The 56159-nt window shown below is 72.5% G+C and carries 50 protein-coding genes and 2 tRNA genes (2 of these 52 only partly in view); 24 read left to right on the top strand and 28 right to left on the bottom strand.

The annotated features are described in order from the left end of the window. The 5 genes from VGN74_RS10550 to VGN74_RS10530 all read right to left on the bottom strand — a co-directional run. Positions 1-1397, bottom strand: partial view of a chemotaxis protein CheA gene (locus VGN74_RS10550; protein WP_327447936.1) — the 5' portion only. The gene continues 802 nt to the left of window position 1, outside the view; 1397 of the gene's 2199 nt are visible here — the first part of the coding sequence; it begins with the start codon at positions 1395-1397; its stop codon lies beyond the left edge, outside the window. Position 1398: 1 nt separating this feature from the next. Continuing rightward, positions 1399-1764, bottom strand: coding sequence for a response regulator (locus VGN74_RS10545; RefSeq protein ID WP_327447934.1), 366 nt, complete (start codon positions 1762-1764; stop codon positions 1399-1401). Beyond that, a complete protein-coding gene (locus VGN74_RS10540) occupies positions 1761-2036 on the bottom strand; it encodes an STAS domain-containing protein (protein ID WP_327447932.1) in 276 nt (91 codons plus the stop codon). The genes VGN74_RS10545 and VGN74_RS10540 overlap by 4 nt, the downstream gene beginning before the upstream one ends. Then, a complete protein-coding gene (locus tag VGN74_RS10535; protein WP_327449467.1) occupies positions 2036-3985 on the bottom strand; it encodes a methyl-accepting chemotaxis protein in 1950 nt (649 codons plus the stop codon). The genes VGN74_RS10540 and VGN74_RS10535 overlap by 1 nt, the downstream gene beginning before the upstream one ends. 66 nt (positions 3986-4051) lie before the next feature. Continuing rightward, the gene (locus VGN74_RS10530) at positions 4052-4741 is read right to left on the bottom strand and encodes a TorF family putative porin (RefSeq protein WP_327447930.1); all 690 of its coding nucleotides are present in this window, start codon (positions 4739-4741) and stop codon (positions 4052-4054) included. Between the two features lie 493 nt (positions 4742-5234). On the opposite strand from VGN74_RS10530, the gene VGN74_RS10525 reads away from it, so the two are divergent. Both VGN74_RS10525 and VGN74_RS10520 read left to right on the top strand, forming a co-directional pair. Next, positions 5235-6308 (top strand): ATP-binding protein, encoded by a 1074-nt coding sequence (locus VGN74_RS10525; protein ID WP_327447928.1) that lies wholly within the window; start codon positions 5235-5237, stop codon positions 6306-6308. Beyond that, positions 6305-6913 carry a response regulator transcription factor gene (locus tag VGN74_RS10520; RefSeq protein WP_327447926.1) on the top strand — a complete coding sequence of 203 codons (609 nt, stop codon included), beginning with the start codon at positions 6305-6307 and terminating at the stop codon, positions 6911-6913. Before VGN74_RS10525 ends, VGN74_RS10520 begins: the two co-directional genes overlap by 4 nt. Positions 6914-6943: 30 nt before the next feature. Here the strand turns inward: VGN74_RS10520 and VGN74_RS10515 are convergent, their stop codons facing one another. From VGN74_RS10515 to VGN74_RS10495, 5 genes are all read right to left on the bottom strand, one after another. After that, on the bottom strand, positions 6944-7504 hold the full coding sequence (locus VGN74_RS10515; RefSeq protein WP_327447924.1) for an HNH endonuclease: 561 nt from the start codon (positions 7502-7504) through the stop codon (positions 6944-6946). 193 nt (positions 7505-7697) lie between these two features. After that, positions 7698-8399: a Crp/Fnr family transcriptional regulator gene (locus VGN74_RS10510; protein ID WP_327447922.1), complete on the bottom strand. Its 702-nt coding sequence runs from the start codon at positions 8397-8399 to the stop codon at positions 7698-7700. A gap of 89 nt (positions 8400-8488) precedes the next feature. Beyond that, positions 8489-9787, bottom strand: coding sequence for a homogentisate 1,2-dioxygenase (hmgA, locus tag VGN74_RS10505; RefSeq protein ID WP_327447920.1), 1299 nt, complete (start codon positions 9785-9787; stop codon positions 8489-8491). A gap of 112 nt (positions 9788-9899) precedes the next feature. After that, positions 9900-12530: a TonB-dependent receptor domain-containing protein gene (locus VGN74_RS10500; protein WP_327447918.1), complete on the bottom strand. Its 2631-nt coding sequence runs from the start codon at positions 12528-12530 to the stop codon at positions 9900-9902. 73 nt (positions 12531-12603) lie between these two features. Beyond that, a complete protein-coding gene (locus VGN74_RS10495; RefSeq protein ID WP_327447916.1) occupies positions 12604-14118 on the bottom strand; it encodes a hypothetical protein in 1515 nt (504 codons plus the stop codon). A 379-nt stretch (positions 14119-14497) separates the two neighbouring features. On the opposite strand from VGN74_RS10495, the gene VGN74_RS10490 reads away from it, so the two are divergent. From VGN74_RS10490 to VGN74_RS10470, 5 genes are all read left to right on the top strand, one after another. Next, positions 14498-14572 (top strand) — tRNA-Val (locus tag VGN74_RS10490). A gap of 246 nt (positions 14573-14818) precedes the next feature. After that, positions 14819-15466 carry a peroxiredoxin gene (locus tag VGN74_RS10485; RefSeq protein WP_327447914.1) on the top strand — a complete coding sequence of 216 codons (648 nt, stop codon included), beginning with the start codon at positions 14819-14821 and terminating at the stop codon, positions 15464-15466. Between the two features lie 93 nt (positions 15467-15559). Next, entirely contained in the window at positions 15560-15946 is a 387-nt protein-coding gene (locus VGN74_RS10480; RefSeq protein ID WP_327447912.1) for a DUF983 domain-containing protein, read from the top strand. Between the two features lie 21 nt (positions 15947-15967). Next, a complete protein-coding gene (locus tag VGN74_RS10475) occupies positions 15968-16129 on the top strand; it encodes a hypothetical protein (RefSeq protein WP_327447911.1) in 162 nt (53 codons plus the stop codon). Positions 16130-16151: 22 nt separating this feature from the next. Next, entirely contained in the window at positions 16152-16769 is a 618-nt protein-coding gene (locus VGN74_RS10470) for a class I SAM-dependent methyltransferase (protein ID WP_327447909.1), read from the top strand. A 21-nt stretch (positions 16770-16790) separates the two neighbouring features. Here VGN74_RS10470 and VGN74_RS10465 read toward each other — a convergent pair whose 3' ends face one another. The 3 genes from VGN74_RS10465 to VGN74_RS10455 are packed head-to-tail and all read right to left on the bottom strand — an operon-like array spanning position 16791 to position 19594. Continuing rightward, a complete protein-coding gene (locus VGN74_RS10465; RefSeq protein WP_327447907.1) occupies positions 16791-18071 on the bottom strand; it encodes a TolC family protein in 1281 nt (426 codons plus the stop codon). Beyond that, a complete protein-coding gene (locus VGN74_RS10460) occupies positions 18068-18271 on the bottom strand; it encodes a DUF2892 domain-containing protein (RefSeq protein WP_327447905.1) in 204 nt (67 codons plus the stop codon). Before VGN74_RS10460 ends, VGN74_RS10465 begins: the two co-directional genes overlap by 4 nt. Before the next feature lie 33 nt (positions 18272-18304). After that, a complete protein-coding gene (locus VGN74_RS10455) occupies positions 18305-19594 on the bottom strand; it encodes an NAD(P)/FAD-dependent oxidoreductase (protein WP_327447903.1) in 1290 nt (429 codons plus the stop codon). Positions 19595-19719: 125 nt separating this feature from the next. On the opposite strand from VGN74_RS10455, the gene VGN74_RS10450 reads away from it, so the two are divergent. The 3 genes from VGN74_RS10450 to VGN74_RS10440 are packed head-to-tail and all read left to right on the top strand — an operon-like array spanning position 19720 to position 24344. Next, entirely contained in the window at positions 19720-20076 is a 357-nt protein-coding gene (locus VGN74_RS10450; protein ID WP_327447902.1) for a rhodanese-like domain-containing protein, read from the top strand. Between the two features lie 18 nt (positions 20077-20094). Continuing rightward, a complete protein-coding gene (locus tag VGN74_RS10445) occupies positions 20095-21144 on the top strand; it encodes an efflux RND transporter periplasmic adaptor subunit (RefSeq protein WP_327447901.1) in 1050 nt (349 codons plus the stop codon). After that, entirely contained in the window at positions 21141-24344 is a 3204-nt protein-coding gene (locus VGN74_RS10440) for an efflux RND transporter permease subunit (protein WP_327447895.1), read from the top strand. The genes VGN74_RS10445 and VGN74_RS10440 overlap by 4 nt, the downstream gene beginning before the upstream one ends. Before the next feature lie 23 nt (positions 24345-24367). Here the strand turns inward: VGN74_RS10440 and VGN74_RS10435 are convergent, their stop codons facing one another. Continuing rightward, positions 24368-24784, bottom strand: a complete 417-nt coding sequence (locus VGN74_RS10435; protein WP_327447893.1) for a metalloregulator ArsR/SmtB family transcription factor — start codon at positions 24782-24784, stop codon at positions 24368-24370. Continuing rightward, on the bottom strand, positions 24784-25407 hold the full coding sequence (locus tag VGN74_RS10430; RefSeq protein ID WP_327447891.1) for a peroxiredoxin: 624 nt from the start codon (positions 25405-25407) through the stop codon (positions 24784-24786). The genes VGN74_RS10435 and VGN74_RS10430 overlap by 1 nt, the downstream gene beginning before the upstream one ends. Positions 25408-25526: 119 nt before the next feature. Here VGN74_RS10430 and VGN74_RS10425 point away from each other — a divergent pair, with 119 nt between their 5' ends. The 4 genes from VGN74_RS10425 to VGN74_RS10410 all read left to right on the top strand — a co-directional run bounded on the left by VGN74_RS10425 (position 25527) and on the right by VGN74_RS10410 (position 30968). Beyond that, positions 25527-26468, top strand: a complete 942-nt coding sequence (locus VGN74_RS10425) for an MBL fold metallo-hydrolase (protein WP_327447889.1) — start codon at positions 25527-25529, stop codon at positions 26466-26468. A 34-nt stretch (positions 26469-26502) separates the two neighbouring features. Then, positions 26503-26916 carry a TIGR01244 family sulfur transferase gene (locus VGN74_RS10420; RefSeq protein WP_327447887.1) on the top strand — a complete coding sequence of 138 codons (414 nt, stop codon included), beginning with the start codon at positions 26503-26505 and terminating at the stop codon, positions 26914-26916. Between the two features lie 22 nt (positions 26917-26938). Continuing rightward, a complete protein-coding gene (locus VGN74_RS10415; protein ID WP_327447885.1) occupies positions 26939-27730 on the top strand; it encodes a sulfite exporter TauE/SafE family protein in 792 nt (263 codons plus the stop codon). Between the two features lie 100 nt (positions 27731-27830). Next, positions 27831-30968, top strand: coding sequence for a DUF3857 domain-containing protein (locus tag VGN74_RS10410; protein WP_327447883.1), 3138 nt, complete (start codon positions 27831-27833; stop codon positions 30966-30968). A gap of 175 nt (positions 30969-31143) precedes the next feature. On the opposite strand, the gene VGN74_RS10405 is transcribed toward VGN74_RS10410, so the two are convergent. The 4 genes from VGN74_RS10405 to VGN74_RS10390 all read right to left on the bottom strand — a co-directional run bounded on the left by VGN74_RS10405 (position 31144) and on the right by VGN74_RS10390 (position 36308). Further along, positions 31144-31220 (bottom strand) — tRNA-Arg (locus VGN74_RS10405). Between the two features lie 110 nt (positions 31221-31330). Then, positions 31331-32116, bottom strand: coding sequence for a hypothetical protein (locus tag VGN74_RS10400; protein ID WP_327447881.1), 786 nt, complete (start codon positions 32114-32116; stop codon positions 31331-31333). Next, entirely contained in the window at positions 32056-34140 is a 2085-nt protein-coding gene (locus VGN74_RS10395) for a S9 family peptidase (RefSeq protein ID WP_327447879.1), read from the bottom strand. The genes VGN74_RS10400 and VGN74_RS10395 overlap by 61 nt, the downstream gene beginning before the upstream one ends. 104 nt (positions 34141-34244) lie before the next feature. After that, positions 34245-36308 carry a S9 family peptidase gene (locus tag VGN74_RS10390; RefSeq protein ID WP_327447877.1) on the bottom strand — a complete coding sequence of 688 codons (2064 nt, stop codon included), beginning with the start codon at positions 36306-36308 and terminating at the stop codon, positions 34245-34247. A 129-nt stretch (positions 36309-36437) separates the two neighbouring features. On the opposite strand from VGN74_RS10390, the gene VGN74_RS10385 reads away from it, so the two are divergent. From VGN74_RS10385 to trxA, 7 genes are all read left to right on the top strand, one after another. Further along, entirely contained in the window at positions 36438-37313 is an 876-nt protein-coding gene (locus VGN74_RS10385) for a GNAT family N-acetyltransferase (RefSeq protein WP_327449465.1), read from the top strand. Continuing rightward, positions 37310-37768, top strand: a complete 459-nt coding sequence (gene tsaE, locus VGN74_RS10380; protein WP_327447875.1) for a tRNA (adenosine(37)-N6)-threonylcarbamoyltransferase complex ATPase subunit type 1 TsaE — start codon at positions 37310-37312, stop codon at positions 37766-37768. Before VGN74_RS10385 ends, tsaE begins: the two co-directional genes overlap by 4 nt. Continuing rightward, positions 37761-38870, top strand: coding sequence for an N-acetylmuramate/N-acetylglucosamine kinase AmgK (gene amgK, locus VGN74_RS10375; RefSeq protein ID WP_327447873.1), 1110 nt, complete (start codon positions 37761-37763; stop codon positions 38868-38870). The genes tsaE and amgK overlap by 8 nt, the downstream gene beginning before the upstream one ends. 29 nt (positions 38871-38899) lie before the next feature. Continuing rightward, positions 38900-39592: an N-acetylmuramate alpha-1-phosphate uridylyltransferase MurU gene (gene murU, locus VGN74_RS10370; RefSeq protein WP_327449463.1), complete on the top strand. Its 693-nt coding sequence runs from the start codon at positions 38900-38902 to the stop codon at positions 39590-39592. Continuing rightward, on the top strand, positions 39589-42630 hold the full coding sequence (addB, locus tag VGN74_RS10365; protein WP_327447871.1) for a double-strand break repair protein AddB: 3042 nt from the start codon (positions 39589-39591) through the stop codon (positions 42628-42630). Before murU ends, addB begins: the two co-directional genes overlap by 4 nt. Then, the gene (gene addA / locus VGN74_RS10360) at positions 42627-46058 is read left to right on the top strand and encodes a double-strand break repair helicase AddA (RefSeq protein WP_327447869.1); all 3432 of its coding nucleotides are present in this window, start codon (positions 42627-42629) and stop codon (positions 46056-46058) included. The genes addB and addA overlap by 4 nt, the downstream gene beginning before the upstream one ends. An 87-nt stretch (positions 46059-46145) precedes the next feature. Next, the gene (trxA, locus tag VGN74_RS10355; RefSeq protein ID WP_327447867.1) at positions 46146-46487 is read left to right on the top strand and encodes a thioredoxin; all 342 of its coding nucleotides are present in this window, start codon (positions 46146-46148) and stop codon (positions 46485-46487) included. Positions 46488-46563: 76 nt separating this feature from the next. On the opposite strand, the gene VGN74_RS10350 is transcribed toward trxA, so the two are convergent. From VGN74_RS10350 to VGN74_RS10335, 4 genes are all read right to left on the bottom strand, one after another. Further along, positions 46564-46815 (bottom strand): GlsB/YeaQ/YmgE family stress response membrane protein, encoded by a 252-nt coding sequence (locus VGN74_RS10350; RefSeq protein WP_327447865.1) that lies wholly within the window; start codon positions 46813-46815, stop codon positions 46564-46566. 68 nt (positions 46816-46883) lie between these two features. Beyond that, positions 46884-47015, bottom strand: a complete 132-nt coding sequence (locus VGN74_RS10345; protein ID WP_327447863.1) for a hypothetical protein — start codon at positions 47013-47015, stop codon at positions 46884-46886. An 87-nt stretch (positions 47016-47102) separates the two neighbouring features. Then, complete coding sequence (locus tag VGN74_RS10340; protein ID WP_327447861.1) at positions 47103-47561, bottom strand: GspH/FimT family pseudopilin; 459 nt, start codon at positions 47559-47561, stop codon at positions 47103-47105. Further along, positions 47558-48379 (bottom strand): type II secretion system protein N, encoded by an 822-nt coding sequence (locus VGN74_RS10335; protein ID WP_327447859.1) that lies wholly within the window; start codon positions 48377-48379, stop codon positions 47558-47560. The genes VGN74_RS10340 and VGN74_RS10335 overlap by 4 nt, the downstream gene beginning before the upstream one ends. Before the next feature lie 81 nt (positions 48380-48460). Between VGN74_RS10335 and VGN74_RS10330 the strand changes: the two genes are divergently transcribed. After that, the gene (locus VGN74_RS10330; RefSeq protein ID WP_327447857.1) at positions 48461-49264 is read left to right on the top strand and encodes a tryptophan 2,3-dioxygenase; all 804 of its coding nucleotides are present in this window, start codon (positions 48461-48463) and stop codon (positions 49262-49264) included. 543 nt (positions 49265-49807) lie between these two features. Here the strand turns inward: VGN74_RS10330 and rarD are convergent. Further along, positions 49808-50707 (bottom strand): EamA family transporter RarD, encoded by a 900-nt coding sequence (rarD, locus tag VGN74_RS10325; protein WP_327447855.1) that lies wholly within the window; start codon positions 50705-50707, stop codon positions 49808-49810. Between the two features lie 53 nt (positions 50708-50760). Then, a complete protein-coding gene (locus tag VGN74_RS10320) occupies positions 50761-51807 on the bottom strand; it encodes an aspartate-semialdehyde dehydrogenase (protein ID WP_327447851.1) in 1047 nt (348 codons plus the stop codon). A 135-nt stretch (positions 51808-51942) separates the two neighbouring features. On the opposite strand from VGN74_RS10320, the gene zapE reads away from it, so the two are divergent. Together zapE and VGN74_RS10310 are read left to right on the top strand one after the other, a co-directional pair. Beyond that, the gene (gene zapE, locus VGN74_RS10315) at positions 51943-53061 is read left to right on the top strand and encodes a cell division protein ZapE (RefSeq protein ID WP_327447849.1); all 1119 of its coding nucleotides are present in this window, start codon (positions 51943-51945) and stop codon (positions 53059-53061) included. 32 nt (positions 53062-53093) lie between these two features. Then, positions 53094-53561, top strand: coding sequence for a YbjN domain-containing protein (locus tag VGN74_RS10310; protein ID WP_327447847.1), 468 nt, complete (start codon positions 53094-53096; stop codon positions 53559-53561). Positions 53562-53576: 15 nt separating this feature from the next. Here VGN74_RS10310 and mdh read toward each other — a convergent pair whose 3' ends face one another. From mdh to VGN74_RS10295, 3 genes are all read right to left on the bottom strand, one after another. Next, the gene (gene mdh / locus VGN74_RS10305; RefSeq protein ID WP_327447845.1) at positions 53577-54539 is read right to left on the bottom strand and encodes a malate dehydrogenase; all 963 of its coding nucleotides are present in this window, start codon (positions 54537-54539) and stop codon (positions 53577-53579) included. A 570-nt stretch (positions 54540-55109) separates the two neighbouring features. Next, positions 55110-55847 (bottom strand): DUF1223 domain-containing protein, encoded by a 738-nt coding sequence (locus tag VGN74_RS10300; RefSeq protein WP_327447842.1) that lies wholly within the window; start codon positions 55845-55847, stop codon positions 55110-55112. 72 nt (positions 55848-55919) lie between these two features. Continuing rightward, positions 55920-56159: the 3' end of a prolyl oligopeptidase family serine peptidase gene (locus VGN74_RS10295; RefSeq protein ID WP_327447840.1), read on the bottom strand. The gene runs 1902 nt beyond the window's last position; only the last 240 of its 2142 coding nucleotides appear in the window; its start codon lies off the right edge, out of view; the stop codon is at positions 55920-55922.

Raw genomic sequence — 56159 nt, 5'->3', positions numbered from 1 at the left:
ACACGCGCCTCGGGCGTCTCCAGCCCGTGGTCGATGGCGTTGCGGATCATGTGGGTGATCGGCTCGGCGAGGCGTTCGACCACGGTCTTGTCGACCTCGGTGTCCTCACCGGCGGTCACCAGACGCACGCGCTTGCTGGTCATTTCCGCGACTTCGCGGACCAGACGCGGCATCCGCTGGAACACCGACTTCACCGGCTGCGCGCGGATGGCCATCACGCTGTCCTGGATTTCCCGGGTCAGCAGTTCGAGGTCCTCAAGCCCGGCGGCCACGCCCGACGAGCGGGCCACGCCGCTCTCGGTCACGCGTTGCGACAGCATCGCCTGCTGGATCACCAGTTCGCCGACGACGTTGATCAGGCGATCGACCCGGTCGAGGTCGACGCGGATGGTCACCGCCGGCGCGGACTGGCCCTGGGCCTGGCCCTGGGCGGGCGAAGCGGCGGGCGCAGCGGCCTTGGCGGGCGCGGCGGCCTTGGCGGGCGGCGCGGGCTCGGCCGCGGGGGCTTCGGTGGCGCCCTTGGCGACCGCCAGCAGGGCGGCGATATCCAGGTCAGCCGGCGCTTCAGCTTCGGCCGGCGCGGAGGCCGGCGGCGCGGCGGCCGCATCGGTCAGCGGGCTGACCGTGACGGGACAGTCGGCCTCGACGAAGTCAAACACCTCGCGGACCGAGCCCTCGTCGACGTCGGTCTCCAGCTCGCAGCGCCACGTCAGATAGCCGGTCTCGGGGTCGAGGGCGTCGAGCGGCGGCAGCTCGGTCGTATCGACGCTGACGCTGAGATGGCCGAGGCGCCCCAGCTCGCGCAGCAGCAGCGCCGTCTCGTTGGCGTGGGCGTACATGCGCCCGGCCGGCTTGAACTCGACCTTCCAGCCTTTCGACTCCGCCTCGATCCCGGCCGGAGCCGGCTCCTCGAGGCCGCCGAAGGCGACGGGGGTGAAGCCGAAGTCGTCATCTTCGTCCGCCCCGCCGGCGTCAGCGTCGCCACCCGGCGCCGCCTCCCCGTGGGTCAGGGCTTCCAGCTCGGCGACAAGGCCGTTCGAGCGCTCCTCGTCGACCGGATCGCCGTCGCCGCGGGCGCAGGCCACGTGGTCGCTGAGCAGGTCGGCGGCGCGCAGCAGCGTCTTGACCGTCGGGTCATCGGCCGGCTTGCGGCCAGCGCGGATCTCGTCGAGCAGGGTTTCGAAGACGTGGGCGAAACGGACCAGGTCGTCGAGGCCGAAGGCGCCGGCGCCGCCCTTGATCGAGTGGACGGCGCGGAACACGGCGTTCACCGTCTCCGTGTCGTCGGAGCCGGACTCGATGGCCAGCAGACCGCCTTCCAGGTCGGCGAGCAGCTCGTCGCACTCCTGGAAGAAGGTCGCCTTGATGGCCTCAAAGGGATCGACGCCGTCGCTCATGTCAGGCCGCCACCCGGCGCACGGCGTCGACCAGCTTGGCCGGGTCGAACGGCTTGACGATCCAGCCGGTCGCGCCGGCCTCGCGGGCCCGCGCCTTCTTGGCCGCGTCGCTTTCCGTGGTCAGCACCAGGATCGGGGTGGCGCGGTGCGCCGGATCGGCCCGCACGCCCTCGATCACGCCGAACCCGTCGAGGCGCGGCATGTTGATGTCGGTGATGATGATGTCGGCGCCCTCGGCGCTCAGGGTCTCCAGCCCGTCCACGCCGTCGACTGCCTGGATGACGCGGTAGCCCGCCTCAACCAGGGCCATCTGAAGCATGTCGCGCATCGTGCGACTGTCGTCGATGGTCAGGACCGTCTTGGTCACGAAAGTTCTCCGGAATTGGGGAGGGACGGGGCGCCAAAGGCGGTCCACTGGCTCGCGAAAGCCTCGGACGCGCCGGTGATGGAAAGCTCCTGGCCATCGGCCTGCCAGGTCTGTTGCGCGGACAGCAGCACCTGGAGGCAAAGGCCCCCGAGACGCTCCACGCCGCTGGCGTCGATCTCCGCGGACTGGCCGCGGACCGCCAGCAGGTCCGCCTTGAGCGGCGTGGCCTGCTGGATGTCGAGGACGGGCTTCAGCTGGATGCGGGCCGCCATCAGAACTCCTCCCAGCCGTCTTCGCTGGCGGCCTGTTCGGACTTCAGGGCGGCGCCGCCGCGACCGACGGTCTTGAGCGCCGGGGCGCTGGCCGCGGGCCGGGGCGCGGGCGCGCGGGGCGCCGGGGCCGCGGCGGCCGGAGCGGGCGCCGGGGCCGCGCTGCGGACGGCGCCGCCGCCGACGTTGAAACGGCCGACCGACTGGGCCAGCGCTTCGGCTTCCCGGGACAGGCTGTGGCTGGCGGCGGTGGATTGCTCGACCATGGCCGCATTCTGCTGCGTAACCTGATCCATTTGGTTAACAGCGCTGTTGACCTGGGCGAGGCCGGTGGCCTGCTCCTGGGCCGAGGCCGAGATCTCGGCGACGAGGGTGTCGATCTCGGCCACCCGCACCACGATCCGCTCCAGCGCCTCGCCGGTCTGGCCGACCAGGTTCACGCCGTTGCCGACCTGGGCCGACGAGGCCGAGATCAGCGTCTTGATCTCCTTGGCCGCCTCGGCCGAGCGCTGGGCCAGGGCCCGGACTTCCGACGCCACGACGGCGAAGCCGCGACCGGCCTCGCCGGCCCGGGCCGCCTCGACCCCGGCGTTCAGGGCCAGCAGGTTGGTCTGGAAGGCGATCTCGTCGATCACCCCGATGATCTGGCTGATCTCATTGGCCGACTTCTCGATGGCGCCCATGGCGGTGACGGCGTCACGCACCACGACCCCCGAGGTCTCGGCGTCGCTCTTCGCCGCCTTGACCGCGTCGGACGCCTCGCGCGCCCCCGAAGCGGTGCGGTTCACGGTGGCGGTGATCTCGTCCAGCGCCGCGGCGGTCTCTTCCAGCGAGGCCGCCTGCTGCTCGGTGCGCCGCGACAGATCGTCCGCCGCCTGGCTGATCTCGCTCGAGCCCGAGCGGATGCCGCCGATGTTGCTGATGACCACGCCCATGGCGTCGCGCAGCTGTTCGACGGCGGCGTTAAAGTCGGTCTTCAGCTTGGCGTACTCGCCGGGGAAGTCGGCGGTGATGGCGCAGGTCAGGTCGCCGTTGCTGAGGCGCGACAGGCCGTCGGCCAGGTTGCTCACCACCAGCGCCTGCTCCTCGGCCTGGGCCTCGGTGGCGGTCAGGTTGCGCCTGCGCTCGATCTCGGCCTGCTCGCGGGCCTGGGCGGCCTCGCTCTCCAGCCGGACCTTCTCGATGGCGGCGTCGCGGAAGGCCACGACCGCGCGGCCCATCTCGCCGAACTCGTCCTTGCGATCCGCTTCCTTGACGACGATCGAGGTGTCGCCGGTCATCAGCTTGCGCATGTGACCGACGATCGCCATCGCCGGGACGCCGAGGCCGCGGGACAGGATCCAGCCCATCCCGAGAGCGATCAGAAGGGCGGCGCCAATGCCGCCGATAATGACATATTCCGAGGTCTTGGTGCGCGTCTCCATCTCGGTGGAGACAGCCGTGATGCGCTGCATCGAGATTTCCTTGAGCGCGTCGATCCCCTCCTCGATCGCCCCCATGTAGCCGTCAGCGCTGCCGCTCTGGCCGACCATGGCGACGGCCTGGGCATAGGTCGCAGGGTCGCGCGCCAGCGGCACGCCATTCCCGACCACTTCCTGGCGCCAGGTCGCCATCGCCGCCGTGACGCTGTCCAGATGCGGCAGCATCTCCGGCGTGGCCCCCTCGCGCAGATCGGCGATGGCCTGGTCGAAGGTCTCTCCGTGCGCCGTCAGGCGCTCGAGGTAGTAGGGGTCCCGCGTCAGCAGATAGCCGCGGAAGCTGTTCTCCTGCCGTCCGAGCCGCAGCTCGGCGGTCGACAGGTCTCGAATGTCCTGGTTGGCCGCCGCCCGCTGGTCCGCCGCGCGCTCCAGCGCCAGCAGATTGGTGAAGATCAGCGCGCCCATGGCGGCGATCGTGATCAGCACGGAGCCGAAGGCGATCGCCAGTTTACGACTGATCGGCAGGTTGGACATGAACACGGGCGGCGTTCCTTTGCTTGCAGGCCACCCGAAGATGGCCTGCGGGTCTTAAGACTTGGCTTAGAAGCGGAAGGAGAGGGCGGCGACGACGCGCGCGTCGTACGGATCCCCCAGTTCGTGGCGGTCGGTGTCGTAGTAGCGGACGTCCAGCGAGACGGAGTCGGTCAGCTTGCGGCGCACGCCGACGTTCCAGGCCGTGTATTCAGCCCCGCCGTCCGCGGTGCGGTCGCCGAGCGCGGCGCTCAGCTGGGTCGCCGAGTTCAGGTTGATCGCGGCCGAGGCCTCGATCCACCAGGCCTCGCGCGTATTGCCCGAGCCGTCCGGCGTGTAGTTGAACTTCACCTTGGTCGAGACCGGACCGATCTTGCGGCCGATGGTGGCCTCGTATTCCCAGAAGTTGGCGTCGAATCCGGCGCGGGCGCCCTGGACGTCACGGTTGACCACCGCGAGGTCGACTTCGAACTCCCCGGCCTCGATCGTGTAGCCGACGGTCGACACGACCTCGGAGTCGGCCCCCGAGGACAGGTCGGCGGTCGAGACGAAGACGTTGGCGTAGGCGTTGCCCCACTCGACGCCGACACGGCCGTTGACGGCCGGGCCGTCGCTCTTGCCGAGACCCTTGCCCATGTATTCCGTGGTGACGCCCACCTGACCGTTGAAGTTCAGGTCCTGCGCCGCAGCGGTTCCGGCGGTGAGACCGGCGGCGGAGAACAGGGCGATGGCGAGAGCCTTCAGCTTGGGAAAGCGCATTTTGCGGTTCTTTCGCATTAATGAAACGTGCGCTTATCCTGCCCGCCAGCCTCCTACCGTTCGTAAATGGCGCAGTACGGAGGATTACGTAGTGACCGCGCTGGTCCGGCCGCCTTTTGCGGCGCCAAGGCCCGTGCAATCGCCCGCCCGGCCCTGGAGAGGCGGCGCACCGCGGCGCCATCTGCGTCCGAAACGTCATTGCAACCCATGATGTCTCGGCCGTTACAGTTTGACGTGCACGCCTCAACACTTGTGTGCTAGCAATGAATCAGGAGAGGAGCTCGCGGGTGTTTCGTCGAACAGTTGCGATGAACGCAACGGCGACTTGATGCGCCGCAGCAATTAAGAATGACTATCGCTTCGAGGCTTCAGACGGGGACACGTCCTGCGCCAGGCTGGGAAGCTTGAGTATTCCAGTTGCACAGGCCGAGGGGATTTCGCCCGACGTCTGCGCCTTTTCCGGACCCTTTCGCCGGCGCCGCCCGCGGGAGAGATGATGAGAACGACAGACGACCTGCTTGCGGCCGCGGTGGACTCCGCCCCCCTCCTGATCGTCGACGGTCGGGGGCGCATTGTGATGTCCACGGCGGGAGGCGCGGCGCTGTTCGGCGCGACGCCTGCCGATCTGCAGGGACGGGCTGTGGAAGACCTGGCGCCCGGCTTCGATCTCGCCGCCACGGTCGCGGCAGGGCAGGCGACCCTGAGCGGTCGGACCGGCGACGGTCGGGTGTTCCCCATCAAGATGTGGGTCAGCCCGGAGCGCGGGGATCCGGATCATGCCTGGGTGGCGCTGTGGGTGGTCGATGTCTCGGTGGCCTATGCCGCCGAGGCCCACTCCCAAGACCTTCAGGATCAGCTGGCGCGCGTCTGGCGGGTCAACTCCCTCGGCGAGATGGCCGCCGGCCTCGCCCATGAGCTCAACCAGCCGCTCGCCGCAGCCGCGGCCTATCTGCATACCGCCCAGACCAATCTGGCGCGTCACGGGCTGCCGGACGACGAGGCGGGGCGCAACGTCAACCTGGCCAAGACCCAGCTGCTGCGCGCCGGAGCCATCATCCGCCGGATGCGCGAGCAGCTGACGCCGGAGGCGCGGGCGTTCGGGACGGAGCGGGTGTCCGAAATGATCGCCGACATGTCCGGCCTCCTCGGGATGATCGAACGGGACAGCGGCGTCATCCTCGAAGTCACGCTCGACGATCGCGATGACGAGGTGCTGGCGGATCGCATCCAGCTCCAGCAGGCGATCATCAATCTTGTGCGCAATGCCGTGGAGGCCGTGGCCGGCGGCGAGGAGCGTCGCGTTCGCCTCGTCGGAACCCGGCTGGACGCGGCGCGCTACGAGCTCCGCGTTGAGGATAATGGCCCGGGTGTCGCGCCCGACCAGGTCGACGCCATCTTCCGTCCCCTGATGACGACCAAGAGGTCCGGCATGGGCCTCGGGCTTTCGGTGACCCGCAAGATCGTCGAGACCCACGGCGGCGACCTCGCCGTCGAGCGCAGCGCCCTGGGCGGCGCCGCCTTCCGCTTCACCCTGGCGCGCGCCGCGGCGGCGGAGGCGGCCGCGTGACCCATCCGGTGTTTGTCATCGACGACGATGACGCCATGCGTGACGCCCTCGTCGAGATGCTGCGCGCCGAGGGCATCACCGCCCGCGGCTTCGCCAGCGGCGTCGACTTCCTCGAGCGCCTGCCCGACGCCGAGTCCGCCTGCGTCCTGACCGATGTGCGCATGCCCGGCATGTCGGGCGTGGACCTGGTGCAGCGCCTGCTCGAGGCCAAGGGCGCGCTCTGGCCGATCGTGGTCATCACCGGCCATGCCGAGGTCACCACCGCCGTCGCCCTGATGAAGGCCGGCGTGGTCGACTTCATCGAGAAGCCGTTCGAGCCCCAGCGCCTGATCGAGGCGATCCGGGGGTCGCTCAAGCTGATCGAATGGCGGCGCAACCGGGCCGAGGCGGCCGAGGCGGTGCGTCAGGGGCTGGCCCGCCTGTCGCCGCGCGAGCGGCAGGTGTTCGATGCCCTGGTCGAGGGGCGCTCCAGCAAGGAGATCGCCGCCAACCTGTCGATCAGTCCCCGGACGGTCGAGATCTTCCGCGCCAATGTCATGCACAAGATGGGCGCCGCCAACCTGCCGGCGCTGATCCGCATGTCCCTGCACATCGAGCAGGTCTGACGCTGCCCTGACGCCGCCTCCGGCCCCGCCTCAGGGCTCCAGCTCGATGTCCCAGTACAGATAGTCGAGCCAGCTCTGGTGCAGGTAGTTGGGCGGGAAACGCCGGCCGAGGTCCTGCAGCTGCCAGGCGTTCGGCCGCACCGGCCGGCGCCGCACCGGCATCCCCGCCTGGGCCGGGGTCCGCCCGCCCTTGCGCAGGTTGCAGGGCGAACAGGCGGCGACGATGTTGTCCCAGGTGGTGCGACCCCCGTGCGAGCGCGGCACCACATGGTCGAAGGTCAGCTCGCCCCTCGCCCCGCAGTACTGACAGGCAAAGCCGTCGCGCAGGAACACATTGAAGCGGGTGAAGGCCGGTGCCCGGTCCTGGTCGATGTAGCTCTTCAGCGACACCACGCTGGGCAGCCGGAACTCCATCGACGGGCTGCGCACCACCTTGTCATAGGTCGAGACCACATCGACCCGGTCCTGCCACACCGCCTTGACCACCTCCTGCCAGGGCCAGATCGACAGGGGATAGTAGGACAGCGGCCGGAAGTCGGCGTTGAGCACGAGCGCGGGCCAGCCGGACGGCGGATTGACGAGGACCTGCATCAGGTCCGTCCCGCGCCGGCGGCGCTACGGCAGAGAGGCGACGTGACGCGACTGAAGGCGAATCTCCTTCGGTGTACGGGTCAGGCGAACGCCTTTGCATAACCGGGATTCGATGACGGGGCCATGACCCCCGCGCGCCCTTTGCCGGCCCCTGTAGAGCCCGCATGTCGAGACCGCGGGCGGTCAAGGGCGTCTACGCCGGCACGGCCTTGCGCAGCGGCGCCGGCCACAGGCTGTAGCATTCGCAGGCCGCCCGCTCGAGCGCCGACCGGTCGGTGATCCGCACCCGTCCGCGGGAATAGGCGATCGCGCCCGCCCGCTGCAGCTGCTGGGCGGCCTCGTTCACCGTCGTCCGCTGCGAGCCGAGCATCGACGCCAGATACTCCTGGGTCAGCATCAGGTCGTCGCCGTCCAGCCGGTCGTGGCACCGCAGCAGCCATTTGGCGAAGCGCTGGTCCGACCGGTGCAGGGCGTTGCAGGCCGAGGACTGTTCCAGCTCCCGCTTCAGCCGCGCCGCATAGCTGGCCAGCACCTGGCGCAGGCCGGGCCGCGCCTCGGCGAGGACGCGCAGGTCGTCCGCCGCAATCCGCCGCGCCGTGCCCGACGACTGGGCGACAAGCCGGGTGTAGACGGGGATGCTGACCGCGAAACTGCAGATGCCGGTCATGCCCTCCGGGCCGACCATATAGGTCTCCACGGAACGACCATCCTGCATGATGGCCACCGCCGAGATGATGCCGCTCTCGACGAAGTGCAGGTCCTCAACCAGATCGCCCGGCTCGGCGAAGATCTCGCCCAGCCGGAACGCCACGGGCGTCGTCGCCGCCAGCAATGCCTCGCGGTCTGCCGCGCCGAGCGCGGCGATCAGCTGGTTTGAGCCCCGGGTGGGAAACATGTCGGCCGTCGGCTGGAGGGCGCGGGATCGTGGCGACGCAACGGTCCCTGCTTGAACGCGCCAACGGCCGAAGTCCGTCGCCGGTTCCCTCAGCCCACACGACCCTTGTCGAAACCGCGCCAGACGTCGTCGTAGTCCAGCTGCATCTGCGGCGTCGCCATGGCCCACCCCGTCGGCCGGATCACCCAGCGCGTCTCGAACATGAAGGCCAGGGTGTTCTCGATCTTGTGCGGCTTCAGCTCGGTGTGGGTCGCCTTGTCCCACGACGGCTGGTCCGGACCGTGACCGCTCATGCAGTTGTGCAGCGAGGCGCCGCCCGGGGCGAAGCCGCCCTCCTTGGCGTCATAGGCCCCGTGCACCAGCCCCATGAACTCGCTCATGACGTTGCGGTGGAACCACGGCGGGCGGAAGGTGTCCTCGGCCACCATCCAGCGCGGCGGGAAGATGACGAAGTCGCAGTTGGCCGTGCCCGGCGTGTCCGACGGGCTGGTCAGCACCGTGAAGATCGACGGGTCCGGGTGGTCGTAGCTGACCGTGTTGATCGTGTTGAACCGGGCCAGATCGTAGCGGTACGGCGCGTGGTTGCCATGCCAGCCCACGACGTCCAGCGGGCTGTGGTCGAAGGTCGTGGCGTAGAGCGCGCCCTGGAACTTCTGCACCACCTCGGTCGGCCGGTCGACGTCCTCGAACCAGGCGACCGGGGTCTCGAAGTCGCGCGGGTTGGCCAGGCCGTTGGCGCCGATGGGCCCCAGGTCCGGCAGGCGGAACGGCGCGCCGTAGTTCTCGCAGACATAGCCGCGCACCGGGCCCTCGACCTCGACGCGGAAGCGCACCCCGCGCGGAATGACAGCGATATGGCCGGGCGGCGTCTCCAGGACCCCGAACTCGGTCTTCAGGGTCAGGGTCCCCTGCTGCGGCACGATCAGCAGCTCGCCGTCAGCGCAGTAGAACAGCCGGTCCACCATCGAGCGGTTGGCGGCGTACAGATGGATCCCGACCCCGCCCTGGGTCGCGGCGTCGCCGCAGCCGCCATAGGTGACCAGCCCCTCGACCCAGTCGGTCGGCGTCTCCGGCAGCGGCAGCGGGTCCCAGCGCAGGCGGTTGGGGCTCGGCGGAACCTCGTCGAACGGGCCGGAGCGCACCTGGCCCTGCGCGAACGGCCGGTAGGGCGGATGCTGGGCGCTGGGCCGCAGCCGGTACAGCCAGCTGCGCCGGTTCTCGCTGCGCGGCGCGGTGAAGGCGGTGCCGGACAACTGCTCGGCGTACAGCCCCAGCGGATGGCGCTGCGGCGAGTTGCGGCCGACCGGCAGGGCCCCGGCCACCGCCTCGGTCTCCACATGGGCGCCGAAGCCGGTGATGTAGGCGGGCGCGTTGGATCGCGTCGTCATGGGCGTCTCTCCTTGCGGAGGGTTCTAGCGACCGCGACAGGGGCCCACAATGCGACCGCCCCGCCCGGGAGACCCGGACGGGGCGGCGAAGTCGGCAGACCTTGAGCCCGGATCAGAAGCGGGCGGTCAGGCTCACCGACAGACTGGAGCCCAGATCGTACTGATTGACGCGGATCTTGTCGTCGCCGAGCTCCTGGAACTCGTCGAACTCGGTGCCGAGCAGGTTGCGCAGCTCCAGAGCCATGCCCAGGTCGCGGCCCATCGCGGTGAAATCCTTGCGGTACACCAGGTCGAGGAACACGCCGGGCTCCTGGATGAAGTCGGGCAGGCGGTTGCCGCCGAGGCCGGGGCCGCGCGCGGTGATGCGGTCCGAGACGTAGTTGACGATCAGGGTCGCCTGCGAGCGGGCGTTGTCGTCTTCCCAGCCGAGCTGCAGGTTGGCCACATGCTCGGACTGACCTTGCAGCCGGGCCCCGTCGGTCAGGTAGAAGTTGGCCGGCTCGCCAATGCCCTGACCGCCGAGGGTCAGCACACGGTCGGCCGCATCCACCTGGATCTCGGAGTCGGTGAAGGTGTAGTTCGCCTGGATGAGCCACCGCTTGTCGGCGATGAAGGGCAGGCCGGCCTCGGGGAAGTCGAAATACGTCTTCCCGTCGATCTCGAAGCCCATCAGCGTCGCCTGCGGCGCGTTGAGGAAGGTCTGCTGATACTCCAGCAGGGCGACCTCGTTGATCGTCGCCTCGACCGGGTTCTCCAGCTCCTTGTAGAAGACGCCGGCGGTCAGATACTGGCCGCGCTCGAAGTACCATTCGACGCGGGCGTCGTAGTTGGTCAGCTCGGTGTCGACCAGATAGGGGTTGCCGATGAACCGGCGATCGGTCTCGGGGTCCGTGTAGGCCTGCGGGGCCAGTTCGCGGAACTGCGGACGACCGATGGTCCTGGAGGCCCCCAGGCGCAGCTGCAGGTCCTCGGCGAAGTTCCAGGTCAGGGTCGCCGCCGGCAGCCAGTACTGTTCCTCGATCGAGGTCGGGGTGAACAGCAGGCCGGTGTTCAGCAGGTCGATCGGGATGACCCGCTGCTCGGCATCCTCGTAGCGCACGCCCGCCGAGACGCGGACCAGCGGGATCACCTCGACATCGGCCTGGACGTAGGCGGCGTTGACCGTCAGCTCGCCCTCATAGGCCGGGGCGCTGGCGGCGTTGGTCGCCTCCCGGATCACCAGGGTGTTCGGGTTGATGTTGAAGTCCGAGAACAGGAAGTCGACCCGCGACCGCACCTGGCTGTCCGAGAGCCCGTTGGGGGCCACGAAGCTGAGATCGCGGCGCACCGAGTCCCGGGTGTTGTCCAGCCACGCCACCCCGGCCGAGAAGACCGCGTCGCGGGCGTCGGACAGGGGCAGGGTGTAGCTGACATCCGCCCCGGCCGAGTAAAGCTCATCGTTCAGCTCGCTGAACGAGATCAGGTTGGTGTCGATGTCGTGGATGAAGGCGCCATCCGCGGCCTGGCCGTAGCCGAACTGCGTCTCATACGGGGCGTCACGTTCGGACACGGCGTAGGATCCGCGCCAGCTGACGTCCAGCGCCCCGTCGAGGAAGCTGTGCTCGCCGGCCAGCTGCGTCGAGAACAGCTGACGCACGAAGTATTCGGTGAAGTCCTGACGGACCTCGCCGCCGAACGCGAGGTTGAACCCCTGCCGGCTGCGGGCTTCCTTGGTGGTCGAGCGGACGAAGAAGTTGGTCCACTTGACCTCATGATCGAGCGTCGAGAAGGCGATCGAGGTCAGGGCGTTCAGCTGCACGTCGTTCTGGCCGGACGCGAACGCGTAGGCGGTGCCCGCCTCGAGGGCGCCGCCGTCCAGCAGGGCCGCCTCCTGGAAGCCCTCGCGGGCGCTCCAGCTGTTGGAGTAGCCGGCCACGGCGATGACGCCGAGCGTGCCCACGCCGGTGTCGTGCGAGAAGCCGCCCTCGACATCGAGGCCCCAGTTGACCGGGGATTCGTCGAACTGGAGCAGGCGCAGCGGCGCATTCACCAGCGACTGGCCGATCAGCTGCAGCTCACGGTCGGTGAAGTTGGCCTGGCCGATCTGACGGCCGCGGGCGAAGGCGAGGGCCAGCGGACCCGGCACGTCGCGCACACCGGAGTCGAAGCCAGTCCAGTCGGACTGGCCGCCGTAATAGGTCAGGTTGTCGCGACCGGTCGTCTCGGAATTGTAGCCGATCCCGCCCTGCACGTTGAAGAACGGCTCGTTGGGGGCATCGACCGTCTGCAGATCGATCACGCCGCCGCCGAACTCGCCCGGATAGTTGGGCGAATAGGTCTTCTGCACCGTCACGCCGCCGAGGATGTTCGACGGGAACAGGTCCAGCGGCACGACGCGCTGCAGCGGCTCGGGGCTGGGCAGCGGCGAGCCGTTCAGCAGGGCCGACGAATAGCGCTCGCCGAGGCCGCGCACATAGATGAAGCGGTCTTCGACAATGGTCAGGCCGGTGACGCGGGTGAGGGCCTCGGCGGCCGTGGAGTCGCCGGTCCGCTGAATGTCTTCAGCCGTCAGGAACGCCGCGACCTCGGAGGTCTCGCGCAGCGGCTCGGGGATGAAACGGCCGAGCACCACGATCTCCTCGACCGTGGCGACTTCGTCCCGGGGATCCTGGGCGGGGGCGGTCTGGGCGGCGGCGAGGCCAGGCGCGATCATCGCGGTCGTGGCCAGCAGCAGTCCGCTCAATGAAAGCGAAATTTTCTTCATGATCTGCGCCTTGCGAGAGAAACGACAGGAGGACGAAGGGCGGCGGGTGATCCCGCCGCCCCGGGGTTCATCCTCAGCAGGTCAGACCGGCGGTCAGGCCGCAGGTCCAGCCACGCCACCAGGTGTCGCTCTGGTTCTGCACCGCGCCGATGTAGGTCACGGCGGTGAAGGCGCTGTAGGTCGAGGGCGCGTTGGTCACCGCCACCGCGTTCTCGTTGGCGCCGTTGATGAAGCGCAGGTCCTGGTTCGAGATCGTCGTGCCCGAGGCCGGAGCCTGCAGGGTCGAGGTCCCGTTCGAGGTGTTGTTGGTCCCGGCGTTGAACACGCCCGGAACGTTCGCCGCCTGACCCGACTGGGTGCGGAACGGGATGGCGCAGGACATGAACACCGAGTTGAAGGTCGGGGCCACCGAGACGGTGTCGGCGTCGGCCAGATCGAGACAGCCCGACAGCGAACCGGTCGGGTTGGTGAAGACCGAGTTGATCACCGTGGCGTCCGAGCCCGAGTCAAAGTGGGCGACGGTGTGGGCGTTCACGGCGGCCTGACGGCCGACCAGGGTGAAGTTCGAGATCTTCGGCTGCGAGTTCAGGCGCGAAGCCAGCGGCACCGAGGTCGGGGCGGCCGAGAACTCGAAACCGGCCGAGCGGCTGGTGCCGGTGGTCGGACGCTGGGTGACGATGCCGAACTGGGCCCCGCCGCGCCAGCCGGTGTCCGTGTCCAGACCGTCGTCGTCGGCGCCGTTGATCACGACGTAGCGGATGTTGTGCGTGCCGCCGAAGATCTCGATGCCGTCATCCGAGCTGTTGTAAACCTGGATGTACTCGATGACCGTACCCGAACCTACGCCGGCCGTGGTCAGGCCCTGCAGCTCGTTGCCCGGCGACACTTCAAAGCCCGAGTACTTGATCTGCACATAACGCAGGCGGCCCGAGCTGTCGGCCGGGGTGTTGCCGCCGTAGGACACCTGGGTGCCGCCCTCGACGAAGCCGGTGCAGGTGACCGGCGCCACAAGCTGGCAGTTGGCCTGCGGCGCGCGGCCGGCCAGAACGATGCCGCCCCACTGACCCTGCGAGGTCTCGGTGGTCGTGCCCTCGATGTTCTGGCGGCTGGTGAAGATGATCGGGTTGGACGCGGTGCCCTCGGCGAACAGCTGCGAGCCGCGGTTGACGATCAGGGCGTCCGAGCCCTGGTTCGCGAACACGCGCACGCCCGGATCGATGGTCAGGGTGCCCTGCTGGCCGCCGGCCCCGTCGATGCCGCGGTCGACGCCGACCTGCACCACGCCGTTGATCGAATAGACCAGGCCGGCGGTGTTCGGCAGCGCCAGGGCGCCGACGATCTGGTTCGGCAGCTGGCAGGCGCGCAGGGTGCCGTTGGCGACCGTGCCGACGTTGGTGGTGCCGGTCGGGCAGCTGGCCGCCGGGGTGCCCGGGGCCGGGGTGGTCGGGGGCGGGGTCGTGCCGCCGCCAGTGTTGCCGCCATTGCCGAAGTTGCCCTCGCCCGGCGAGGCCACCTCCGCGCCGCCGCCGCACGCGGCCAGCGCCAGAACGGCGCAGCCGGCCATCAGAACCTTGGTCAGTCGAAGCATCGATGTTTCCCCATCGCTTGAAGGATCGGGTCACCGCGCGACGGACGACGCACCCCAGCAACCCCGGGGACGACTGACTAGGCGTTCTATGTAATAGCGGCGTGACAATGGCGGGAATGTTACGTCACACTCCTGATGCGGAGCAACTGTACTTAATTCGGCGCGCAAGTGTCGCAAAATATACATTCCGCATTCTGCGCATTCGCAGGATAACGACCGCGGCGGGCGCGGCCGCACGCGCGACAGACCCCGCCCTGGCGAGAGGGGCGCGGAAGGGGGCGTGAGGCGCGAGACGAGGAGCTTCGCGAGGGCTCTTGCGAGGGCTGCGCCGTCCGGCTATAGCCGCCCCTCCCGATCCGGCATGGCCGGACCGCCTGGCGGACGCGTAGCTCAGCGGGAGAGCACTACGTTGACATCGTAGGGGTCACAGGTTCAATCCCTGTCGCGTCCACCATTTCCCCACATTCCGCAGTCGCCACGCCGGACAGGCGCTGACGCCGCGCGCGTGTGGGCTCCGCCGGCCTCGCCGCGAGCCGCAAACCCTCAGGCCCCCCGATCGCCCCCACCGCCCGACCTGCGGCGGCGCACGCCCGTGGCAGACGCCAGGTCTCCATTACCCAAGCCTATGGCCTGAATAACAATATTTAGTTTGCGTAATTATATAAATGGGCGCGAGATGGGGTGTCTGAAGGAGACCGCCATGACGTCGATGCCCCGCCTCAATGCGCCCGCCCCCGATTTCCACGCTCGCACCACCCACGGCGACCGGAGCCTTGCGGACTATCGCGGCAAGTGGCTGATCCTGTTCTCGCACCCGGCGGACTTCACCCCGGTCTGCACCACCGAGTTCATCGGCTTCGCGCGCCACGCCGACACCTTCGCCGCAATGAACTGCGAGCTGCTCGGTCTGTCGATCGACAGCCTCTTCTCGCACCTGGCCTGGACCCGGAACATCCGCGAGAAGTTCGGCGTCGACATCCCCTTCCCCATCATCGAGGACCTGAAGATGGAGGTGGCGCGCGCCTACGGCATGATCCACGACGACGCCAGCGACACCTCGGCCGTCCGCGCGACCTTCCTCATCGACCCGGACGGCGTCCTCCGGGCCATGGTCTACTATCCGATGAGCAACGGCCGCAGCATCGACGAGTTCGTGCGGCTGCTGACCGCCCTTCAGACGTCCGACGCCCACGGCGTGGCGACACCCGAGAACTGGCGCCCCGGCCAGCCGGCCATCGTGCCGCCGCCGAAGACCGCCGCCGCGGCCGACGCCCGCGCCTCGGAAGGCTACGACTACACCGACTGGTACTTCTCGCGGCGCGAGGTGCCCGCCCCCGCCGCCGCCTGAGCCATCCCCCCCGCCCGGACCCCGGTGGTCCGGGCGCCCTCGCGACGCGGGCGGCTCGCCCGACGACTGCGCCAGACCCTCCGGAGGTCCGACATGCCGTCGATCCCGACACCCGTCCCGAACACCTTGTCGACAGGCCTTCGCTGCCGCTGCCCGCGCTGCGGCGAGGGCCCGCTGCTGCGCGGCTACCTCACGGTCCGCGACGCCTGCCCCGCCTGCGGGCAGGACTTCAGCTTCGCCGAGCCGGCGGACGGGCCCGCCTTCTTCGTCATGTCCGCCGTCGGCGCGCTCGGCGTGGCCGGGCTGATGGCGTTTGACCTGACCGTCCATCCGCCCGTCTGGGTGCATATGGTCACCACCCTGCCGCTCGTCGCCGCGGCCTGTCTGGCCTCGCTGCGGCCGGTCAAGGGCTGGCTGGTGTCCGAGCAGTATGTCCGCAAGGCGGCGCCGGCGGACTGGCGCCGCCCGTCCGTCGATTGATCCGCACGAAGGAGCCGCGTCATGTGTCGGGCAGTGGTGTGCCGCACCTGCGGCAAGATGGGCTGGGCCGGCTGCGGCCGGCACGTGGAGGAGGTGCTGCGCGGCTATCCGCCGTCAGCCCGCTGCCCCGGCCACCCCGCGGAGCCAGGTCAGGGGTTCTTCGCCCGCTTCCTCAAGCGCTGACACGGGTGTAGGCCGCTCCATCATGGACCCCGCCACGCGCGACTTCTGGGACGCCCGCTACGCCGCCGCCGAGGGCTATCTGTTCGGCGAGGCGCCGAACGCCTTTCTCGCCGCCCAGGCCGCCCGCCTGCAACCGGGTCTCACCGCGCTCGCGGTCGCCGACGGAGATGGCCGCAATGGCGTCTGGCTGGCGCAGCAGGGCCTGAGCGTCACCACCACCGACGTCTCGCCGAGGGCGGTCGACAAGGCCCGCGCCCTCGCCGCCCGCCGGGGGGTCGCCCTCGACGCCCGGGTGGCTGATCTTGCGACCTGGACCTGGCCGGAGGCGGCGTTCGACGTGGTCGTGGCCATCTTCATCCAGTTCGCCCCGCCGCCCGCGCGCGACCTCATGTTCCGTCGCATGGCGGCGGCCCTCAAGCCCGGCGGCCTGCTGATCCTGCAGGGCTACCGCCCGGAGCAGCTGGCCTACGGCACAGGCGGTCCCGGCCAGGTCGAGAACCTCTACACCGAGGCGCTGCTGCGCTCGGCCTTCGCCGATCTGGAGATCCTGCACCTCGCCAGCCATGACAGCGACCTTGACGAGGGCGCGGCGCACCGCGGGCGCTCGGCGCTGATCGATCTGGTGGCGCGGCGTCCCTGACCGGCGGGCTCCCGGCGGCCGTCAGTCGACGAGGCCGCTGCAGCTCGCGTCCCCGGCCAGGGCCCGCAGCTGGCAGGCCAGCACCAGGGCGTCGCGGGCCGCGGCGGCGCGGGCGCGCTCGGCCCCCGCCACCCGCGCCTCCGCGTCCAGCCGGTCGACCAGCGGTCGCGCGTCGGCCGCCACCTCGTCCGCCACGCTGGCCGCGGAAATGACGCTGGCCTCATAGGCCGCCTCGGCCGCGGCCAGACGCAGGCGCGCCGCGTGGGCCCCGTGGAAGGCGGCCAGGACCTCGGCCTCCACCGCCCGCCGGGCCTCGCGCAACCGGGCCTCCGCCGCGCGCACCTCCGCCGCCTGTGCGGACACCGCCGCAGCGGTCGAGCCGCTGTCGAACAGCACCCAGCGCCCCTGCACCCCGACCCGCCATTCGTCGTTGCGATAGCCGGGCAGGAACTCGTCGCGGGTCTGCGACGCGCGGGCGGTGACGGCCACGCTCGGCCCGAAGCCGGCGCGCGCCGCGGCCAGCTGCGCCCGGGCGCCGTCCAGCCCGGCCTCGGCTGCGGCAAGCCCGGGGCTGGAGGCCAGGGCCTCCTCAAGCGCCGCCGCCACATCCGCCCCGACGTCCGGGGCCGGAGGCAGCGGGCCGAGCCCGTCAGCCGGCGCCCCGACCCCCCGGGCGAAGGCGGCCCGCGCCGCCTCCAGCCGGGCTTCGGCCTCGGACCGCGCGGCGAGCGCCTCGGCCCGCCGGGCGGTCGCCTCGGCCAGGTCCGAGCGCGCGATCTCGCCGGCCTCGAAGCGGGCGGCGGCCTGGCGGGCGATCTCGGCGAGCAGCTCGCTCTGGCGACGCGCCGTGGCCAGCCCCTGCTCGGCCGTGAGCACATCGGCGAAGGCGGTGACGACGGCCACGGTCAGGCCGGCCTCGGCCGCCCGGCGCCCTTCGCGGGCCCCCGCGACCCCGGCGGCGGCGCCGGCGAGTCCGGCCCGCAGCGCGCCGCTGGTGAACAGCGGCTGGCGCGCCTCGAGCATCAGCGCCGACGGCGCGACATCCGTGGCCCCGAAGCCGAAGAAGCCGTCGAGGTCGCTATGGCCGTCGGCGATCATGCCGCTGACGGTGACGGTCGGCCCACGCGCCGCCTCGGCCTGTCGCCGGCGCGCCGCCGCCGCCGCGTCCCCGGCCTCGGCCATGGCCAGCAGGGGGCTGGACCGGCGCGCCATCTCGAGCGCCGTCTTCAGGTCCATCGCCGCCGCCGGCGAGGCCGTGGCCAGCCCGAGCAGCAGCGCGACCGTCGCCGTTCTCAGGCTCATCGGAACACCGCCCCCGGGCGCAGGCCCACGGCCTTGAAGACCATGGCGGCCGGGCAGAAGCCGGTGAAGGCCGCCTGGATCATGTTGAGCCCGGCGAAGGCCGACAGGCCGATCCACGAGGGGTGCAGCGTCAGGCTGAGCGCGATGCCCAGCAGCACGACGAAGCCGGCGAAGGCCAGCACGGCGCGGTCGATGTTCATGACGGGTTTCCTCGCAATGACGGGCGGTGAGGATCAGCTCTTGAGCTTGTGGGCGCCGATCAGATCCAGCGCCATCTTCTCGTAGAAGGGCACGCTCTCGCCGCGTTTGATCTTTGAAATGAAGTACTTCTCGAAGCCCACCTTGGCGAGGTGGACCCATTTGCCGCTGGCCGCCCAGTTGATGTTGCGCGGCGGAATCTGCGGCTGGGCGAAGAAGGCCACCCCGCCGTCGCCGAAGTCGGCGAGGCAGATGGCGTTCCAGCTGGCCTCGTGGGTCGGCGCCTCGCCGGCGATCGCCTGCTTGAGGTTGTGAGCGATGGCCGTGACCATGCTCTCGATCATGAAGCCGGTCTTGGGCACCCCGACCGGGACGGGCGTGGGCCCCATCGGCGGGATCGCCACGCACACCCCCAGCGAATAGACGTTCGGGAAGGTCGGGTTGCGCTGGTGTTTGTCGGCGAGGATGAAGCCGCGCGGATTGGTCAGCCCCTCGACGCCATACACCGCCGGCACGCCGCGGAAGGCCGGCAGCATCATGGAATAGGTGAACGGCAGGTCGTGGGTCGCCTTGACGGCGCCGCCCTCGGCGACCTCCTCGACATGCATCAGGCCCGGCTCGACCGAGGTCACCCGGGCGTTGGTGACCCACTTGATGTGGCGCTGGCGCAGCTCGCTCTCCAGAAGCCCCTTTGTGTCGCCGACCCCGTCGAGCCCGAGGTGGCCGATGTAGGGCTCCGAGGTGACGAAGGTCATCGGCACCTGGTCCCGCACCTTGCGGCGCTTCAGCTCGGTGTCGAGGATCAGGGCGAACTCATAGGCAGGGCCGAAACAGGACGCGCCCTGGACCGCGCCGACGACGACCGGCCCGGGATTGGCGGCCAGCCTCTCGAACGCCTCGCTGGCCGCTTCGGCGTGATCGACATGACAGACCGACTCGGTGAAGCCGCCGTGCGGCCCGAGCCCGTCGATCTCGTCGAAGGCCAGCTCCGGCCCCGTGGCGATCACCAGATAGTCGTAGGCGAGGCTCGAGCCGTCGCCGAGGTCGACGGCGTTGTCCGCCGGCCGCACCCGGGACGCGCCGCAGGTCAGGAAGTCGATCTTCCGCTTCTTCATCACCGGACGCAGGTCGACCTCGATCGCCTCGCGGTCGCGCCACCGCACGGCGACCCAGGGGTTGGACGGGACGAAGCTGTAGCTCGGCCCCTTGTTGACCACGGTGATGTGCGCGCGGTCGCGCACGGCGTCCTTGATCTCGAAGGCGGCGATCGATCCGCCCAGGCCGGCGCCCAGGATGACGATGTGGGGTTTGGCGGGGTCGGCCATGGCGTGTCCTCCGGTTCCTTGCGGCCCGTGGCGCGCGACGCCGGGGGCCGATGCGACTTGACCCATAGCTCATAACTATATTATATGCAAATGTATAAATATAGCCTCCAGCCAAGGTGCTGACCGTGAACGAGAATCCCGAGATCCAGAACGTCGCCGCCGCCGCCGCCCTTGCGGCGCAGCAGGCCGGCCAGGCGCTGATCGTCGATGTCCGCGAGCCGGCCGAGTTCGCCGCGGAACGGATCGCCGGCGCGCTGAACCTGCCCTTGTCGACCTTCGACCCGTCGAGCCTGCTGGCTGTGGTCGATCCGGCGCGGGTCATCTTCCAGTGCGGCTCGGGCATGCGGTCGATGAAGGCCGTGGTCGCCTGCCGCCTGTCCGGCCTGCCCGCCGACCGCCACCTCGCCGGGGGGATCGGCGCCTGGAAGGCCGCCGGCCTGCCGGTGATCCGCATCGACCCGGCCACCGGCCAGCCGGCCTGACCCGACACGGAGCGCCCCATGACCGCCCCTGCCGCCCGCCTCGCCGCCGCCCTGCTGCTCGCTACGGCGCCCCTGGCCGCCTGTTCCGACGGCCATGACGCCCGTGAAGCGCCCGCGGCCGCCGCCCCGACCGGGCCGGCTGTGGCCGTCCAGACCCGTCTGGTCGCCGACATGAAGCCGGTCGCCGGCGAGATCACGACGCGCGACCTTGGCGAGGCTTCGGCCCGCACCGGAGGCACCCTCGTGAGCCTCAATGTCCGCGAGGGCGACATGGTCCGCGCCGGACAGGTGATCGGGGTCGTCCGCGACGCCCGGATCGGGCTGGAGACCGCCAGCTACGCCGCCCTCGTGCGCGCCGCCGAGGCCGAGGCGGCCCGCGCCGAGGCCGACCTCGCCCGGACCCGCCGCCTGTACGAGCAGGGCGTCTACGCCCGGGCGCGACTGGACCAGGTCGAGGCCGCCGCCCGCGCCGCCCGGGGCCAGCTGGAGGCCGTGCAGGCCCAGCGCGCCGCCAGCGCCGAGATGGGGGCCCAGGGCGCCATCCTCGCCCCCGGCAGCGGCCGCGTGCTGCGCGCCGACGTGCCGGTCGGCTCGGTCGTCATGCCCGGCCAGAGCATCGCCACCGTCACCTCGGGCCCGCTCGTCGTGCGCGTCCAGTTGCCCGACGGGCAGGCCGGCGCCCTGCGCGTCGGCGCCCGGGTGGAGCTGACCCCCGATGGCCCGGCCGGGCCCCGCACCACCGCCGCCATCGCCCAGGTCTACCCCGCCGTGGAGGCCGGCCAGGTGATCGCCGACATCGACGCCGCCGGGCTCGACCCCTCCCTCATCGGGCGCCGCATCGGCGTGCGCTTGCCCGTCGGCGAGCGCCCGGCGATCGTGCTGCCGCGCGCGCTCGTCTCGACCCGTTTCGGGGTGGACTATGTCCGCCTCGCCAGCGGGCAGGACACCCCGGTGCAGACCGCGCCGGGCCCCGAGCCTGACACGGTGGAGATCCTCAGCGGCCTGCGCGAGGGCGATCGCCTCGTGGCCCCCGCCGCCGCGCCGCGCCGTGAGGGAGCCGACCGGTGAACCTCGGACTCTCCGGCCGCCTGACCGCGGCCTTCATCCGTTCGCCCCTGACCCCGCTGATCCTGATGGCGGCGGTGGCCATGGGCCTGCTCGCCCTCGTCAGCATCCCGCGCGAGGAAGAGCCGCAGATCAGCGTGCCGATGATCGACATCATCGCCCCGGCCCCCGGGCTGGCGGCGCGCGACGCGGTCGAACTGGTCGGCAAGCCGCTGGAAGGGCTGGTCAAGGCCATCCCCGACGTCGACCACGTCTACACCTTCGCCGACGACGACCAGGTCATGGTGGTGGCCCGCTTCCGGGTCGGGACCCACCCGGACAACGCCGTGGTCCGGGTCCATGAGCGCCTGCGCGCCAACATGACGGCCCTGCCGGCCGGCCTGCCGGAGCCGATCGTCCGGGCCAAGGGCATCAACGACGTGCCCATGCTGACCCTGACCCTGTCGCCCGATGCAGACCATCAGGACCGCTGGGACCAGGCCACCCTGCGCACGATCGCCGACCAGCTGCAGACCGAGGTGGTCAAGGTCGAGGACGTCGGCCAGACCTTCATCGTCGGCGGCCAGCCCGAGGAGGTCCGCATCGAGCCCGATCCGGCGCGGCTGGCCCTGCACGGCGTCGCGCTCGGCAGCCTGATGGAGACCGTGCGTCAGGCCAATCGCGCCCTGCCCGGCGGGCTCGTCCGCGACGACGGCGGGGCCCGGGCGGTCATCGCCGGCCGGACGCTCGCGACGGTCAGCGAACTGGAACTGCTCGAGGTCCCGACCGCGACCGGCGGGGTCGTCACCGTGCGCGACGTCGCCCGCGTCATCCGCGGCCCCGCCGACGACCAGTCGCGGGTCACGCGCTGGGCGCGCGATGAGGCCGGGGCCTGGAGCGAGGCCCCCGCCGTCACCCTGGCCATCGCCAAGCGCGAGGGCGCCAACGCCGTGGTGGTCGCCGAGGCGGTGCTGCACCGGGTCGAGACCCTGAAGGGGACGCTGCTGCCCGAGGGCCTGAACGTGGCGGTCACCCGCGACTATGGCGAGACGGCCAACGAGAAGGCCAACGAGCTGCTGTTCCACCTCGCCCTCGCCACGGTCTCGATCGTGGTGCTGATCGGCTTCGCCATCGGCTGGCGCGAGGCGGCGGTCACCGCCGTGGTGATCCCGACCACCATCCTGCTGACGCTGTTCGCCGCCAACCTGATGGGCTTCACCATCAACCGGGTCAGCCTGTTCGCCCTGATCTTCTCGATCGGCATCCTCGTCGACGACGCCATCGTCATGATCGAGAACATCGCCCGGCACTGGGCCATGAAGGACGGCCGCGACCGCGTCGAGGCGGCCATCGAGGCCGTGGCCGAGGTCGGCAATCCGACGGTCGTGGCGACCCTGACCGTGGTCGCCGCCCTGCTGCCGATGCTGTTCGTCTCGGGCCTGATGGGCCCCTACATGGCGCCGATCCCGATCAACGCCTCGGCGGCGATGATCTTCAGCTTCTTCGTCGCCGTGGTCATTGCCCCGTGGCTGATGGTGCGCTTCGCGCGCAAGGCGCTGGAGGGCGGCCCGTCCTCCGCCGGCCACGGCCATGACGAGGGCTGGATGGGCCGCGCCTACCGCCGCGTCGCCGGCCGCGTCATCGCCACGCGCCGGTCAGCCTGGACCTTCCTGATCCTCGTCGGGGTGGCGACGGTCCTGTCGATGTCGATGTTCTACTTCAAGGCCGTGACCGTGAAGCTGCTGCCGTTCGACAACAAGTCGGAGCTGATGCTGGTCGCGGATCTCCCGGAGGGCGCCAGCCTCGAGATGACCCAGCGGGTCCTCGGCGAGGCGGCGGCGATCGCCCGCCAGATCCCCGAGGTGGAGGCGATCGACAGCTATGCGGGCACGGCCTCGCCGTTCAACTTCAACGGTCTGGTCCGGCACTACTTCCTGCGCAGCCAGCCGGAGCAGGGCGACCTCGCCATCACCCTGGCGGCGAAGCACCACCGCGACCGCGCCAGCCACGCCATCGCCCTCGATCTGCGCCAGCGGCTGGGCGAGCTGACCCTGCCGCCGGGTACAGCGCTGAAGGTGGTCGAGGCCCCGCCCGGACCGCCGGTCATGGCCACCCTGCTGGCCGAGGTTTACGGCCCCGACGCCGACACCCGGCGCGCCGTGGCGGAGAAGCTCAAGAGCCTGTTCCACGCCGTGCCGTTCGTCGTCGACATCGACGACAGCTACGGCCTGCCGCGCCCGCGCCTGCGCCTCACGCCGGACCGCGGCCAGATCGAACGCTTTGGCGCCCGCGAGCGCGACGTGCTCGACTCCATCGGCGCGGTGATGGGCGGCCAGACCCTCGGCTACATGTATCGGGGCGAGGGGCGCGACCCCCTGGCCATCCGCCTGGCCCTGCCCCAGTCGGCCCGCACCTGGGACGAGGCGCTCGCCGCCACCCCGGTCGCCGTCGCCGGTCCGGGCGGGCGTCTGGTCAGCCTCGGCGAGCTGGTCGAGGCCCGCGAGGAGCCCGGCTCGACCCACATCTATCGCCGCGACGGTCGCGACGTGGACATGGTGATGGCCGAGCTGGCCGGTCAGTATGAGGCGCCGATCTACGGCATGCTGGCGATCAACCGCGCCATCGAGGACGCCGACTGGGGCGACCTGCCCCGCCCGCAGATCCGCCTCAACGGCCAGCCCGAGGACGAGACCCGCCCGGTCATCCTGTGGGACGGCGAATGGGAGATCACCTGGGTCACCTTCCGCGACATGGGCGCCGCCTTCCTTGTGGCGATCCTCGGCATCTATGTGCTGGTGGTGGCCCAGTTCAAAAGCTTCCGCCTGCCGCTGGTGATCCTGACGCCGATCCCCCTGACGCTGGTGGGCATCGTCATCGGCCACATGCTGTTCCAGGCGCCGTTCACCGCCACCTCGATGATCGGCTTCATCGCCCTGGCCGGGATCATCGTGCGCAACTCCATCCTGCTGGTCGACTTCATCCGTCACACCGGCGGGGATGGACGCCCGCTGCGCGAGGTGCTGCTGGAGGCTGGCGCCATCCGCTTCAAGCCGATCCTGCTGACGGCGCTGGCGGCCATGATCGGCGCCGCCGTGATCCTGTTCGATCCCATCTTCCAGGGGCTGGCGATCAGCCTGCTGTTCGGCCTCGCCTCGTCGACGGTCCTGACGGTGCTGGTGATCCCGGCGATCTATGTGGTGCTCAGGGACGACCAGCCGGCCTGAGGCGGGCGCGCCGGGAAGAGGCTTCAGCCCTCCGGGATCAGCCGGGCGAAACGCGCGGCGTCGCCGTGGACGACCGGGCCCGCGGCCGCCGGCGGCGCCTCGCGCAGGCGGCGGGTGACGCCCGCCGCGTCGCGGCAGAAGATCTCGTAGAGCATGGCCATCACGGCCTCGGCCCGCTCGTCCGCGATCGAATAGTAGATCGAGCGCGACTCGCGCCGCGTCTTGACCAGCCCGGACTGGCGCAGCTCGGCGAGCTGCTGCGACAGCCCCGGCTGCCGGATGCCCAGATCCTGCTCCAGCTGACCGACCGAGCGCTCCTCCTGCGAGATGTGGCACAGGATCATCAGCCGGTTGGCGTTGGCGAGCTGGCGCAGCAGATCGGCGGCCTGGGGGGCCTTGACCTTGAGCTGATCCATCACCGAAGGATCGACGGCGCTCATCAGCGGCGCTCCCGGTAGTACCAGAGCTCGCCAGCCTCCAGCGCCGCGTCCAGATCGGCCGGGGCCGCCTCCAGCAGCGGCTGACCCCGGGTCCAGCCCGCCGGCGCCGAGGCCCCCTCGCGATCCGAGGTCTGCAGCGCCTCCACGAGCCGCAGCAGCTCCTCGACCGAGCGGCCGACCGTCATCGGATACCAGCTGATGGCCCGGATCACGCCGGTCGGATCGATGACGAAGGTGGCCCGCACCGTGGCGCTGTCGGGCGAGGCCGGATCGATCATGCCGAAGGCCTGGCCGATGACCATCGAGGGGTCCTCGATGATCGGAAAGGTCACCTTCACGCCGAACCGGTCGTGAATGTCCTTGAGCCACGCCAGGTGGGCGTACAGGCTGTCGACCGACAGGGCCATCAGATCGCAGCCGAGGGCCTCGAAGTCCGCCTGCCGCCGCGCCAGGCCGATGAATTCGCTGGTGCAGACCGGGGTAAAGTCGGCCGGGTGCGAGAACAGCACCAGCCAGCGGCCGCGGTAGTCGCTGAGCCGCTTCTGGCCCAGGGTGGTGCGGGCCGCGAAGTCGGGCGCCCGGTCGTTGATGCGCAGGGGCCGGGGCGGGGTCGTGTCGGTCATCCGGGGAGCGTCCATCAGGCGTCGCTACGGCGCATCCGCCGCGCGCGCCACAACAAAATACATACTTGCGCGAATTATGAAACGTTATATTTATTGTGCCCGCTTACCGGAGCCTCATGATGTCCGTCGAGCCCCACGACCCCGCCCTCGCCCACGCTGACGACGTCGTGCGCCGCGCCCTCGCCGACCCGGCGCGCCGGCCGGTGGTGAAGACCTTCTTCGACGAGGCGACCTTCACCGCCAGTCACGTCGTCCACGACCCGCAGACGAAGGCCTGCGCCATCGTCGACAGCGTCCTCGACTACGATCCCGCCGCCGGCCGCACCAGCAGCGACTCCGCCGCCGCGCTGATCGACTACGTGCGCCGCGAGGGCCTCGATGTGCAGTGGCTGCTGGAGACCCACGCCCACGCGGACCACCTGTCCGCCGCGCCCCTGCTGCAGACCGAGCTGGGCGGCCAGCTGGCGATCGGCGGCGAGATCGTCCGGGTCCAGGAGGTCTTCGGCAAGGTCTTCAATGAAGGCACGGAGTTCCGCCGCGACGGCAGCCAGTTCGACCGGCTGTTCCGGGACGGCGACCGCTTCGCCATCGGCGCGCTGGACGCCACCGTCCTGCATGTGCCCGGCCACACCCCGGCCTGCCTCGCCTATGTCATCGGCGACGCGGTCTTCCCCGGCGACACCCTGTTCATGCCCGACTACGGCACCGCGCGCTGCGACTTCCCGGGCGGGGACGCCCGCACCCTGTACCGCTCGATCCGTCGCCTGATGCAGCTGCCGGGCGAGGCCCGCGTCTTCCTGTGCCACGACTACAAGGCCCCGCCGGAGCGGACAGAGTTCGCCTGGGAGACGACGATCGGCGCCGAGCGCGCCGGCAACATCCACGTCCATGACGGCGTCTCCGAGGAGGAGTTCGTCGCCATGCGCGCCCGGCGCGACGCCAGCCTGTCGATGCCGCGCCTGCTGCTGCCGTCGGTCCAGGTGAACATGAACGGCGGCCGCCTCCCCCCGCCCGAGGACAATGGCGTCAGCTACATGAAAGTGCCGATCAACCAGCTCTGAGGGCCCCGTCGCCCTGCCTGTCGGAACCCCTCCCATGGACATTCGCAAACTCGAGCCGGGGCTCGACGTCACCGGCCAGATCCTGCCCGGCGACGTGCCGGCCCTGGCGGCCCTGGGCTATCGCGCCATCGTCTCGAACCGGCCCGACGGCGAGGAGGTCGGCCAGCCGCGCACGGAGGACGTCGCCCGCGCCGCCGCCGGCGCCGGCCTCGCCTTCCGCCACCTCCCCGTGCGCGGCGGGGCCATCACCGACGACGACGTCGCCGCCTTCCGCGACGCGCTGGAAACCCTGCCCGGGCCGGTGCTGGGCTTCTGTCGCAGCGGCATGCGCACCACGACCCTCTGGGCCCTCTCGAGGGCGACGACGACGCCGGCGGACACCCTTCTGACCGCAGCGCGCGCGGCCGGCTACGACCTGGAGCCGCTACGGCCGCGGCTCGCCGCCTGAGCCCTCGGGACACGCCCCGCCCATGTCGCTGACCCTGATCCAGTACGGCCTTGGCGCGGGCGCCGGCTCTCTCGTCGGCTTCAGCCTCGGGCTGGTGGGCGGCGGGGGGTCGATCCTCGCCGTGCCGCTGATGGTCTATCTGGTCGGCGTGCGCGAACCGCATATGGCGATCGGCACCAGCGCCCTTGCCGTCGCCGCCAACGCCGCGCTCAGTCTGATCAACCACGCCCGGCAAGGCGCTGTGAAGTGGCGCATCGCCGGCCTGTTCGCCCTGGCCGGCGTCATCGGCGCCTACGCCGGCTCGACGCTGGGCAAGGCCGTCGACGGGCAGAAGCTGCTCGCCCTGTTCGCCCTGCTGATGCTGATCGTCGGCGGGCTGATGCTGCGCAGCCGATCGGCAGCCGGCGACCCGGACGCCCGGCTGACCCGCGCCAACGCCCCCCGCGTCGCCGGAGCCGGGGTCGCCACCGGCGTCCTGTCCGGCTTCTTCGGCATCGGCGGCGGCTTCCTGATCGTGCCGGGCCTGATGGCCACGACCCGCATGCCCATCTACCAGGCCGTCGGCTCCTCCCTCGTCGGCGTCGCCGCCTTCGGCCTGACCACGGCGCTGAACTACGCCTTCAGCGGCTGGATCGACTGGGCCCTGGCCGGCGCCTTCCTCGTGGGCGGCGGCCTCGGAGGGCTCGCCGGCGCCCGCCTCGCCCGCCGGCTGTCGGGACGCAAGGGCGCCCTCAACACCGTCTTCGCAACGCTGATCTTCGTCGTCGCCCTGTACATGCTCTACCGCAGCGCCGGCGCGCTCGGGGTGCTCTGAGCGGTCAGGGGGGGGCAGGAACAGCCTCAGGGTTGTGTCGCCTCGCGCATGGGGTCATGTTTCGCGGCGCAGCGGCGCGGCAGGACGGACGGAGCGGCAGATGGGCGACAGGACGATGAGCCGCACGGAAGGGCGTCCGCTCCGGGGGATGCTGGCCCTCGCCCTGGCCTTGTTCGCCGCCGCCGCATGGTCTGGTCCGGCCCTTGCCCAGACCGCGGTGCGTGTGGCCCCGGCGCCGGCCTGGGTCTCCGACCGCCCGGCGGAACAGGCGGCGGCGGAGCCGGCCAGCGGCGTGGTCAGCCTCGACCTCACCGATGTGCAGATGCGGATCGAGTCGGGGGTCGTTCATGCCTACAGCCGGACCCGCCTGCGCATCCTCGGCCCCTCAGGGGTCCAGATCGCCGCCCGCATGGCGACCTTCAGCTGGAACCCGGCGCAGCAGGACCTGACGGTGCACAGGGTGGCGATCGAGCGTGACGGGGAGACCATCGATGTGCTCGCGCAGCAGGCGTTCGAGGTCCTGCGGCGGGAGACCGGGCTCGAGAGCGACATGCTGACGGGCGCCCTCACGGCCACGCTGCAGCCTGATGACCTGCGGGTCGGCGATGTTCTGGACGTCGCCCTGACCCTGACGCTCCGGCCGGCGCTTCCGGGGGCGCGCGAGGAGATCGTCATGCCGCTGGGCGGCGGGGTCCCGGTCTCCCGGGTTCACGTCGAGGCGACCTGGCCGACCGATCTGCCGCTGCAGGTCCGCGCCAGCGGGGATCTGCCGCTGGAGCTCAGCCGCGCAGGGACCGCGCGGCGAGCGGTGATCGAGGCGCGCGATCTCGCCCCGCGGCTGCTGCCGCCCGATGCGCCCGGGCGCTACTTCCGCGGTCATCTGCTGGAGCTGAGCGGCTGGTCCTCCTGGGCGGACATCTCCCGGTTGATGGCGCCGCTCTACGGGGAGGCGGCGCGGCTGACCCCCGGATCGCCGCTCGCGCTCGAGGCGGACCGCATCCGCGCGGCCGAGCCGACGACGCGCGGCCGTGCCATGGCGGCGCTTCGTCTGGCCCAGGACGAGGTGCGCTATCTCGCCCTCGCCATGGGCGACGGCGGCCTGGTTCCGCAAGGGGCCGAGGAGACCTGGCGGCGGCGCCTCGGCGACTGCAAGGCCAAGACCGCCTTGCTGATCGCCCTTCTGGATGCCCTCGACATTCCCGCCCGCCCGCTGCTGACCAGCCTGAACGGCAATGATGGCCTTGACCTCGGCCTGCCGGCGATCGCCTGGTTCGATCACGTTCTGGTGGAGGCGCTGATCGACGGCGAGCGCGTGCGGCTCGATCCGACCGGGCGCGGCGACCGGCGCCTCGACGGCCTCGTCGACCCCCCCGGTCCGTGGTTCCTGCCGCTCGAGACCGCCGGCGCCGAGCTGCTGCGCGCCGAGGCTGGTGCGCTGGGCCTCGCCCTGACCGAACGGCGGATCGACATCGACGCCAGCGCCGGGCTGCGAGTTCCGGCCCGGGTCTCCGGCGAGCTGATTTTCCGGGGCGGGTTGGCCGTGGCCATGGCGGACGCCGCGAGCACGCTCCCGACCGCCGAGCTTGACCCCGCGCTCCGGGCGCTCTGGGCCCAGGAGCTGGCCGCGCTCGAGGTCGAGAGCGCCACCTTCCGCTACGCGCCCGAGGCGGCCGAGGCCGTTGTGGCGGTGACCGGCCGGATCACCCTGGACTGGTCGCTCGGCGCGCCCGCCACCCTGCGGCTGCCCAGGGCGAGCTGGGCCATCTCCCGGGGGACACGCGAGCCCCCTTATGAGACCGTGCCGGTGCGCATCGGCCACCCCGAGCGCCAGCGCAACCATGTGCGACTCGTCCTTCCGGACGGCGGGGCCGGCTTCCGGCTGGCAGGCGCGGTCGAGGTCGACGAGACCGCGGGCGGCTGGCGGCTTCAGCGGCGTGCGACCCTCCAGGACGGCGTGGTCACGCTGGACAATGAGCTGATGAGCGTGGCGGCGGAGATCCCGGCCGCAGATTCGGAGGCGGCGGGCGCCGTCCATGACACCTGGGCGGACCGGTCGGCCGTGCGCGTCGAGGCCCCGTCCGACTATACCCTGACGCTCGACGAGGAGGCGGCCTTCGCCGGCGGCGAGGACGGGCTCGATGCCGCGGCGCGGGTGGAACGCGCCCTGGCCTTCATCAACACCGGCGAGAGCGATCGGGGGATCGAGGTGCTGGCCCGCGCGGCCGAAGCCTTCCCCGACAACGCCAACATCTGGGCCAACCTCGCCGTCCAGCGGGCCTGGAGAGGTGAGCTGGAAGCGGCGCGGGCCGACCTCGAGCGCGCCGAGACTCTCGACCCCGCCGAGCGCATAGGCTTCCACGCCCGCGCCATTCTCGCCATGCGCGCCGGCGACTGGCGGGAGGTCGTCGTCGAGCTGTCGCGGTCCCTGCGCCAGGCGCCCGAGGACCGCTGGGTCCTGACGCAGCGGGCGCGGGCCCATTTCCGGATGGAAGCCTGGGAACCGGCGCTGGCTGATGCGCGCCGCTTGCGGGCGCTCGACCCTGAGGACCTGAGCCACACCCTGCTGGAGGCCCTGCTGCTGGTGGGCAGCGGCGAGGGGGAGGCCGGGCTGGCGGTGCTCGAAAGCCTCAATTTCGCGCCGCCGTCCGGCACGAACGACCCGCCCCCCGGGCTGGAAGGTCTGCTTCTGTGGGGCGCGCTCGCCGAGGAAACGCAGCGCTGGGACACGCTGGCCGTGGCGGTGGAGCGCCTCCGCGCCCTGGCCCCGGACGACCCTCGGGTTCTGTGGCTCGAGTTCGAACTTCGTCTCGCCCGCGATGAAGGCGAGGCCGCCCGCGCGACCGCGGACCGGCTCCTCCCCCGGATCACCGGCGAGGCGGCGCAGCTCAACAACCTCTGCTGGGCTTTCGCCCGGCGCGGCGAGGAGCTCGCCCTGGCTCTTCAGGCTTGCGAAGCCGCGGTGGCCCTCGAGCCGGACTCCGCGCCCCTGCTCGACAGCCTGGGCATGGTCCTGCTGCACCTCGATCGCCTCGCCGAGGCCGAGGCCGCCTACGATCGTGCTCTCGTCCTCGCCCCGCTGCAGGCGACCTCCCTTTACGGCCGCGGCCTCGCCCGGCGCGCCCGGGGGCAGGTCGCATCAGGTGATGCCGACATCGCCCGGGCCGAAGCTCTCGACTACGAAGCCGGAAAACCCTTCGAACCCTGGCGCGCGGCCCGGGCGGCGGCCGCCGGAGCTTGAAACGTCGTCGGGCGACTTCGGGTCCGCCTGTGGCGTGGACCGCCGGGCAAGCCTGAACCTGCCCGACCGAAGACGACCTGCAGCAATGGTCTCGGGGCTCCCGGGGTCGATCAGGCAGGCGCAGCGCCGCGCCCCTCGACTCCCCTCGCCTCAGCCGGGGCCGGTCTCCCCCCGCTGGCGCACCCGACACGACTCGAACGTGTGACCTTTGCCTTCGGAGGGCAACGCTCTATCCATCTGAGCTACGGGTGCCTGCAGCCAGCGGCGGCAAGACGGCGGTCCTAGCGCATCGCGGCGGGCGCCTCAATCCCGGATCGCGCGGGCGGCCCGGATCGGGCGCGAGCGCCGCCCGGCCCGCGGTCTCAGTCCAGCGCCCCGTCCAGCTCCTCCTGGCGGATGCGGTACAGCCGGTCCAGCGCGCCGGGGCCGTCGAGGGCGGCGCGGTCCAGCGCCCACTCCCAGCTGGCCTGGTCGGCCAGCACCCGGCGCCGGTCGACCCGGCCGTCCTCCAGCACCCGCGCCAGGGTGCGGCGCAGCCGCCGGTCGGCGGCGGACAGGCGGGCGTCGGCGCAGACCATGGCCTCGGCCCGGCTCATGGCGCGGCCGCAGTCGATGCCGGCGGTGCGGTCCGGCTGCGGCCCGGCGCGCCCGGAGGCGGGCTTGAGCGCCGCCGGCTCCGTCCAGCCGTCGTCGCCCGGCTTGCGCCCCGTCAGGGGGTCGCCGCCCTCTCCGTCCAGCCCCGGGTCCGCCGGGGCCGGCGGCGGCGGGACGAAGCCGTCCGGCGCCCCCTCCAGCACCTCCAGCCGCGGCCCGGCCTCGATCGGCGGCGGCGGCGGCGGGTCGACGAGGGCGATCTGCACCCCCGGACCGCGCGGGGTCAGGTCCCGGGCGTCCAGCGCCGCGCCGGCGATCTGCAGCCCGCCGAGGCCGAGCAGGCCGAGGCCCGCGACCGCGCCCAGCGCGATCGTGCCGCGCCGGCCCAGCGGCCAGCGCTGCGCCCCCGTCCGCGCCAGCCGACCCAGCTGCGCCGCCAGCTGCGCCGCGCGCGCGGTCGCCGCCGTCCGCAGCCGGTCGAGATCCTCCCGGCTCAGCGGTCCGCCCCGGCGCCGATGTGCCGGTCCAGCCAGCCGAACACCTCGCCATGCCACTGCAGGCTGTTGCGCGGCTTGAGGATCCAGTGGTTCTCGTCGGGGAACACCACCAGCCGGCTCTCGATCCCGCGCCGCTGCAGGGCGTTGAAGGTGGCGATCGACTGGGTCGTCGGCACGCGGAAGTCGAGGTCGCCCTGGGTCACCAGCATCGGATCGCGCCAGTTGGCGACGTGGTTGGCCGGGTTGAAGCGCTGGTAGTTCTGCGGGACGTCGTACGGCGCGCCGCCGTTCTCCCACTCGGTGAACCACAGCTCCTCGGTGGCGTAGCCCATGCCGAAGGTGTCGAAGATGCCGGCGTGGTTGACCAGGCAGTCGAAGGTCCCCGGCCAGTTGCCGGCGATCCAGTTGATCATGTAGCCGCCGTAGGAGGCGCCCAGGGCGCAGGCCCGCTCGCCGTCGATGAAGTCATAGGTCGCCTGCACATGGGCCCAGCCCTTCTGCAGGTCCTCCAGCGGCCGGTCGCCCCAGTGGCCACTGATGGCGTCGGTGAAGGCCTGGCCGTAGCCGGTCGAGCCGTGGAAATCGATCATCACCACCGCATAGCCGGCGCCGGCGTAGGTCATGGCGTTCCAGCGGTAGGACCAGGCCTCGCCGAACGAGCCCTGCGGCCCGCCGTGGATCAGGAACACGGTGGGATAGCGGCGGCCCTCGACGTAGCCGGCCGGCTTGACCACGAAGCCGTGCACCGTGCCGCCGTTCCATCCGGCGAAGCTGAACTGCTCATGGTCGCCGAGGGCGCGCTGGTCCAGCACCCCGGCGTTGACCGCGGTCAGCCGGCGCGGCGCCTCGCGCCCGCGGTAGGTCTGCAGATACAGGTCCGCCGGCGCGTCCAGCGCGTCGCGGGCGTACAGCAGGCCGCGCGGCGTCGCCTGCACCGAGGCCACATGGCCCGGGCCGGTCATCGTCGTGACCCGGCCGCTGCGCACGTCGATGGCGAACAGCCGGGTCGAGCCGACGTCCTGGGCCGTGGCGTAGAGGGTGCGCCCGTCCGGGCTCCAGGTCAGGCTGTCCGGCGAGCGGTCCCAGTCCGCCGCCAGCGGCCGCACCGCCCCGGTCTGAAGGTCGCGCAGATGGATGACGTAGCGGTCCGCCTCGAAGCCCGGCCGGGCCATGGCGCGGTAGGCCAGGGTGCGGCCGTCCGGCGAGATCACCGGCCCGGCGTCCCAGGCCGGATTGGCCTCGGTCAGGTTCTCGAAGGTCCCGATCCCGTGGGCGTCCGCGGCGGTGATGTAGAGGTCGAAGTCGGTGCTCCAGGCCTCGCTCCGGCCCGCCTCGCGCGCCGAGAAGATGATCGACCGTCCGTCCCGGGTGAAGGTGTAGTCGCCCTCGTCGCCGAAGGGCTTGGACGGGGTGTCGCCGTCGAAGCCGCGCGTCACCCAGGCCACCGGCCCGGTCGCCCGCCCGTCGGCGCCCAGCGCCTGGGTGAAGACGTGGTTGCGCGTGCCGTCGCCCCAGCTGTCCCAGTGGCGCGCGAACAGTCGGTCATAGGCCAGGCCCGTGCCCGGCCGCGGCGCGGCGGCGCGCGCGGCGGCGCAGGCCAGGTCCGGGCAGGTCGGATCGACCGCCAGGCTGACCGCCAGCCGGTCGCCGGCGGGGCTCAGGCGGTAGGTCTCGACGCCCAGCGGCAGGTCGGTGACCTGCACCGCCTCGGCACCGGCCGCGTCGGTCATCCACACCTGGGTCGAGCCGGAGCGGCCCGACAGGAAATAGAGCCGGCCGTTCTGCCCCCAGCGCGCGGCGAAGGCGCCGCCGTCGGAGATGGTCAGCCGGCGCGCCGGGACGTCCCCGGCCAGCGGCTGGAGAAACAGGCTGGTGACGCCGCGGTTGGCCTCCAGATCGGTGGCGCGCACGGCGTAGACGACCTGGCTGCCGTCTGGCGAGACCTGCGGGTCCGACAGCCGGTTCAGCCGGATCAGATCCTCATAGGTGAAGGGCTGCGGCGCGGCCGGCTGGGCCACGACCGGGGCGGCGGCGACCAATAGAGCGGCGGCGAAACTGGCGACAACGAGGACGGGACGCATGGCGGTCTCCGGAAGCGGACGCTGGGAGCCGAACGGGTATCATCGTCACCTCGCCCGCTCCAAGCGCGAACCGCCTGCCACCGCCCTCGCCGCCCTCGCCGCCCTCAGCGCGGCGCCGTGTGCGCCGCGGTCCAGTCGAGGATCTCGCGCTGCCACGCGACCCAGTTCTGCGGCTTCAGGATCCAGTGGTTCTCGTCCGGCACATGGACGAAGCGGCTGGGCACGCCCTGGCGCTGCAGCGCCGAGAAGGTGGCCAGACCCTGCTCGACCGGCACACGGAAGTCGCGCGAGCCGTGCAGCACCAGCATCGGCGTCTCCCAGGCGGCGACATAGGTGTTGGGGCTCATCTCAGCATAGAGCCCGGCCCGCTCCCACGACGGGCCGCCGAACTCCCAGATGAAGTTGCCGATATCCATGGCGTTCATCAGCATGCCGACGTCGAACACCCCGGCGTGGTTGACCAGACAACGGTAGGGTTCGTGGGCCCGCCCGGCGATCATGTTGACCATATAGCCGCCGTAGGAGGCCCCGAGCGCGCAGGCCCGGTCGCGGTCCATCCACGGGTTGGCGGCGAGGGCCGCCTCAAAGCCCTTCTGCAGGTCCTCCAGCGGCCGGTCGCCCCAGTGGTCGTTGATGGCGTCGGTGAAGGCCTGGCCGAAGCCGGGCGAGCCGTGGAAGTTGATCATCACCACGCCGAAGCCGGCGGCGGCGTAGGTCTGCGGGTTCCAGCGATAGCCCCAGCCGTCGGTCCAGGGCGACTTGGGCCCGCCGTGGATCAGGTGGGCGACAGGATAGGTGCGCCCCTCGACGAAGCCCACCGGCTTGTAGACCCAGCCCTGCACCGTGTTTCCGTTCCAGCCGGCGAAGGTGAAGGGCTCTGGCGTCGACAGGGCGGTCCCGGCCAGCAGGGCGGCGTTGTGGTCGGTCAGGGGCCGGCCGTCCTCGAGGATCTGGGTCGGCCGGTCCGACGCGTCCCAGGCCATCACCAGCCGGCCGCCGGTCTCGTCGAAGGCGGACACGGCGCCGCGATCCGTCAGGGCCTCGACCCGGCCGGTGCGGGCGTCGATCTGGAACAGCTTCTGCTGGCCGTTGTCGGCGGCGGTGGCGTAGAGGGCGCGGCCGTCGGAGCGCCAGGCCAGGCTGGCCGGGCCGCGGTCCCAGTCGCCGACCAGCACCCGCGCGCCGGAGCCGTCGGCCTCGGCGACCATGATCGCCGCCTGGTCGCCGCCGACGTTCTCGCGCCGCCCCGCCAGCCAGGCCAGACGACGGCCGTCGGGCGAGATGGCCGGGGCGAAGTCCGGCGCGCTGTTGCCCGGGGTCAGGTTGACCGGCGCGCCGCCGTCCACCGCCACCCGGTGCAGGTCGCTGTTGTTGGTGAAGGCCTCGGTGCGGCCCTGGGTCCGGGTCGAGAACACCACATGGCGGCCGTCCGGGCTGATCACATACTCGCCCTCGCCGCCCATGGGCCGCGACGGCACGTCGGCGTCGAGGCCCGGCGTCAGGGCCCGCGGCGCCCCGTCGGCCAGACCCGAACCGTTGAGCGCCTGCACGAACAGATGATTGCGTCGCCCGTCGTTCCAGCTGTCCCACGGGCGCAGCGGCAGCCGGTCATAGGCCTCGACCGTCGCCGTCCGCGTCGCCCGCGCCCGCAGCCGGTCGCGGGTGCAGGCCAGCTCGGCGCAGTCGATGAACACCGGCAGCACCAGCACCAGCGCGTCCCCCGACGGCGAGACGCGGAAGCCCGCCACATCGACCGGCGAGGTGGTGACCTGGGTCGCCGCCTGGCCCTCGGCGTCGGTCCGCCAGACCTGGCTGGAGCCGCCCCGGCCGGAGAGGAAATAGATGGCCCGGCCGTCGGCGCTCCAGCGGCCGTTGCCCGCGCCGCCGTCGGACGCGGCGAGGCGGCGGGGCGGGCTGTCGCCGTCGATCAGCCACAGCTCGCCGACGCCCCGGTTGCCGGCCCAGTCGGTGGTGCGCACGTGGTAGAGCACCCGCCGGCCGTCGGGCGACAACTGCGGATCCGAGACCCGCGCCATCAGGGCCAGCTGCTCGAGGCTCAGCCCCCCGGACGCCGTCGGCGCGGCGGCCGGCGCAGCGGGCGGGCCGTCCTGGCCGAGGGCGGGCCCGGCGACGCCGAGCAGGAGGGCGGCGAGGAGGGCGACGCGCATGGTTGAAGCTCCACAGTGCGGGGTCAGGCCGCATCGGTAGCACGCCCCTCGCCGCCGCCAAGCGGTCCGGGTCGCCGCAGGACGCCGGACCGCTTGCCGGACCTCGCCGAAGCGGCGACAAGCGGAGCGATGGTCGCCGTCGATCCCGCTCTCCCGTCTGCCCCTGCCGCCCCTGCGGGCGCGCACATCGTCGACGTGCTCATCGCCGAGCGGGCGCCGCGCCTGACCGGCTCCGCCCTGTGGCCGCTGGTGCGCCCGGCCCTCTACGCCCTGCTCGGCTACGGCCGCGCCCGGACCATGGCCGACGCCATCGCCGACCTGCCGGGCGCGGACACCCTGGCTTATGTCACCGACCTGCTGCAGCTCGATGTCCGGACCCTCAATCCCGACCGCATTCCGAACACGGGCCGCTGTCTCGTCATCGCCAACCACCCGACCGGCATCGCCGACGGCCTGGCTGTCCACGCCGCCGTGCAGCAGGTGCGCGGCGACGCCATCTACTTCGCCAACGCCGATGCGCTGCGGGTCAGCCCGCGCCTGGCCGAGAGCGTCATTCCGGTCGAGTGGGTCGAGGCCAAGCGCACCCGCGAGAAGACCCGCGCCACCCTCGCCGCCGCCCGCGAGGCCTTCGAGCAGGAGCGCTGCGTCGTCATGTTCCCGGCCGGGCGGCTGGCCCGCGTCGGTCCTGACGGCGCCCTGACCGACCCGCCCTGGGCCACCACCGCCGCCTCCCTGGCGCGGCGCCACGACGCGCCGGTCATCCCGATCCACGTCGCCGGCCCGACCTCCACCCTGTTCCACCTGTTCGACAGGGTCTCGCAGGAGCTGCGCGACGTGACCCTGTTCCACGAGATGCTCAACAAGACCGGGCGCCGCTTCGAGCTGCGCGTCGGGCCGCCGGTCCCGCCTGACCGGCTGGATGTCGACTCCGGCAAGGCCACCGAAGCCCTCAAGGCCTATGTCGAGCGGGTCCTGCCCGGCCAGCCGGACGCCCCCTTCGCATGACCATCGCCCTGCCCGACGCCGCCGCCACCGAGGCCCTCGGCCGCGCCCTCGCCCCGCACCTCGCCGCCGGCGAGGCGGTGCTGCTGTACGGGCCGCTGGGGGCCGGCAAGTCGACCCTGGCGCGCGCCCTGATCCGGGCCCTGACCACCCCCGACGAGGAGGTGCCCAGCCCGACCTTCACCCTCGTCCAGTACTATGACGCCGCGCCGCCCCTGGCCCACTTCGACCTCTACCGGCTGGACCGGCCGGAAGAGGTCCGCGAGATCGGTCTGGTCGAGGCGCTGGACGACGGCGCCGTGCTGGTCGAATGGCCCGAACGGCTGGGCGAGGACCTCGACCGCTGGGTCGGCCCGGATCGTCTGACGATCACCCTCGCCCCGGAAGGCGACGGCCGGACGGCGACCGTTTCTGGCGCAGGAAGCTGGGAGATGAAGCTGCGTGACCTCCATGTCTGATCCTGTCGCTATTGATCCCCGCGAGGACCTGCGCCGCGCCTTCCTCGCCGCGGCGGGGCTGGCCGACGCCCGGCGCGACCCCCTGCCCGGGGACGCCTCGACGCGTCGCTACGAGCGCCTGACCCGGCCGGACGGGACGCGGTTCATGCTGATGGACCAGCCGCCCGCCGCCGAGAGTCGCCCGGCCGATCCGGCCTGGGACGCGGCGCGCCGCCGCGCCGAAGGCTGGAACGCCCTCGCCCGCCTCTCCGCCGGCCGCATCGAGGCCTTCGCCGCCGTCGCCGCCCATCTGCGGTCGCTGGGCCTGTCGGCCCCGGACATCGTGGCGCTCGACGCCGCCGCCGGGCTCGCCGTGCTGGAGGACTTCGGCGACGACCTGTTCGCCCGGGTCATCGCCGCCGGCGCCGACGAGCGCCCGCTCTATGTCAGCGCCGTCGAGGCCCTCGCCCGGCTGCACGACGCCGGCGACCCACCGGCGGTGATCGACGGCCCGGCCGGCCCCTGGCCGATCCTCGACTATGACGCCGTGGCCCTGCAGGCCGGGGCCGACCTGTTCGTCGAGTGGCTGCCGCAGCTGGAGCCGCGCCTCGTCCTCGACGCGGCGGCCATCGAAGCCTGGCGCGCCGCCTGGGCCCCGGTCACGGCCCTCGGCGCCGAGGGCGCGAGCGTGCTGGCCCACCGCGACTATCACGCCGAGAACCTGATCTGGCTGCCGGACCGCGACGGCCCCGCCCGCGCCGGCATGATCGACTTCCAGGACGCGGTCCGCGCCCACCCGGCCTGGGACCTGCACTCCCTGCTGCAGGACGCCCGCCGCGACGTCGCCCCCGAGCTCGAGGCGGCGGCGCTCGACCACTACTTCGCCCTGCGCCCCGGCGTGGACCGCGAGGCCTTCCGCGCCGCCTACGCCGGCCTCGCGGCCCTGAACGAGGCGCGCATCCTCGGCATCTTCGCCCGGCTGATCGTGCGCGACGGCAAGCCCCGCTACGCCGCCTTCATGCCGCGCATGTGGGCCCACTTCCGCCGCAACCTCGCCGCCCCCGGGCTGGAGCCGGTCGCCGCCTGGGTCGCCGCCCACGTGCCCGCGGAGCTCGGCCGATGAGCGCGCAGATTTCAGGCCCGGGCCGCGCCATGGTGCTGGCCGCCGGGCTCGGCACCCGCATGCGCCCCCTCACCGACGACCGGCCCAAGGCCCTCGTCGAGGTCGGCGGCCGGGCCCTGATCGACCATGTGCTGGACCGGCTGGCCGCCGCCGGGGTCGCGGAAGCCGTGGTCAATGTCCACTGGTTCGCTGATCGGCTGGAGGGCCACCTCGCCGGCCGCGCCGCCCCGCGCATCGTCATCTCCGACGAGCGCGCCGAGCTGCTGGAGACCGGCGGCGGCCTCAAGAAGGCCCGTCCCCTGCTGGGCGAGGCGCCGGTGTTCGTGGCCAATATCGACAGCGTCTGGATCGACCGCGGCGACGCCCTGGGCGACCTCATCCGCCTGTGGGACCCGGAGCGCATGGACGCGGCGCTGCTGCTGGCCCGACGCGAGGGCTCCATCGGCTTCGAGGGGGCCGGCGACCTGTTCATGGACGGCGACGGCCGGCTGACCTTCCGCGGCGACGCCTCGAGCGCCCCCTACGCCTATATGGGCGTGCACATCACCCGGCCGCAGGTGGTCGATGACGGCCCCGAGGGCCCCTTTTCGCTCAGCCGCATCTGGCGCGGGCTGGCGGACCAGGGCCGGCTGTTCGGGACCGTGCTGGACGGGGACTGGATGCACGTCGGCGATCCCGGGGCCCGCGACGCCGCCGAAGCGAGGCTGGCGGAGACGGGATGAGCCGTTTCGACCCGTTCGCCCCGGCCGGGCCGCGCTGGTGGGCGGTCGCCGCCCACCGGCCGTTCCTGCGCGACGTGGCGGCGGGTCTGCTCGACTGGCTCGGCCCCGAGCCGCCCGAGCGCCTGTCCGACCTGCTGGTGCTGCTGCCCAACCGCCGCGCCGCCCGCGCCTTCACCGCCGCCCTGGCCGAGGTGTCGGACCGCCCGGTGCTCCTGCCCCAGGTCCGGCCGCTGGGCGATCTGGAGGCCGACGAGCCGCCCTTCACCCCCGGCGCCCTCGGCTTCGACCTGCCGCCGCCGCTGGACCCGCTGACCCGGCGCTTCGAGCTGGCGGCCCTGGCCGCCCGGCTGATGGACCACCCCGCCCCGGTTCGCGCCCTGGCCCTCGGCGAGGCCCTCGGCGGCTTTCTCGACGCCGTCTATCTGGAGGAGGTCGAGCGGCCCGGGCGGGTCGTCGATCTGGTCGAGGCCGATCTGGCCGAGCACTGGCGCGAGGCCGCCCGGCTGCTGGGCGGGGCGCTGGAGCTGTGGCCGGCCCGGCTGGCGGAGCTGGGGGCCAGCGACCCGTCGCAGCGCCGCGCCGCTCTGCTGCGCCGGCTGGCCGAACACTGGGACGCCGCCCCGCCGGCGCACCCGGTGATCGCCGCCGGCTCGACCGGCACCCTGCCCGCCGCCGCCGCGGTGCTGGCCGCCGTCGCCGGCGCGCCGCAGGGGGCGGTGATCCTGCCCGGTCTCGACCTCGACCTGCCCGATCCGGTCTGGGACCAGATCGAGGACCAGCACCCCCAGGCTGCGCTCAAGGCCCTGCTGACCCGCGCCGGCGTGGCGCGCGAGGCGGTGCGCACCTGGCCGGCCCCGGAGGACGCCCGCGGCCGCGCTCGCCAGCGCCTGCTCAACGAGGCCCTGCGCCCGGCCGAGGCCACCGACGCCTGGCGCGGCGCCCTGAAGGCCTGGACCGCGCGCGAGGCCGGGTCCGGGCGCGAGCCGGTACGCGAGGCGCTGGCCGGCCTGCGCACCCTCACCGCCCGGCACGAGGACGAGGCCGCCGCCGCCATCGCGCTGAAGATGCGTCAGGCGCTGGAGACGCCGGGCCTGACCTGCGCCCTCGTCAGCCCCGACCTCGACCTGTCGCGCCGGGTCGAGGCCCGCCTCGCCCGCTGGGGCGTGCGTCCCGACGTCTCGGCCGGCGTCCCGCTGGACCAGACCCCCGCCGGCGGCCTCGTCGAGCTCGTCGCCCGCTGGCTCGCCGCGCCCCTGTCTCCGCACCTGATCCTCGCCGCCCTGAAGCACCCCCTGACCACCCTGCCCGGCGCCCCGGAGGCGCTGGCCGGCCGCGACGCGCTGGAGGCCGCCGCCCTGCGCGACGCCCCGCCCCGCGACCTTGCCGACCTGAGAAAGCGGCTGCTGAAGGCGCGCGAGCCGGACCGGCGCGGCCGGCCGCCGTCGGCGGACCAGCTGGGGCAGCTGGCCCGCGCCGACGCTCTGGTCACGGTGCTGGACCAGGCCCTCGCCGCCGCGCGCGCGCCCTTCGCTCCCGAGGCGCCGGCCGGCGACGCCGCCCGCGCCCTTGTCGGTCTGGTCGAGACCCTGGCCGGGCCCGAGGCCTGGTCCGGCGCCGACGGCGAGGCGGCGGCGGGCCTGCTGACCCGGCTGATCGAGGCCGGCCCGGCGCTCGGTCCGGTCAGCCGCGACGACCTCCCGGCGCTGGTGCGCGAACTGCTGGCCGCCGAGCCGATCCGACAGGGCGGGGCCACCCACCCGCGGCTGCGCATCCTCGGAGCCATCGAAGCCCGGCTGGTGCGCGCCGATGTGATGATCCTCGCCGGGCTGGAGGAAGGCGTCTGGCCCGCCGGCCCCCAGGTCGACCCCTTCCTGTCGCGCGCCATGCGCAAGGCGCTGGACCTGCCCTCGCCCGAGCGGCGGCTGGGCCAGACCGCCCAGGACTTCGTCCAGGCCGCCGCCGCCCCGGACGTCACCCTGGTGCATATCGAACGCCGCGGCGGCCAGCCGACGGTGCGCTCGCGCTGGCTGTGGCGGCTGGAGATGATGGCGATGGGGGCGAAGGCCGCCCCGGAGGTCGACACGGCCACGATTGCGCTGGCCCGCGCCCTCGACGCTCCCGCCGGCCCGGCCCGGCTGGCCCCGCCGCCGACCCCGCGCCCGCCGCTCGCGCGTCGGCCGTCCAGCCTCTACGTCACCGCCATCGAGCGCTGGGTGCGCGACCCCTACGCCATCTACGCCCGCTACATCCTCGGGCTGGATCGCCTGCGCCGCCCCGGCGAGTCCTTCGCCGCCGCCGCCCGCGGCGACGCGGTGCACACCGCCATCGAGCGGCTGGGCGAGCGCCATCCGGACGCCGTGCCCGCCGACGCCGCGGCGCAGCTGGAGCACGACATTCTGGCCGGTCTGGTCGAGGCCGGCTTCGGCCCCGCCGAGCTGGCCCGCGAGCAGGTGCTGGCCCGCACCACCGCCGCCTGGCTGGCCGCCTTCGAGCGCCGCCGCCGGCGTCCCGGCCTCACCCGCGCGGTCGAGGCGTCGGGCGCGCTGACGCTGGACCTGACCGGCGGGCCCTTCACCCTCAAGGCGCGCGCCGACCGGATCGAGGTCGCCGACGGCCGCGCCGAGGTGCTGGACTTCAAGACCGGCATGACCCCGACCCGCAAGGCGGTCGCCGCCGGCTTCTCTCCGCAGCTGACCCTGACCGCCGCCATCCTGCAGGCCGGGGGCTTCGACGGCCTGCCCGCGGCCCCTCCGGCCGCCCTGACCTACGTCCGGCTCAGCGGCCGCGGGGAGGGGGGCGAGGAGATCGACGTCGGCGCCCCCGCCGGCAAGGATCCCCGCACGGCGGAGGACCTGGCCGCCGAGGCGCTCGACGGCCTGCGCCGCCGCGTCGAGGCCTATCGCGACCCGGCCACTCCCTATCGTTCGTGGACCGCGCCCCGGTTCGCCCGCGGGCTCGACGGCGACTACGATGTGCTGGCCCGGGTCTGGGAGTGGCGCGTGGTCGGCGACGACGGCGCGGCCGAGGAGGGGTCATGAGCCCGGTCGCCGCCCCCGATCCCCAGCGCCTCGCCGCCGATCCGGCCCTGTCGGTGTTCGTCGCCGCCAACGCCGGCTCGGGCAAGACCACCACGCTCGTCAACCGCGTGGCGCGCCTCCTGCTGACCGGCGTCGAGCCCGGCGCCATCCTGTGCGTCACCTACACGAAGGCCGCGGCCGCCGAGATGCAGGGCCGGCTGTTCGACCAGCTGGGCAAATGGGCCCTGATGGAGGACGCCGAGCTGGAGCAGACGCTCGCCGCCCTCGACGGGCGCGACCCCGGGCGCATCGCTGACACGACCCTCGCCGCCGCCCGCCGCCTGTTCGCCCGGGCGCTGGAGACGCCGGGCGGGCTGAAGATCCAGACCCTGCACGCCCTGTGCGAGGCCCTGTTGCGCCGCTTCCCGCTGGAGGCCGGGGTGTCGCCGCGCTTCGAGGTGCTGGAGGACGCTCGCGCCCGCGCCCTGTCGCGTCAGGCCCGGGAGGACCTCGCGGCCGCCGTGCTGGCCGATCCCGAGGGCCCGGTAGCCGCCGCTTTCACCCCGCTGGTCGAGGCGCTCGACTTCGCCCGCTTCGAGAGCCTGCTGCAGCAGCTGGAAGACCGGCGCGGCGAGCTGCTCGGCTGGCTCGACGCGATCGAGGCCGGCGACGCCCCGGACCCCTTCGCCCTGACCGGCGCCCACCGCGACCGCGACGCCGCGGCGATCGAGGCGGACTTCCTCGCCGGCGTTGACCGCGAGACCTGGCGCAGCTGCGCCCAAGCCCTGGCCGAGGGCGGCAGCACCGATCGCAGCCTCGCCGCGGCCATGGCGGACGCCGCCTGGACCCACGCCGGCCTGCAGCCGGTGTTCTGCACCACGGGCGGCGAGCCGCGCAGCCGGCTCGGCACGAAGACCATCCCGGAGGCGGTGCGGACGCGGCTGGCGGACTGGCAGGCGCGCTGGCTCGCCGCTCGCGAGGCCCTGTCGGCCCGGCGCACCGCCGACATGACCTGGCATGTGCTGACCCTCGCCCGGGTCCACGCCGGCGTCTACGAGGCGGCCAAGGCGCGGGCCGGCGCGCTCGACTTCGCCGACCTGATCACCCGCACGGTCGAGCTGCTGACCCGCCGCGCCAGCTCGGCCTGGGTGCTCTACAAGCTGGACGGCGGGCTGCGCCATGTGCTGGTCGACGAGGCCCAGGACACCGCCCCGGCGCAATGGGACATCATCCGCGCCCTGACGGACGACTTCTTCGCCGGGGCGGACGATCCGCGCACCGTCTTCGCCGTCGGCGACGAGAAGCAGTCGATCTACGCCTTCCAGGGCGCCCGGCCGGAGCGGCTGATGCAGGAAGGCCGCGGCTACCAGGCGCGGGTCGAGGCGTCCGGCCGGCCCTTCGCCTTCGCCCCCCTGTCGACCTCCTGGCGCTCGACGCCCCAGGTGCTGGCCTTCGTCGACCAGCTGTTCGGGGCCGACCCGGAGCGCAGTCGCGCCCTCAGCCCGGACACCGGCGACCGGCCGCAGCACCGGCCCGCCCGCAGCGATCCCGGCAGTCTGGAGATCTGGCCCCTCTACCGCGACCCGGCGACGGTCGAGCGCGAAAGCTGGCTCGACCCGGTCGACGCCGAGGGCGAAGCCAGCGGCCGGCAGCGGCTGGCCCGCGACGTCGCCCGCGAGATCGTCCGTCAGGTCCGCGAGGGCGTGGCGGTGATGGACCGCGAGACGCGCCAGCTGCGGCCGTGCGGCTATGGCGACTTCCTCATCCTCGTGCGCAAGCGCGACGCCCTGTTCGAGGAGATCATCCGCGCCCTGAAGCGCGAGCGCGCGCCCGTCGCCGGGGCCGACCGCCTCAAGCTCGGCGAGCACATCGCCTGGCGCGACCTGCTGGCGCTGATGCGCTTCGCCCTCTACCCGCACGACGACCTGTCGCTGGCCGAGATCCTGCGCGGCCCCCTGTGCGACGTCGACGAGGAGTCGCTCTACGCCCTCGCCGGGGCCGATCCGGCGCGCCCCTCGCTGTGGCGCAGCCTGCGCGACCGGGCCGGCGAGCGCCCGGACTGGGCCGCCGCCCTCGCCGTGCTGGAGGCCGCCCGCGGCGCCGCCGGACGCGGGCCGTTCGGCTTTCTCTCGACCCTGCTGGAGCGGGTCGACGCCAGCGGCCGCTCCGGCCGCGCCCGCCTGCTGGCCCGGCTGGGCGCCGAGTCCGCCGAGGTGCTGGAGGAGGCCCTGACCCAGGCCCTGCGCCTCGAGCGCGAGGGCGTCACCGATCTGGAAACCGCGCTGGGCCGGCTGGAGACCACCGAGATCGAGGTCAAGCGCGAGCTGGAGGGGCCGCGCGGCGAGGTGCGCATCATGACGGTGCACGGCGCCAAGGGCCTCGAGGCGCCCGTGGTCGTCCTGCCCGACACCACCGGCCGCAGCGGCGGGGCCCACCCCCTGCTCATCCCCGGCCTCGCCGACGACGGCGAGACCGAGGTCGGCTGGCTGGCCTGTTTCGGCCAGAAGGCGGACGACAGTCCGGCCCTGGCCCGCGCCCGGGCCCGGCGCGACGACCGGGTGCGGGCCGAGTCCCTGCGCCTGCTCTATGTCGCCCTGACCCGCGCCCGCGACCGCATCCTCATCGCCGGCCGCTGCGCCGCCACCCGCGAGCCGGACGCCGCCAGCTGGTGGACGGCGCTGGCGGAGACCTTCGACAGCCTCGAGACCACGCCCGGAGACGGACCGGAGGGGTCGCGGCGCTTCGGCCCGGCGCCCGCGCGCCTGCCGCCGCAAGCCCCGGCCGGCGCGCCCGCCGCGGCCGTCCTGCCCGCCTGGGCCACGACGCCGCTGGCGCCCGATCGGGCCAGCCGGGTGCTGGCGCCCTCGCGCCTCGCGCCCCTGCCGGGCCAGGCGGCCCCCTCGCCGCTCCTCGCCGCCGCCGGCCCGGCAGGGGCCGGCCTCGGCCGCTTCGCTCGCGGGGCCCTGATCCATCGCCTGCTGGAGCGCCTGCCGGACCTGCCGCCGGCCGACTGGCGGTCAGGCGCCGCGACCCTGCTGGCGCGGACGCCCGGCGTGACGCCCGAGGCCGCCGCGGAGATCACCGCCGCGGCGCTGGGGGTGCTGGAGGATCCGCGCTTCGCGGAGGTGTTCGGCCCCGGCTCGCGCGCCGAGGCGGCCCTCGCCGGCCGGGTCCCCGGCCTGCCCGCGGCCATCGACGGTCGCATCGACCGCCTCGTCATCACCCCGGACAAGGTGCTGATCGTCGATTTCAAGACGCGTCGCCCGGCCCCGGACCGGGTCGGGGACGTCGAGCCCGCCTATGTGCTGCAGCTGGCCCTCTACCGCGCCGTCCTGATGACGCTCTATCCGGGCCGGGCCGTCGAGGCCGCGCTGGTCTGGACCGACGGCCCCCGCCTGATGCCGGTCCCGGCAGCGCTGATGGATGCGGCGATCGCCGGCCTCGGTTGATTTCCGGCGGCAGGCCCGCCACCTGTGGGGACGACCCGCGAGCCCGGGCGGCGAGGCCGCCCCCGCATCATCAGAAAAGGACGACACATGGCCACCATCAAGGTCACCGACGACAGCTTCGACAGCGAGGTGCTGCAGGCCGGGCAGCCCGTGCTGGTGGACTTCTGGGCCGAGTGGTGCGGCCCCTGCAAGCAGATCGGCCCGGCCCTGGAGCAGATCTCCGACGAGCTGGCCGGTCAGGTCACCATCGCCAAGCTCAACATCGACGATTCGCCCATGACCCCCTCGCGCCTCGGGGTGAAGGGCATCCCCACCCTGATGCTGTTCCGCGACGGCCAGATGGCCTCGATGAAGGTCGGGGCCCTGCCCAAGGGCAAGATCGTCGAATGGCTGGCCGAGGCTGGCGTCGCCGCGCCCGGCCAGGGCTGAGACCGGCCACGAGACCGAAAGACAAAGGGGCGGCCCGCCGGGCCGCCCCTTCGCATATCCGGGTCCTGCGTCGGGATCAGACGGCGCGACGCTTGAACAGGCCCACGAGGAACAGCAGGATCACCGCCCCGAGCGTGGCGACGATCAGGGTCACGAGGTTGAAGCCGCCGACGGCGACGCCCAGCAGGTTGGCGGCGAGGAAGCCGCCGATGATGGCCCCCAGCACGCCGACGACGAGATTGGTCAGCAGGCCGTGATTACGGCCCATGATCTGTTCGGCCAGCCAGCCGGCGACGATGCCGATAACGATCCAGGCGAGAATGCCCATGGTGTGGTCTCCTTCCAGCAAACACTGTCGGGAGAATGCCGTCGGGCGGGAAAAGGTTTCCCGGGGCTCTAGCCCAGCAGCTGGGCCACGAGGCTGAGGGCCACGGCGAGGGCCCCGAAGGCGGCCCCGGCGATCGACGCCATGGGCGCCCGGCGGGACGGGCGCGAAACGGTCGGAGCGACGACGACGGGGCGGATCATGGGACAGGCCTGTTGAGCGCGATCCCAGCATGAGCGCGCGGACTTAAGGCGCGGTTGCGGCAAAGCCTTAACGGGTCCGCAATTCCGTCACCCCTGTGGCCGCCGCGCCTCGCCCGTGGCCGCGACCACGACCACAGCCCGGCCGCCGCGCTCGTCCTGCAGGGTCAGGACCTGCGGATCGGTCAGGCCGGTAGGGTCGAAGGTCACGCGGGTCGCCTCCGCCTCCAGCCGCGGCGTCACCCCCTCCGGCCAGGCCTCGGCCGCCAGCCCGGCGCCGTCGAGCGGCGCCCAGTCGCCCGCCCGTCCGAGGCGCAGGGCCGCCGAGCCGGTCCCGTCCAGCCGCAGGGCCACGGGGCGACCGGCGAGAATGGCCTCGGCCCGGGCGTTGGCCAGCCGCCCGACCAGCCGGTCGGCGGCCATCGCCGCCGTCGGGCGCGGGTCCGGCGCGGTCAGGATCACCGCCGTCGCCGCCAGGCCGACGATGGCCAGCACGATCATCAGCTCCACCAGGGTGAAGCCCCGCCGCCTCACCGTCCGCCGTCTCACGGCCGCGTCCGCACCGTCACGGTGCGCACCGCCCCGGCCCGCTCGAAGCGGATCTCGGCCGTAGCGGCGTCGGCCAGCTGCGCCCGCAGCTGCGCCACCTGGGCCACGCCGGTCAGCTCGACGCCATTGACCGCCAGCAGCACGTCGCCCGCCTGCAGCCCGGCGGCGCGCACCGCCGCGCCGTCGCCGCGGGTCTGGACGATGAAGCCGTCGATGCGGGCCCCGCGCAGCCGCGGCCGCAGCCCCGCCTGGGCCGCCAGCGCCGCCGGATCGACCACCGCCTCGCCCGGGGTCGCCGGGGTCGGGGCCATCACCTGGGCCGTCGTCGGGGCCGGCGGCGGCGCGCCGGGCGGCGCCTCGGAGAAACCCAGCCGGATCAGGGCCCCGCCGCGCGACAGGGTCACCCCGTCCGCCGCCACCGCCTCAAGGATCAGGCCCGGCAAGACCGCCTCCCCGACCAGCACCGAGCGCTGGCTGCCGTCGGGCAGACCGAGGATGGCCGAGCCCCCGTCCGCCCCTCCGGCGCGCACCCCGTACAGCCGCAGCTGGTCCGCCCCCGCCCCCGCACCGCCCAAAGCCGACCCGGCGCCCGAGCGGAAGAAGGCGTCGATGCGCCGGAACACCTCGACATCGACCGGGGCGGCGGCAGGCGCGGACGCGGCGGCCGTCGCCGTCCCGTCCATCGGGCTCACCAGGGTCCAGACCACGCGGCCGGCCTGTACCGCCAGGGCCAGCCCCAGGACGGCGGCGACGACGGCCGGCGCCTGCGCCATCGACGGCGGCGTCAGCCTGAAGGGGATCGTCGGCATCCGGACCATGGGCGGCCTCTAGAACCGCCCTGAGACAGGCGTATGACGCCGACCCTTGAGGGGCGCCCCGATCCGGGGCAAGACCGGCGCATGAGCGATCCAGCCTCCGGCGACATGACCTACGCCCGCTACCTCGCGCTCGACGAGGTCCTGACGGCGCAGCACCCGCTCAGCGACGAGCACGACGAGATGCTGTTCGTCGTCATCCACCAGACCAAGGAGCTGTGGCTCAAGCAGATCCTGCACGAGCTGACGCTGGCCAAGCGCATGGTCCGCGACGGCGATCTGGTGCCCGCCTACAAAAGCCTCGCCCGCATCAGCCGCATCCAGGCGGTGATGACCCACAGCTGGGACGTGCTGGCCACCATGACCCCGGCCGACTACCAGCGCTTCCGTCATGTGCTGGGCCCGTCCTCGGGCTTCCAGAGCGATCAGTTCCGCCGGCTGGAGGCCATGCTGGGCCTCAAGGACACCCGCCATCTCGCCGTCCATGCCGAGCGGCCCGCGGCCCACGCCGCGCTTAAGGCGGCCATCGACGCCCCCAGCCTCTATGACGACGCCCTGCACCAGCTGGCCCTCGCCGGCCTGCCGGCGCCCCGCGCCGTGCTGGAGCGCGACGTGCGCCAGCCCTACATTCCGTCACCCGAGGTCGAGGCGGCCTGGCTGGAGGTCTATCGCGACACCGAGCGCTGGTGGGCCCTGTACCAGCTGGCCGAAAAGCTGGTCGATCTGGACGACGCCCTGCTGACCTGGCGGCACCGCCATGTGGTCACCGTCGAGCGCATCATCGGCGGCAAGCGCGGCACCGGCGGCACCGACGGCGTCGCCTACCTGACCGGCACCCTCGGCCAGCGCTGCTTCCCCGAGCTGTGGAACGTCCGGACGTCGCTCTAGGCGGACGCTGCGAACCCGCGCAGACCTCTCAGATGGTCGTCACCCCCGGGCTCGTCCCGGGGGCCCATCGGTCCGCCAGGCGAGGATGACGGGTGGGGGGGCTCGGCGCGCCTCTCCTCCCCCATAGCGAAGCGTATGGGGGAGGGGGACCACGCGCAGCGTGGTGGAGGGGGCGACCTCAAGCGCCGCGTCCCGTCACTCGCCCCCTCCACCGCTGCGCGGTCCCCCTCCCCCGCAGGCGGGGGAGGAGAGGATTTCCTTCTCCCCTTGCGGGAGAAGGTGGGCCGCGGAGCGGCTCGGATGAGGGGTGTCAGCGCCGACGCCGGGTGGCTGTGGCGACCGTTCAAGGTGCATCACAGAGAGCACAGCGAGACACGGAGGACACAACGGCGTGGCGGCGCCGGGCCGGCGGCGGGTCGCCTGCGGGCCTTCGAGTTCACGGCCCGTCATCCTCGGGTCAAGCCCGAGCATGACGGGATGGGGGCAAAGGGGAAGCAACTCTCAGCGTCCTTCTCCCCCTCGCCGCGCGCGGCGGCGCGCGACCTAAACCGCGGCGGCCCCCGCCGCCCGCCGGCTCCGCCGCCAGGCGCCGAGCGCGAACACCAGCGCCCCGCCCCAGATGAAGGCGAAGCTCAGGCCGCGCAGGGCGGTGAAGGCCTCGCCCGACAGCACCCCGATACCGAACTGCAGCGTCGGGGCGAGAAACTGGATGAAGCCGATCGTCGACAGCGGCAGCCGCCGCGCCGAGAAGGCGAACAGGGCCAGCGGGATCACCGTCGCCGGCCCGTTCAGCAGGGCCCAGGCGGCGTTGCCGGGCGTCTCCAGCGCATGGCCGGCCCCCGAGGCCTGCAGCCAGGCCACATAGGCCACCCCGAACGGGATCAGGATCAGGCACTCGATCAGCAGCCCGCTCTGGGCCTCGACCGGGACGCGTTTGCGGATCACCCCATAGGCGCCGAAGCTGAAGGCCAGCACCAGCGAGATCCACGGCGGCCGGCCCAGCGCCAGCGCCTGCAGCGCCACCCCGATGACGGCCAGACCGATGGCCGCCCAGCCCCAGCGGTCGATGCGCTCGCGGAACAGCCACAGCCCCACCACCATGTTGAGCAGGGGATTGATGTAGTAGCCGAGGCTGGCCTCCAGCGTCGCCGCATTCGTGGTGGCCCAGACGTAGACGCCCCAGTTGACGGCGATCAGGGCCGTGGACAGCAGCAGCCAGCCCAGCACCCGCGGCTGGCCCAGCACCGCCCGCACCTGCGGCCCCTGTCCGGCCAGCCAGACCAGCGCCGCCGCGAACGGCGCCGCCCACAGGGCCCGGTGGGCGAGGATCTCCAGCGCGGTGAACCCCGCCGCCGCCTGTCCCATGAACAGCAGGGGCATCAACCCCCAGATGACATAGCACCCGAGGGCGGCCGCATAGGCGGGACGGGCGTCGACGCTCACGGCACACTCCACAGCCGGCCCGCGCACGGCGGGCCCGGCCGGTCAGGACAACCTCAGACGGTCAGGGTGCGATAGCCGCTGGCCGGCTGGATCACGCCCTGCTCGTCCAGCAACTGGGCGATCTGCACCGCGTTCAGCGCCGCGCCCTTGCGCAGGTTGTCGGACACGACCCACAGCGACAGGCCGTGCTCGACGGTGTGATCCTTGCGGATGCGGCTGACATAGACGCCGAACTCGCCGGCGGCCTCGACCGGGGTGGCGTAGCCGTCGGCCTCCTGCTTGTCGACGACCAGCACGCCCGGCGCCTCGCGCAGCACGGCGCGCGCCTCTTCCGGCTCGATCGGGCGATCGAACTCCAGCGTCACGGCCTCGGAGTGGCCGACGAACACCGGCACCCGCACGCAGGTGACGGTCAGGCGGATCGAGGGGTCCAGCATCTTGTGGGTCTCGTTCCACATCTTGGCTTCCTCGTCGGTGTAGCCGTCGTCGCGGAACGCCCCGATGAAGGGGATGACGTTGAAGGCGATCTGCTTGGGGAACTTCTTCGGCGTGGTGTCGCCGAGGCCATAGACCGCCTTGGTCTGGTTCCACAGCTCGTCCATGCCTTCCTTCCCGGCCCCGGAGACGGACTGGTAGGTGGCCACCACCGCGCGGCGGATGCCGGCGGCGTCATGCAGCGGCTTCAGCGCCGTGACCAGCTGGATGGTCGAGCAGTTGGGGTTGGCGATGATGTTCTTCTTGCGCGCATCCTTGATGGCGTCCGGGTTCACCTCGGGCACGATCAGCGGCACGTCCGGGTCCATGCGGAAGGCCGAGGAATTGTCGATGACGATCGGGCCGGCGGCGCCGATCTTTTCCGACCAGGCCCTGGACACCGTCCCGCCGGCGGACATCAGCACCACATCGACCCTGGAGAAGTCGAACTGCTCCAGATCCTCGCAGCGCACGGTACGGTCGCCGAACGCCACCTCCACGCCTTTCGAGCGCCGCGAGGCGACCGCGTGCATCTCCGCGACCGGGAAGTTGACCTCGTCGAGGATGGCCAGCATTTCGCGGCCGACGTTTCCGGTGGCGCCGACGACGGCGACGCGATAGCCCATGGGGAAGGTCCTTCGGGGAGAAGCCGGTCGCCACGAGGCGACCGCGCAAGGTTCTGTAGAGGGCTTCTGATGTAGGCTTTCGCGCCTGCGACGCAACGACTTTTCACCGCTCATCGCGCCTTTCCAGTCCGGACCATGCCCTCTGCCCTCCGTCAGGCCTATGCCGAGCGACTGAATTCCGGTCGTCTCAAGCAAGATCCGGCCCAGACCGCCGCCCTCGACCATCTCGAGGCGCTGGAGAGCCGGCTGCGCCGCCGCGGCCTGTTCGGCCGTCGGCCGCAGGTGCGGGGCGTCTACCTCTGGGGCCCGCCCGGCCGCGGCAAGTCCATGCTGATGGACCTGTTCTACGCCGGCGCGCCTGAGCCCCGCCGCACGCGGGCCCACTTCCACGCCTTCATGGCCCGCATCCACGACCTGATCCGCCAGTGGCGCGAGGGCGACGCCGCCGCCCGCCGACGGGTGTTCGGCCAGCACCGCGGCGACGACCCGATCGGCCCCGTCGCCGACATGATCGCCCGCGAGGCGCGGCTGCTGTGCTTCGACGAGCTGCAGGTCACCGACATCGCCGACGCCATGATCCTCGGCCGCCTGTTCGAGGCCCTGTTCGACCAGGGCGTGGTGCTGGCGGTGACCTCCAACCGCGAGCCCGGCGACCTCTACCGCGACGGCATCAACCGCCAGCTGTTCCTGCCCTTCATCGACCTGATCCGCGACCGCTGCGAGGTGGTCGAGGTGGCCGGGGCCCAGGACTGGCGCGTCGACCGGCTGGGCGTGTCGCGCGTCTGGTACGCGCCCTCGGACGATTTCGGGCGGCGCCTCGCCTTCGATCACCTGTGGGACGACCTCCGCGGCGACGAGCCCGAGGAGCCGACGGTGCTCAGGGTTGACGGTCGCCAGGTGGTCATCGACCGCACGGTCGGCGGCATGGCCCGGGCCAGCTTCGACGCCCTGTGCGCCCGGCCGCTGGGCCCGCACGACTACCTCGCCCTGGCCGAGCGCTTCCACACCCTGTTCCTCGAGGACCTGCCCCTGCTCGACGAGGGCCGGCACAGCGAGGCGCGCCGGCTGGTGACCCTGATCGACGCCCTCTACGAAGCGAAGGTGCGGCTGGTGACCCTCGCCGCCGCCCTGCCCGAGGCCCTCTATCCCCGCGGCATCGGCGCCTTCGAGTTCGAGCGCACCGTCTCGCGCCTCAACGAGATGAGCAGCCGCGCCTGGATCGAACAGCGCTCCGGCGAGCGGGCCCCGGTCTAGCCTTCGCCGTCTTTCGGTGCTGCAACAGGGCCATGACCCTGCGCCCTGCCCTGCTGTCCGCCCTGTTCCTCGCCATCCTGGCCGCGCCCGCTGCGGCGCAGGAGGGCGTCTCCTTCGCCGAAACGCGTGTCTGGCTCGCCTCGGTCGGGGCCGAAGTGTCCGAGCCCGTGGTCGACGCCGACGGCACGCATCTGGACGTGCGCGACGGCCCGCTGAACTGGCGTCTGAGTTTTCCGGGGTGCGCAACCGCCGTCTGCGGCGATGCGCAGTTCTCGGCCCGCTTCACCGCGCCGGGGGCCACGGCCGAGGCGGTCGCCGACTGGAATCGCGAGCAGCGCTTCCTCAAGGCCTGGGCCGCCGACGGCTCGGCCGTGGTCGACTACGACCTGATCCTTGAGCCGGGCGCGCCGCAGGCGGTGCTGGCCGCGCCGACCGCCCTGTGGGTCGAGGGCGTGCGCCGCTTCGCCGTGCACGTCGGCTTCGCGGCGCCCGCCCCCTAAAGCCTCACGGCCGGCTTACGCCAGGCTGGGATCGATCTGCTTGCAGGCCTCGATCAGGCCCTTCACCGAGTCCACCGACCTGGCCAGCATGGCCTTCTCGGACTCGTCGGTGCTGAACTCGACGATCTTCTCGACGCCCGACGCGCCGATCATGGCCGGCACGCCGACGTAGAGGTCCGACAGGCCGTACTCGCCCGACAGCCACACGGCGCACGGCAGGACGCGCTTCTGGTCCAGCAGGTAGGACCTGGCCATGGCGATGGCGCTTTCGGCCGGGGCGTAGAAGGCCGAGCCGGTCTTCAGCAGGGCGACGATCTCGCCGCCGCCCTTGCGGGTGCGCTCGACGATGGCGTCCAGCTCGGCCTGGCTCATGAAGCCGGCCTTGACCGCGTCCGGCAGCGGCAGGCCGCCGACGGTCGAGTGGCGCACCATCGGCACCATGTCGTCGCCGTGACCGCCCAGGGTCCAGGCGTGGATGTCCTGCACCGACACGCCGGTCTTCTCGGCGAGGAAGTAGGCGAAGCGGGCCGAGTCCAGCACGCCGGCCATGCCGACGACCTTCTCCTTCGGCAGGCCCGAGAACTTCTGCAGCGCCCAGACCATGGCGTCGAGCGGGTTGGTGATGCAGATCACGAAGGCGTTCGGGGCGTGCGCCTTGATGCCCTCGCCGACCGCCTTCATCACCTTCAGATTGATGCCCAGCAGGTCGTCGCGGCTCATGCCCGGCTTGCGCGGCACGCCGGCGGTGACGATGCAGATGTCCGCCCCGGCGATGTCGGCGTAGTCGTTGGCGCCCTTCAGGGCCACGTCCTGGCCGAACACAGCGGTGGCCTCGGCGATGTCCAGCGCCTTGCCCTGGGGGGTGCCCTCGGCGATGTCGAACAGGATGACGTCGCCCAGCGCCTCGCGGGCGCAAACGTGGGCGAGGGTGCCGCCGATCATGCCGGCGCCGATGAGGGCGATCTTCGCGCGAGCCATTCAGGCCTCCGATGGTCGTGGTGCGTTGCGAAAACGAATGCCGCGGGGTCTAGACCCGGCCGGGGCGAGGAGCAAGCGGCGAGAGGAGCCCCTCTCCTCCCCCGCCTGCGGGGGAGGGGGACCGCGAAGCGGTGGAGGGGGCGACCGTAGGCGCGACGCTCTGTCCCTCGCCCACTCCACCACGCTGCGCGTGGTCCCCCTCCCCCATACGCTTCGCTATGGGGGAGGAGAGGCGCACCGAGCCCCCCACCCCGTCATCCTCGGGCTTGACCCGAGGATCGAGGGTCAGGCCCGACGCCAGGCCGGCCGGCGATCTGCGACGGAAGGCGCGATCCTCGGGTCAAGCCCGAGGATGACGGGCGGGTGTGCGCGAAGCGCCGTGAACTCGAAGGTCCGAGGCGACCCGCCGCCGGCCCGGCGCCGCCACGCCGTTGTGTCCTCCGTGTCTCGCTGTGCTCTCTGTGATGAACCTTGAACGGTCGGAACAGCCACCCGGCGTCGGCGCTGACACCCCTCATCCGAGCCGCTCCGCGGCCCACCTTCTCCCCCAGGGGGAGAAGGAAAGCCCCCCTACCGCGCCGCCGCCGCGAGGATGCGCCCGTCGGCGCGGCTCTGCACCAGCACGGCGACGGCCACGTCCGGCCCCGTCTCCGGCAGGGCGAACAGGGTCGGCCGGCCGCGCCAGGTCCCCAGCGGCTCCAGCGCCTGCACCACATTGACCTGGCGCAGTTCCCGCCCGCGGTTGTCGCCGGCCCCGACCTCGACCGTCTGGGCCCCCGGCCGGTAGACCACGGCCCAGACCTCGGCCCCGCCCTCGGGGACGCGCCCGGAGCCGACGCCGACATGGCCGCCGGTCTCGCGGAACTCGATCTCGGGCGGGAACTCGCGGTGCACCGCCGCCGCCTCGACCGCCGCCTCCACCGCCCCCGCGTCGACGCCGGACACGGCGCGGCGGCCATCCACCACGATCTGCGGCGTATAGACGCCGCGCAGCTGCAGCGCCTGCTGGTAGGCGCGCTGGCGCTCGACGAACTCCGGCCGGGCGAAGGTGTCGGCCCAGCCCTGGTAGTCCCAGTAGTCGACCCCATAGGTCAGGGCGATCACCCCCGGCGCCTCGGCCAGCGCCTCTACCGTGCGGTCCGCCTCCGGACAGCTGCCGCAGCCCTGGGCGGTGAAAAGCTCCACCACCACCGTCTCCACCGGCGTCACGGACAGGGGCGACGAGCGCGCCGGCTGGGCCGCCGAGCTAGCGGTGAGCGCCAGCGCCAGGGCCCCCGCCCCGGCCGTGATACAGCCCCGTCTGATCATGGCTGACGTTCTAGGCCGGTCGCGGCTTCACCGCCGCTCATATCTGCGTGAGGTGAGGACGCGCGGCCCCGCTCAGTCCATCAGCTGCTGCGCCAGATAGACATAGTGCCGGGCCCAGCGCCGGGCGTTGGCCACCGGATCGGCGTCGTTGGAGTGCCCGCCCGCCGTGTCCTCGAAATAGAGGTGGTCATGGCCCATCGCCCCCAGCCGCGCCGCGAACTTGCGCGCATGGGCCGGGTGCACCCGGTCGTCGAGGGTGTTGGTGGTGATGTAGGCGCGCGGATAGTCCACGCCGGGCGCCAGCCGCTGGTA

This window comes from Brevundimonas sp. (assembly GCF_035998205.1).
Taxonomy (GTDB): Bacteria; Pseudomonadota; Alphaproteobacteria; order Caulobacterales; family Caulobacteraceae; genus Brevundimonas.
This window is presented reverse-complemented; position numbering and strand designations above follow the sequence as displayed.

Bases quoted from the DNA above. Each gene is read 5' to 3' on its own strand.
- VGN74_RS10540 (WP_327447932.1), bottom strand. From the start codon at position 2,036: ATGGCGGCCCGCATCCAGCTGAAGCCCGTCCTCGACATCCAGCAGGCC.
- VGN74_RS10535 (WP_327449467.1), bottom strand. From the start codon at position 3,985: ATGTCCAACCTGCCGATCAGTCGTAAACTGGCGATCGCCTTCGGCTCC.
- VGN74_RS10530 (WP_327447930.1), bottom strand. From the start codon at position 4,741: ATGCGCTTTCCCAAGCTGAAGGCTCTCGCCATCGCCCTGTTCTCCGCC.
- VGN74_RS10525 (WP_327447928.1), top strand. From the start codon at position 5,235: ATGATGAGAACGACAGACGACCTGCTTGCGGCCGCGGTGGACTCCGCC.
- VGN74_RS10515 (WP_327447924.1), bottom strand. From the start codon at position 7,504: ATGCAGGTCCTCGTCAATCCGCCGTCCGGCTGGCCCGCGCTCGTGCTC.
- VGN74_RS10510 (WP_327447922.1), bottom strand. From the start codon at position 8,399: ATGTTTCCCACCCGGGGCTCAAACCAGCTGATCGCCGCGCTCGGCGCG.
- hmgA (WP_327447920.1), bottom strand. From the start codon at position 9,787: ATGACGACGCGATCCAACGCGCCCGCCTACATCACCGGCTTCGGCGCC.
- VGN74_RS10500 (WP_327447918.1), bottom strand. From the start codon at position 12,530: ATGAAGAAAATTTCGCTTTCATTGAGCGGACTGCTGCTGGCCACGACC.
- VGN74_RS10495 (WP_327447916.1), bottom strand. From the start codon at position 14,118: ATGCTTCGACTGACCAAGGTTCTGATGGCCGGCTGCGCCGTTCTGGCG.
- VGN74_RS10485 (WP_327447914.1), top strand. From the start codon at position 14,819: ATGACGTCGATGCCCCGCCTCAATGCGCCCGCCCCCGATTTCCACGCT.
- VGN74_RS10480 (WP_327447912.1), top strand. From the start codon at position 15,560: ATGCCGTCGATCCCGACACCCGTCCCGAACACCTTGTCGACAGGCCTT.
- VGN74_RS10475 (WP_327447911.1), top strand. From the start codon at position 15,968: ATGTGTCGGGCAGTGGTGTGCCGCACCTGCGGCAAGATGGGCTGGGCC.
- VGN74_RS10470 (WP_327447909.1), top strand. From the start codon at position 16,152: ATGGACCCCGCCACGCGCGACTTCTGGGACGCCCGCTACGCCGCCGCC.
- VGN74_RS10465 (WP_327447907.1), bottom strand. From the start codon at position 18,071: ATGAGCCTGAGAACGGCGACGGTCGCGCTGCTGCTCGGGCTGGCCACG.
- VGN74_RS10460 (WP_327447905.1), bottom strand. From the start codon at position 18,271: ATGAACATCGACCGCGCCGTGCTGGCCTTCGCCGGCTTCGTCGTGCTG.
- VGN74_RS10455 (WP_327447903.1), bottom strand. From the start codon at position 19,594: ATGGCCGACCCCGCCAAACCCCACATCGTCATCCTGGGCGCCGGCCTG.
- VGN74_RS10445 (WP_327447901.1), top strand. From the start codon at position 20,095: ATGACCGCCCCTGCCGCCCGCCTCGCCGCCGCCCTGCTGCTCGCTACG.
- VGN74_RS10435 (WP_327447893.1), bottom strand. From the start codon at position 24,784: ATGAGCGCCGTCGATCCTTCGGTGATGGATCAGCTCAAGGTCAAGGCC.
- VGN74_RS10430 (WP_327447891.1), bottom strand. From the start codon at position 25,407: ATGACCGACACGACCCCGCCCCGGCCCCTGCGCATCAACGACCGGGCG.
- VGN74_RS10425 (WP_327447889.1), top strand. From the start codon at position 25,527: ATGTCCGTCGAGCCCCACGACCCCGCCCTCGCCCACGCTGACGACGTC.
- VGN74_RS10420 (WP_327447887.1), top strand. From the start codon at position 26,503: ATGGACATTCGCAAACTCGAGCCGGGGCTCGACGTCACCGGCCAGATC.
- VGN74_RS10415 (WP_327447885.1), top strand. From the start codon at position 26,939: ATGTCGCTGACCCTGATCCAGTACGGCCTTGGCGCGGGCGCCGGCTCT.
- VGN74_RS10410 (WP_327447883.1), top strand. From the start codon at position 27,831: ATGGGCGACAGGACGATGAGCCGCACGGAAGGGCGTCCGCTCCGGGGG.
- VGN74_RS10395 (WP_327447879.1), bottom strand. From the start codon at position 34,140: ATGCGTCCCGTCCTCGTTGTCGCCAGTTTCGCCGCCGCTCTATTGGTC.
- VGN74_RS10390 (WP_327447877.1), bottom strand. From the start codon at position 36,308: ATGCGCGTCGCCCTCCTCGCCGCCCTCCTGCTCGGCGTCGCCGGGCCC.
- VGN74_RS10385 (WP_327449465.1), top strand. From the start codon at position 36,438: ATGGTCGCCGTCGATCCCGCTCTCCCGTCTGCCCCTGCCGCCCCTGCG.
- tsaE (WP_327447875.1), top strand. From the start codon at position 37,310: ATGACCATCGCCCTGCCCGACGCCGCCGCCACCGAGGCCCTCGGCCGC.
- amgK (WP_327447873.1), top strand. From the start codon at position 37,761: ATGTCTGATCCTGTCGCTATTGATCCCCGCGAGGACCTGCGCCGCGCC.
- murU (WP_327449463.1), top strand. From the start codon at position 38,900: ATGGTGCTGGCCGCCGGGCTCGGCACCCGCATGCGCCCCCTCACCGAC.
- addB (WP_327447871.1), top strand. From the start codon at position 39,589: ATGAGCCGTTTCGACCCGTTCGCCCCGGCCGGGCCGCGCTGGTGGGCG.
- addA (WP_327447869.1), top strand. From the start codon at position 42,627: ATGAGCCCGGTCGCCGCCCCCGATCCCCAGCGCCTCGCCGCCGATCCG.
- trxA (WP_327447867.1), top strand. From the start codon at position 46,146: ATGGCCACCATCAAGGTCACCGACGACAGCTTCGACAGCGAGGTGCTG.
- VGN74_RS10350 (WP_327447865.1), bottom strand. From the start codon at position 46,815: ATGGGCATTCTCGCCTGGATCGTTATCGGCATCGTCGCCGGCTGGCTG.
- VGN74_RS10345 (WP_327447863.1), bottom strand. From the start codon at position 47,015: ATGATCCGCCCCGTCGTCGTCGCTCCGACCGTTTCGCGCCCGTCCCGC.
- VGN74_RS10335 (WP_327447859.1), bottom strand. From the start codon at position 48,379: ATGGTCCGGATGCCGACGATCCCCTTCAGGCTGACGCCGCCGTCGATG.
- VGN74_RS10330 (WP_327447857.1), top strand. From the start codon at position 48,461: ATGAGCGATCCAGCCTCCGGCGACATGACCTACGCCCGCTACCTCGCG.
- VGN74_RS10320 (WP_327447851.1), bottom strand. From the start codon at position 51,807: ATGGGCTATCGCGTCGCCGTCGTCGGCGCCACCGGAAACGTCGGCCGC.
- zapE (WP_327447849.1), top strand. From the start codon at position 51,943: ATGCCCTCTGCCCTCCGTCAGGCCTATGCCGAGCGACTGAATTCCGGT.
- VGN74_RS10310 (WP_327447847.1), top strand. From the start codon at position 53,094: ATGACCCTGCGCCCTGCCCTGCTGTCCGCCCTGTTCCTCGCCATCCTG.
- mdh (WP_327447845.1), bottom strand. From the start codon at position 54,539: ATGGCTCGCGCGAAGATCGCCCTCATCGGCGCCGGCATGATCGGCGGC.
- VGN74_RS10300 (WP_327447842.1), bottom strand. From the start codon at position 55,847: ATGATCAGACGGGGCTGTATCACGGCCGGGGCGGGGGCCCTGGCGCTG.